General features: G+C 74.5%; 41 protein-coding genes and 1 rRNA gene. 14 read left to right on the top strand and 28 right to left on the bottom strand.

The annotated features are described in order from the left end of the window. From G6R13_RS07055 to G6R13_RS07035, 5 genes are all read right to left on the bottom strand, one after another. Positions 1-114: ribosomal RNA gene (locus tag G6R13_RS07055) — 16S ribosomal RNA — on the bottom strand; the annotation flags it as partial. Positions 115-896: 782 nt separating this feature from the next. Next, on the bottom strand, positions 897-2,240 hold the full coding sequence (tyrS, locus tag G6R13_RS07050; RefSeq protein WP_070708495.1) for a tyrosine--tRNA ligase: 1,344 nt from the start codon (positions 2,238-2,240) through the stop codon (positions 897-899). A gap of 69 nt (positions 2,241-2,309) precedes the next feature. Next, positions 2,310-4,598 carry a UvrD-helicase domain-containing protein gene (locus tag G6R13_RS07045; RefSeq protein ID WP_041104703.1) on the bottom strand — a complete coding sequence of 763 codons (2,289 nt, stop codon included), beginning with the start codon at positions 4,596-4,598 and terminating at the stop codon, positions 2,310-2,312. A gap of 167 nt (positions 4,599-4,765) precedes the next feature. Further along, the gene (argH, locus tag G6R13_RS07040) at positions 4,766-6,226 is read right to left on the bottom strand and encodes an argininosuccinate lyase (RefSeq protein WP_044659914.1); all 1,461 of its coding nucleotides are present in this window, start codon (positions 6,224-6,226) and stop codon (positions 4,766-4,768) included. 85 nt (positions 6,227-6,311) lie between these two features. Next, positions 6,312-7,553 (bottom strand): argininosuccinate synthase, encoded by a 1,242-nt coding sequence (locus G6R13_RS07035; RefSeq protein WP_041104698.1) that lies wholly within the window; start codon positions 7,551-7,553, stop codon positions 6,312-6,314. A 621-nt stretch (positions 7,554-8,174) separates the two neighbouring features. Here G6R13_RS07035 and G6R13_RS07030 point away from each other — a divergent pair. Further along, entirely contained in the window at positions 8,175-9,125 is a 951-nt protein-coding gene (locus G6R13_RS07030) for a transglycosylase family protein (protein ID WP_134415763.1), read from the top strand. Positions 9,126-9,239: 114 nt separating this feature from the next. Here the strand turns inward: G6R13_RS07030 and argR are convergent, their stop codons facing one another. Genes argR through argC form a run of 6 tightly spaced genes read right to left on the bottom strand, consistent with a single transcriptional unit; the run spans position 9,240 to position 15,162 of the window. After that, positions 9,240-9,728, bottom strand: coding sequence for an arginine repressor (gene argR / locus G6R13_RS07025; RefSeq protein WP_095694721.1), 489 nt, complete (start codon positions 9,726-9,728; stop codon positions 9,240-9,242). Beyond that, the gene (gene argF / locus G6R13_RS07020) at positions 9,728-10,687 is read right to left on the bottom strand and encodes an ornithine carbamoyltransferase (RefSeq protein WP_163721291.1); all 960 of its coding nucleotides are present in this window, start codon (positions 10,685-10,687) and stop codon (positions 9,728-9,730) included. The genes argR and argF overlap by 1 nt, the downstream gene beginning before the upstream one ends. Further along, a complete protein-coding gene (locus tag G6R13_RS07015; protein WP_163721289.1) occupies positions 10,684-11,970 on the bottom strand; it encodes an acetylornithine transaminase in 1,287 nt (428 codons plus the stop codon). Before G6R13_RS07015 ends, argF begins: the two co-directional genes overlap by 4 nt. Next, positions 11,967-12,953, bottom strand: a complete 987-nt coding sequence (argB, locus tag G6R13_RS07010) for an acetylglutamate kinase (RefSeq protein WP_225941358.1) — start codon at positions 12,951-12,953, stop codon at positions 11,967-11,969. Before argB ends, G6R13_RS07015 begins: the two co-directional genes overlap by 4 nt. A gap of 11 nt (positions 12,954-12,964) precedes the next feature. Then, positions 12,965-14,125, bottom strand: a complete 1,161-nt coding sequence (gene argJ / locus G6R13_RS07005; protein WP_163721287.1) for a bifunctional glutamate N-acetyltransferase/amino-acid acetyltransferase ArgJ — start codon at positions 14,123-14,125, stop codon at positions 12,965-12,967. Further along, positions 14,122-15,162, bottom strand: coding sequence for an N-acetyl-gamma-glutamyl-phosphate reductase (gene argC, locus G6R13_RS07000; RefSeq protein ID WP_095694725.1), 1,041 nt, complete (start codon positions 15,160-15,162; stop codon positions 14,122-14,124). Before argC ends, argJ begins: the two co-directional genes overlap by 4 nt. 102 nt (positions 15,163-15,264) lie before the next feature. Here argC and G6R13_RS06995 point away from each other — a divergent pair, with 102 nt between their 5' ends. From G6R13_RS06995 to G6R13_RS06985, 3 genes are all read left to right on the top strand, one after another. After that, positions 15,265-16,266 carry a quinone oxidoreductase gene (locus tag G6R13_RS06995; RefSeq protein WP_036337495.1) on the top strand — a complete coding sequence of 334 codons (1,002 nt, stop codon included), beginning with the start codon at positions 15,265-15,267 and terminating at the stop codon, positions 16,264-16,266. Between the two features lie 121 nt (positions 16,267-16,387). After that, a complete protein-coding gene (locus G6R13_RS06990; RefSeq protein ID WP_163721285.1) occupies positions 16,388-20,395 on the top strand; it encodes a Pls/PosA family non-ribosomal peptide synthetase in 4,008 nt (1,335 codons plus the stop codon). Continuing rightward, positions 20,392-21,732: a M1 family metallopeptidase gene (locus G6R13_RS06985; protein WP_036383180.1), complete on the top strand. Its 1,341-nt coding sequence runs from the start codon at positions 20,392-20,394 to the stop codon at positions 21,730-21,732. The genes G6R13_RS06990 and G6R13_RS06985 overlap by 4 nt, the downstream gene beginning before the upstream one ends. An 18-nt stretch (positions 21,733-21,750) precedes the next feature. Here the strand turns inward: G6R13_RS06985 and G6R13_RS06980 are convergent, their stop codons facing one another. The 3 genes from G6R13_RS06980 to pheS are packed head-to-tail and all read right to left on the bottom strand — an operon-like array spanning position 21,751 to position 26,039. Continuing rightward, positions 21,751-22,371 (bottom strand): 4'-phosphopantetheinyl transferase superfamily protein, encoded by a 621-nt coding sequence (locus G6R13_RS06980; protein WP_036383183.1) that lies wholly within the window; start codon positions 22,369-22,371, stop codon positions 21,751-21,753. Between the two features lie 2 nt (positions 22,372-22,373). Then, entirely contained in the window at positions 22,374-24,953 is a 2,580-nt protein-coding gene (pheT, locus tag G6R13_RS06975) for a phenylalanine--tRNA ligase subunit beta (protein WP_163721283.1), read from the bottom strand. Between the two features lie 3 nt (positions 24,954-24,956). Beyond that, positions 24,957-26,039, bottom strand: coding sequence for a phenylalanine--tRNA ligase subunit alpha (gene pheS, locus G6R13_RS06970; RefSeq protein WP_012750956.1), 1,083 nt, complete (start codon positions 26,037-26,039; stop codon positions 24,957-24,959). An 86-nt stretch (positions 26,040-26,125) separates the two neighbouring features. Here pheS and G6R13_RS06965 point away from each other — a divergent pair, with 86 nt between their 5' ends. Both G6R13_RS06965 and G6R13_RS06960 read left to right on the top strand, forming a co-directional pair. Beyond that, positions 26,126-26,533, top strand: a complete 408-nt coding sequence (locus G6R13_RS06965; protein ID WP_020624687.1) for a CHY zinc finger protein — start codon at positions 26,126-26,128, stop codon at positions 26,531-26,533. After that, positions 26,530-26,979 (top strand): hypothetical protein, encoded by a 450-nt coding sequence (locus G6R13_RS06960; protein WP_020624688.1) that lies wholly within the window; start codon positions 26,530-26,532, stop codon positions 26,977-26,979. Before G6R13_RS06965 ends, G6R13_RS06960 begins: the two co-directional genes overlap by 4 nt. 45 nt (positions 26,980-27,024) lie before the next feature. Here the strand turns inward: G6R13_RS06960 and G6R13_RS06955 are convergent, their stop codons facing one another. After that, positions 27,025-27,687, bottom strand: coding sequence for a hypothetical protein (locus tag G6R13_RS06955; RefSeq protein ID WP_036337484.1), 663 nt, complete (start codon positions 27,685-27,687; stop codon positions 27,025-27,027). Between the two features lie 92 nt (positions 27,688-27,779). Here G6R13_RS06955 and G6R13_RS06950 point away from each other — a divergent pair, with 92 nt between their 5' ends. Beyond that, on the top strand, positions 27,780-28,853 hold the full coding sequence (locus G6R13_RS06950; RefSeq protein ID WP_020624690.1) for an Rv2578c family radical SAM protein: 1,074 nt from the start codon (positions 27,780-27,782) through the stop codon (positions 28,851-28,853). A 34-nt stretch (positions 28,854-28,887) separates the two neighbouring features. Here the strand turns inward: G6R13_RS06950 and G6R13_RS06945 are convergent, their stop codons facing one another. Then, a complete protein-coding gene (locus G6R13_RS06945) occupies positions 28,888-29,400 on the bottom strand; it encodes an NUDIX domain-containing protein (RefSeq protein WP_159833273.1) in 513 nt (170 codons plus the stop codon). 56 nt (positions 29,401-29,456) lie between these two features. Here G6R13_RS06945 and G6R13_RS06940 point away from each other — a divergent pair, with 56 nt between their 5' ends. Continuing rightward, a complete protein-coding gene (locus G6R13_RS06940; protein ID WP_115166093.1) occupies positions 29,457-30,779 on the top strand; it encodes an MFS transporter in 1,323 nt (440 codons plus the stop codon). Between the two features lie 142 nt (positions 30,780-30,921). Beyond that, a complete protein-coding gene (locus G6R13_RS06935) occupies positions 30,922-31,194 on the top strand; it encodes a GlsB/YeaQ/YmgE family stress response membrane protein (RefSeq protein WP_134415759.1) in 273 nt (90 codons plus the stop codon). A 112-nt stretch (positions 31,195-31,306) separates the two neighbouring features. On the opposite strand, the gene G6R13_RS06930 is transcribed toward G6R13_RS06935, so the two are convergent. From G6R13_RS06930 to infC, 4 genes are all read right to left on the bottom strand, one after another. After that, entirely contained in the window at positions 31,307-32,203 is an 897-nt protein-coding gene (locus tag G6R13_RS06930; protein ID WP_134415757.1) for an RNA methyltransferase, read from the bottom strand. Between the two features lie 137 nt (positions 32,204-32,340). Further along, positions 32,341-32,727, bottom strand: a complete 387-nt coding sequence (gene rplT / locus G6R13_RS06925) for a 50S ribosomal protein L20 (RefSeq protein ID WP_002853696.1) — start codon at positions 32,725-32,727, stop codon at positions 32,341-32,343. Positions 32,728-32,816: 89 nt separating this feature from the next. Further along, entirely contained in the window at positions 32,817-33,011 is a 195-nt protein-coding gene (rpmI, locus tag G6R13_RS06920) for a 50S ribosomal protein L35 (protein ID WP_002853699.1), read from the bottom strand. 104 nt (positions 33,012-33,115) lie between these two features. Further along, entirely contained in the window at positions 33,116-34,123 is a 1,008-nt protein-coding gene (gene infC / locus G6R13_RS06915) for a translation initiation factor IF-3 (protein ID WP_267715834.1), read from the bottom strand. Between the two features lie 343 nt (positions 34,124-34,466). Between infC and G6R13_RS06910 the strand changes: the two genes are divergently transcribed. Then, positions 34,467-34,838 (top strand): DUF1844 domain-containing protein, encoded by a 372-nt coding sequence (locus G6R13_RS06910; protein WP_036313345.1) that lies wholly within the window; start codon positions 34,467-34,469, stop codon positions 34,836-34,838. 67 nt (positions 34,839-34,905) lie between these two features. Here G6R13_RS06910 and G6R13_RS06905 read toward each other — a convergent pair whose 3' ends face one another. After that, entirely contained in the window at positions 34,906-35,382 is a 477-nt protein-coding gene (locus G6R13_RS06905; RefSeq protein ID WP_012750967.1) for a hypothetical protein, read from the bottom strand. Between the two features lie 365 nt (positions 35,383-35,747). Here G6R13_RS06905 and G6R13_RS06900 point away from each other — a divergent pair, with 365 nt between their 5' ends. After that, entirely contained in the window at positions 35,748-35,996 is a 249-nt protein-coding gene (locus G6R13_RS06900) for a WhiB family transcriptional regulator (protein ID WP_002854852.1), read from the top strand. A 62-nt stretch (positions 35,997-36,058) separates the two neighbouring features. Here G6R13_RS06900 and G6R13_RS06895 read toward each other — a convergent pair whose 3' ends face one another. The 3 genes from G6R13_RS06895 to G6R13_RS06885 are packed head-to-tail and all read right to left on the bottom strand — an operon-like array spanning position 36,059 to position 39,770. Next, positions 36,059-37,567 carry a PAS domain-containing sensor histidine kinase gene (locus G6R13_RS06895; protein WP_134415753.1) on the bottom strand — a complete coding sequence of 503 codons (1,509 nt, stop codon included), beginning with the start codon at positions 37,565-37,567 and terminating at the stop codon, positions 36,059-36,061. Further along, positions 37,537-39,120 (bottom strand): tyrosine-protein kinase family protein, encoded by a 1,584-nt coding sequence (locus tag G6R13_RS06890; RefSeq protein WP_123244130.1) that lies wholly within the window; start codon positions 39,118-39,120, stop codon positions 37,537-37,539. The genes G6R13_RS06895 and G6R13_RS06890 overlap by 31 nt, the downstream gene beginning before the upstream one ends. Positions 39,121-39,122: 2 nt before the next feature. Beyond that, positions 39,123-39,770: an SAF domain-containing protein gene (locus tag G6R13_RS06885; RefSeq protein ID WP_123244131.1), complete on the bottom strand. Its 648-nt coding sequence runs from the start codon at positions 39,768-39,770 to the stop codon at positions 39,123-39,125. A gap of 225 nt (positions 39,771-39,995) precedes the next feature. Between G6R13_RS06885 and G6R13_RS06880 the strand changes: the two genes are divergently transcribed. Beyond that, positions 39,996-40,220 (top strand): helix-turn-helix domain-containing protein, encoded by a 225-nt coding sequence (locus tag G6R13_RS06880; RefSeq protein WP_123244132.1) that lies wholly within the window; start codon positions 39,996-39,998, stop codon positions 40,218-40,220. A 15-nt stretch (positions 40,221-40,235) separates the two neighbouring features. On the opposite strand, the gene G6R13_RS06875 is transcribed toward G6R13_RS06880, so the two are convergent. Continuing rightward, positions 40,236-40,793: a hypothetical protein gene (locus tag G6R13_RS06875; RefSeq protein WP_036383497.1), complete on the bottom strand. Its 558-nt coding sequence runs from the start codon at positions 40,791-40,793 to the stop codon at positions 40,236-40,238. 156 nt (positions 40,794-40,949) lie between these two features. Between G6R13_RS06875 and G6R13_RS06870 the strand changes: the two genes are divergently transcribed. Both G6R13_RS06870 and G6R13_RS06865 read left to right on the top strand, forming a co-directional pair. Further along, on the top strand, positions 40,950-41,702 hold the full coding sequence (locus G6R13_RS06870; RefSeq protein ID WP_044659782.1) for a hypothetical protein: 753 nt from the start codon (positions 40,950-40,952) through the stop codon (positions 41,700-41,702). Between the two features lie 50 nt (positions 41,703-41,752). After that, the gene (locus G6R13_RS06865) at positions 41,753-42,265 is read left to right on the top strand and encodes an Rv3235 family protein (protein WP_061866997.1); all 513 of its coding nucleotides are present in this window, start codon (positions 41,753-41,755) and stop codon (positions 42,263-42,265) included. 87 nt (positions 42,266-42,352) lie between these two features. Here G6R13_RS06865 and secA read toward each other — a convergent pair whose 3' ends face one another. The 3 genes from secA to G6R13_RS06850 all read right to left on the bottom strand — a co-directional run bounded on the left by secA (position 42,353) and on the right by G6R13_RS06850 (position 46,881). Continuing rightward, a complete protein-coding gene (gene secA, locus G6R13_RS06860; RefSeq protein WP_061873065.1) occupies positions 42,353-45,088 on the bottom strand; it encodes a preprotein translocase subunit SecA in 2,736 nt (911 codons plus the stop codon). A gap of 174 nt (positions 45,089-45,262) precedes the next feature. Next, the gene (raiA, locus tag G6R13_RS06855; RefSeq protein WP_060973936.1) at positions 45,263-45,940 is read right to left on the bottom strand and encodes a ribosome-associated translation inhibitor RaiA; all 678 of its coding nucleotides are present in this window, start codon (positions 45,938-45,940) and stop codon (positions 45,263-45,265) included. 149 nt (positions 45,941-46,089) lie between these two features. After that, complete coding sequence (locus G6R13_RS06850) at positions 46,090-46,881, bottom strand: phosphoribosyltransferase family protein (protein ID WP_122054428.1); 792 nt, start codon at positions 46,879-46,881, stop codon at positions 46,090-46,092. Between the last annotated feature and the right edge of the window lie 96 nt (positions 46,882-46,977).

Below are 46,977 nucleotides of genomic sequence, written 5' to 3'. Positions count from 1 at the left end.
TTACTCACCCGTTCGCCACTAATCCACCCAGCAAGCTGGGCTTCATCGTTCGACTTGCATGTGTTAAGCACGCCGCCAGCGTTCATCCTGAGCCAGGATCAAACTCTCCGTAAAAAAATTACAGAACAACACCGTGGCAGCCGGAAATAACCACCACGACATCCATTCAATACCTAGCAAACCATCACCACACCACGGGGGTGGCAGGCGATGATCAACCAATATGTGTTAAAACAATTGGCATCAACAAACTTGGCACACTATTGAGTTCTCAAACAACAGGCGCTTCCAGCTTCAGCGACCCGCTCCGCGGGCCGTTTCGCTCTGGAGCAACTTCTCCATCCTAGACCATCCATTTCGACCGTGTCAACTCCGTGTCCGAAGCATTCACCGTCCGTTCACATGGCCGGGCTAGGAAACCTTACCACGTGATCCGACCATGTCAACTCCGCTCAACGCGGTGTCAGACACTCACCGGACCATCCACGTGGAAGGCCTTGAAAAGCTTACCACATGATTCCCGGCTGTCAAACCAGATCATCTTCTTCAGGAATCCCGACCCGCATCACTGCCGGCCGCGCACCCGGTGAGCACCACCCGCCCTGGACCTGCCATTCTCGGCATGAATCCGCGGATTCTGTGTTCTTCACCCCGCCTCCCGGTCACCCGGTCGGCGTCTTGAGCACGAGATGGAACTCTACACACGAATCCCACCGAACACAAAATCAGGGGTGACACCCGGCGTCCGGGCACGAGGGAGGGCCCCGTTCTCCGCAGAATCCTGCGGAGAACGGGGCCCTGTGCTCCTCCCGTGGGCGGTTCCTCCGCCGTCGCCGCCCGTCGTGTCCTCGGTCACTTCTGGCGACCCGGTGGACACCGGTGGTCTGCGGCCGTGGTCAGGCCTCCCCCAGGTCCGCACCCGCCATGTTCTTCTTGCCCCGGCGCACCAGCAGGTGCCGGCCGGCGAAGGCGTCGTCTCGGGTGAACACCTGGTCGGCATCCGTCACCCGCACGTTGTTCACCGAGGCGCCGCCGTCGCGCACCGTCCGACGCGCCTCGGAGCGCGAGGCGACCAGCCCGGTGGAGACCAGCAGCTCGACCGCGGTCACGGTGCCCGGCTCCCCCTCCCACTGGGTCCGGTCGGCCTGCGGCAGCTCGGCCAGCACGGCGGTCAGCGTGTCCGGGTCCACCGTGGTGAGGTCGCCGCCTCCGAACACCGCCTGGGAGGCCTCGATGACCTTCGTCGTCGTCTCCTCTCCGTGGGCCAGCGCCGTGACCTCCCACGCCAGGCGCCTCTGGGCTTCCCGGCGGAACGGCTCGTCGGCCACCTTCTGCGCGTACTCCTCGATCTCCGCGCGGGTCAGGAACGTGAAGACCTTGAGTCGGTCGACGACGTCCGCGTCCGCCGTGTTGAGCCAGAACTGGTAGAAGGCGTACGGGGAGCACATCTCCGCGTCGAGCCAGACGGCGTTGCCCTCGGACTTGCCGAACTTGGTGCCGTCCGCGTTCGTGATCAGCGGCGTGCCCAGCGCATGGGCGTGGGTCCCCTCCACCTTGCGGATCAGCTCGGTGCCGGCGGTGAGGTTGCCCCACTGGTCGGAGCCGCCGGTCTGGAGGGTCACGCCGTGCCGGCGGTGCAGCTCGAGGAAGTCGTTGCCCTGCAGCACCTGGTAGGAGAACTCCGTGTAGGAGATGCCCTCATCAGAGTTCAGGCGCTTGGCCACGATCTCCTTCTTCACCATCGTGCCGACGCGGAAGTTCTTGCCGACGTCCCGCAGGAAGTCCAGCGCGCTCATGCCCGCGGTCCAGTCCAGGTTGTTGACCATGGTCGCCGCGTTCTCCCCCTCGAAGGAGAGGTACGGCTCGATCTGCGCGCGCAGCGACTCCACCCACGCCGCCACGGTCTCCTGCGAGTTCAGGACGCGCTCCGAGGTCTGCCGCGGGTCGCCGATGAGGCCGGTGGCGCCGCCCACGAGGGCATACGGGCGGTGGCCGGCGAGCTGCAGGCGGCGCAGGGTGAGCAGCTGGACCAGGTGTCCCAGGTGGAGAGACGGAGCGGTCGGGTCGAAGCCGCAGTAATACGAGACGGGCTCCCCGGCCAGCGCCTGTTCCAGCGCGGCCTCGTCCGTCGAGACGTGCACGAGCCCGCGCCAGCGCAGCTCCTGCCAGACGTTCTCGAAGCTCGGGTCGTTCGCCTGTGCGCGCAGTCGGGCCGCGCGCTCCTCGTTCTGGGGTGCCATAGCCCCCAGCCTAGCGACGCGCCCGCGCGCCTCCGCGACGCCGCGCACGTGCGACGTCGCCCGCGGGGCTCACTCCGGGACGTCCGCCAGCCCGGCCGGCAGCGCGGCCGCGTCCGTCCCGGCGACGACGGACAACGACTGGGTGGCGCGGGTCATCGCCACGTACAGATCGCCCACCACGCCGCGCGCGTCGGCCACGATCCGCTCGGGCGAGACGAGGACGACGGTGTCGAACTCCAGTCCCTTGGTCTCCCACGGGGTGGCGACGACGATCTCGACGCCGGGCAGCGGCGCGGTGTCCACGGCCGCCTCCCCCCACCGCTCCCGGAGGACCGTGAGCAGCTCCCCCGTCCGCCCGGCGGGGGCGATCACGGCGGTCAGGGCCTCGGGCACGCGGTCCCGCTCGACCTCGACCGCGTCGAGGGCCAGGGCCGCGACGTCCCCGCCCGGCTCCGTCACCAGGCGCGGGCGGTGGTCGCCCTCGCGCACGGCGCGCGGATGGGAGACCTCGAGCCCGGCCGCCCGTGCGACCTGCGCGGCCCAGCGCATCACGCGCGCGGGCGAGCGGTAGTTCACGGTCAGCTCTTCCAGGCGCCAGCGGTCCCCGAACTCCGGGGCGAGGACGGACGCCCACGAGCCGGCCGCGTCACGACGGGAGGACTGCGCGATGTCCCCCACGATGGTGAACGACTTCATCGGGCAGCGGCGCGCCAGCAGGCGCCACTGCATCGGAGAGAGCTCCTGAGCCTCGTCCACCACCACGTGCCCGTACGTCCAGGTGCGGTCGTGGGCCGCGGTCTCAGCGGTGGTCCGTCGCACCCCGCGTGCCTCATTGGCCGCGGCCAGCTGCTCGGCGTCCACGACGCCGTCGACGCCCAGGTCCGCGAGCGTCTGGTGCATGTTCTCCAGGGACGCCCTGGCGTTCTCGAGGTTGCGCTCGTGCTGGGCCGCGAACTCACCGCCCCGGCCCGGGGTCTCGAGGCGTCCGAGCAGCTCGGCCGCCTCGTCCAGCAGGGGCACGTCGGCCTCGGTCCAGGGGGCGTCGGCCGGCCGCAGGAGCGTGCCGACCTCGGCGTCGGAGAGCCACGGGGCGGCCGCCCGGAGCAGGTCCTCCCGGGTGAGGAGGTCGCCGATCAGCTTCTCCGGCGTCAGCGGCATCCAGCAGAGGTTGAGCGCGATGCGCACGTCGCGCGAGGTGCGCACGTCCTCCAGCAGGAGGTCACGCTGCACCGGGGTGCCCGAGGACTTCTCCAGCTTCTTGCGCAGCTTCTCCGCGAGCTCGCGGACGAGGATCTTCACGAACGTCACCCGGGCCTCGTTGTGGGGCTTGCGGGTGGCCCGCGCCTTGTCCCGGGCGCGCCGGACCATGGCCGGCTTGAGCTTGACGGCCGTGCCGTCGATCATCAGGCGCCGCGGCTCGACGAGCAGGCGCTGGCGCTGCGCGACCGCGTGGGCGACGGCGTCCACCATGTCCAGCCGGCCCTTCACCGCCGCCGCGTCGAGGTCCCGCTCCGGGACGGCCCGCACACCCGGCATCAGCGTCCCCAGCGAGGACATCACGACACCGGTCTCGCCCAGCGAGGGCAGCACCCGCTCGATGTACCGCATGAACGCGGTCGACGGGCCGACGATCAGCACGCCCGAGCGCGCGAGGCGCTCCCGGTGGGTGTACAGCAGGTAGGCGGCGCGGTGCAGGGCGACGGCGGTCTTCCCCGTGCCGGGCCCGCCCTGCACCACGACCGCCCCGGGCAGGGGCGCGCGGATCACCTCGTCCTGCTCCGCCTGGATCGTGGCGACGATGTCCCCCATCCGTCCCGTGCGTCGGGCGGTGACGGCGGCCAGCAGCGCACCCTGGGCATCGGCGCGCACGCCGTCCTCGCCCAGCAGCGTCGGGTCCAGGATGTCGTCCTCGAGGTCGCGCACCTCGCGCCCCCGCAGCATCAGGTGACGACGACGGCGCACGCGGCCCCGGTGGGCCGCCGTCGCCTGGTAGAAGGCGCCGGCCTCGGCCGCGCGCCAGTCGACGAGGAGGCGCTCGTGGTCCTCGGTGGTGAGGCCGATGCGCCCGATGTACCGCTGCTCGTCGGCCCCACCCTCCCGCTCGGCGTCGAGGTCGAGCCGGCCGAAGACGAGGCGGTCGTCCACGGCGTAGAGCTGGGCGAGTCGGTCCTCGTAGAGGCTGGCGAAGGCGTCGCGCTCGGAGTGGTTCTGCAGCGACCCCTGCGGGCCGGTCCGGCGCACGGCCGCGAGCTGGCGCTCCTTCTCCTCACGCAGGGCGTCGAGGCGGGCGTACCGCTCGGCGACCCGACCCCGCTCGAGGTCGAGCTCGGACTGGCGGACGGACACGGTATCGGTCATCGGGGGCCCTCGCGGTGCGGTGAGGGGCGGACCACGCTGCGGCCCGCCCGGCGGAAAAGTGACCACCCATGCTACGCCGACCGCGGTGAACGGCGGGTGACGCGGCGGTGCCCTGGGGGCGCCGCCGCGTCCGGCCCGGTCGGCGCCGCCTCGGCCGGGCGACCGCGTCAGCGGGCGTCGACGACGGAGCCCGGCGTGTCGGCCCAGCGGCGCAGCGGCGCCAGGGCGTCCTCGAGCGCCCCGATCTGCGCCGCGACGGCCGTCGGCGCGGTCCCGCCCTGGGCGTCGCGAGAGGCGAGCGAGCCCTCCGTGCTGAGCACCTCGCGGACCTGCGGGGTCAGCGCCGGCGAGATGGCCGCGTACTCGTCGTCCGTGAGGTCCCACAGCTCCACGCCCCGGGCCTCGGCCGCCTTCACGGCCTCGCCCGACAGCTCGTGGGCCTCGCGGAACGGGACCCCCTGGCGGACGAGCCACTCGGCGACGTCGGTGGCCAGCGCGAAGCCCTGCGGGGCCAGCTCCGCCATGCGCTCCGTCTGGAACTCGAGGGTGGCGATCATCCCGGAGACGGCGGGCAGCAGCAGCTCGAGGGTGTCCGCGGCGTCGAAGACGGGCTCCTTGTCCTCCTGCAGGTCGCGGTTGTAGGCCAGCGGCATGCCCTTGAGCGTGGCCAGCAGCCCCGTGAGGTCGCCGATGAGGCGGCCGGACTTGCCGCGGGCCAGCTCGGCGACGTCCGGGTTCTTCTTCTGCGGCATGATCGAGGACCCCGTGGAGTACGCGTCGTGCAGCGTCACGAAGCCCGCCTCCTTGGTGGCCCAGAAGATGACCTCCTCCGAGATGCGGGACAGGTCGACGCCGACCATCGCGGCGACCCACGCGAACTCCGCGTACACGTCGCGGGCGGCGGTGCCGTCGATCGAGTTCCACACGGCCGACTCGAAGCCGAGCTCGGTGGCCACGGCGTTCGGGTCCAGACCCAGGGAGGAGCCGGCCAGGGCCCCGGAGCCGTACGGCGAGACGGCCGCGCGCGCGTCCCAGTCCACGAGCCGCTGCAGGTCCCGCGCGAACGCCCAGGCGTGCGCGAGCAGGTGGTGCGAGAGCAGGACGGGCTGCGCGTGCTGCAGGTGGGTGCGGCCCGGCATCGGCGCGTACGGGTGCGCCCGCGCCTGATCGAGCAGCGCGTCCACCGTGGCGATCACGCCCCGCGCGATGATGCGGGCGTGGTCGCGCAGGAACATCCGGCCGAGGGTGGCGACCTGGTCGTTGCGGGATCGGCCGGCCCGCAGGCGGCCGCCGAGCTCGGGACCGGCCCGCTCGATGAGGCCGCGCTCGAGCGAGCCGTGCACGTCCTCATCGGACGCCGCCGGGGTGTAGGCACCGGAACGCACGTCCGCCTCGAGCCGGTCGAGGGCCGCGATCATCCCGTCCAGGTCGTCCGCACTGAGCAGACCGGCGGTGTGCAGCACCCGGGCGTGGGCACGGGAGCCGGCGATGTCATAGGGCGCCAGGCGCCAGTCGAAGTGCGTGGACTTGCTGAGCGCGGCGAGCGCCTCGGAAGGGCCGCCGGCGAAGCGGCCGCCCCACAGGGCGCCCTCGTTGGTCCCGTGGCGGGCGTCGGTGTTCTCGGTCATCGAAGGTCTCCTCGAGGTCGGTGACAGGCCGACGGCGGCCGGCCCGGGCGCGGGCGGGCCGCCGTCGTGCGCGGGGCGTGCGGGGTCAGTCGTTGGACAGGCGGGCGACGTCCTGGAGGTCGTCGCCGCCGCGCAGGCGCTGCTCGCGCTCCGAGGCCGTCTTCGCGGACAGGCCGAAGATGTCGATGAACCCGCGGGCCGAGGACTGGTCGAACGAGTCGCCCTCGTCGTACGTGGCGAGGTTGAAGTCGTACAGGCCGGTCTCGGACCGGCGACCCTGCACCGTGGCACGGCCGCCGTGGAGCTCCAGGCGGATCTCACCGTTGACGTGCTCCTGGGTCGCGTCGATGAACGTGTCCAGGTTCCGCTTCAGCGGGGAGTACCACTGGCCGTCGTAGACCAGCTCGGTCCAACGCTGGTCCACATGCTTCTTGAAGCGCGCCTGTTCCCGCTCCAGGGTGACGTTCTCGAGCTCACGGTGGGCCGCGATCAGCGCCATGGCGCCCGGTGCCTCGTAGATCTCACGGGACTTGATGCCCACGAGGCGGTCCTCGACGATGTCGATCCGGCCCACGCCCTGGGCACCGGCCCGGCGGTTGAGCTCCTCGATGATCTCCAGCGGGCTCAGCGCGCGACCGTCGAGGGCCGTGGGGACGCCGCGCTCGAAGGCGATCGTGACCACGTCCGGCGCCGGCGGGAAGGCGGGGTCGTCCGTGTAGTCGTAGACGTCCTTCGTGGGGCCGTTCCAGATGTCCTCGAGGAAGCCGGTCTCGACGGCGCGGCCCCACACGTTCTGGTCGATCGAGAACGGGTTCTTCTTGGTGGTGACGATCGGCAGGTCGTTGCGCTCGGCGTACTCGATGGCCTTCTCACGGGTCAGGGCGAGGTCGCGCACCGGCGCGATGCACTTCAGGTCGGGGCCGAGGGTCTGGATGGAGACCTCGAAGCGGACCTGGTCGTTGCCCTTGCCGGTGCAGCCGTGCGCCACCGTCGAGGCGCCGAACTGGCGGGCCGCCGCGACCAGGTGGCGGGAGATCACCGGGCGCGAGATCGCGGAGACCAGCGGGTAGGCGTCCATGTAGAGGGCGTTGGCCTTGAGCGTGGGCATGCAGTACTGCTCGGCGAACTCGTCACGCGCGTCGGCGACGTAGGCCTCGACGGCGCCGCAGTCCAGGGCGCGCTGGCGGATCGTCTCGAGGGACTCGCCCCCCTGGCCCACGTCGACCGCGACGGCGACGACCTCGGCGCCCGTGGCCTCGGCGATCCAGCCGATGGCCACGGAGGTGTCCAGGCCGCCCGAGTAGGCAAGGATGATGCGTTCCTTCACGTTTTCTCCTCTTTATATAGGGGGGTCTCCGAGCGCGGCACGTGGCCGTCGGAGGCGTGCTCGGCGACGATCCTACCCGGGTCTTGAATAAATATGCAACTGACGGAATATCAGCTCCTGATGGATCCTGCGCAGCCCCTCTGCGCCCACCGCGGCGGCCACCCGCAACCATGGCCCCGCGCTCGAAGTTCGGGTCGAACGCGACGCCGGTCACGGCTTCGACCGTCGATCGTGACCTTCGCCCACGCCCCTGTGACGGAGGTTGTCCACACTGTCCAATCAGACGCCCTAAGATCCAATGCGGGCAGTGGCGTGCATTTCGTCCACGTACTCCCGCCTCAGGGAGCGATTCGTCACCTGATCTCAAATGTGAGACGGACGGGCAAGAATTCGTCGACCCATGATTTGACGCGAGGGGGGCTCCCGTCGTTGACTCTTCCGTAGCCGATTCGTGATCGAACCGTGATCTGACCGAGAGGTCGGGGACGGGGAGGCCACGACATCGAACCCCCTCCGACGGTCGCCCGCTGCTGGGTCGTCTCGAACCGACGGAGGGCATGACCCGACCAAGGAGAAGGACGACCCCGGTGTGCCTCGGCCACCGATCAGCGAGGACTCGCCATGGACACCATGACTCTCTTCACCACTTCCGCCACCCGCTCCCGCCGTGCCACCGCCTCGATCGTTGCGGGCATGACCCTCGCCGGCGCCGCCGCCGTGGGCTTCTCCGCCCTGGCCCAGGCCGCCACCGTGGACACCTGGGACCGCCTCGCCGAGTGCGAGTCCAACGGCACCTGGGACATCAACACCGGCAACGGCTTCTACGGCGGCGTGCAGTTCACCCTGTCCTCCTGGCAGGCCGTCGGCGGCGAGGGCTACCCGCACCAGGCCTCCAAGGCCGAGCAGATCAAGCGCGCCGAGATCCTCCAGGACCTGCAGGGCTGGGGCGCCTGGCCGCTGTGCTCGCAGAAGCTGGGCCTGACCCAGGCTGACGCGGACGCCGGTGACGTGGACGCCACCGAGGCCGCCCCGGTCGCCGTGGAGCGCACCGCCACCGTGCAGCGCCAGTCCGCCGCCGACGAGGCTGCTGCTGAGCAGGCCGCTGCTGAGCAGGCTGCTGCCGACCAGGCCGCCGCCGAGCGCTGGGCCGCCGAGCAGGCTGCTGCCGACCAGGCCGCCGCCGAGCGCTGGGCCGCCGAGCAGGCTGCTGCCGACCAGGCCGCCGCCGAGCGCTGGGCCGCCGAGCAGGCTGCTGCCGAGCAGGCCGCCGCCGACAAGGCCGCTGCCCAGCGTGCCGCCGCCGCGGAGAAGGCTGCCGCTCAGAAGGCTGCCGCCGCGGAGAAGGCCGCCGCTCAGAAGGCTGCCGCCGCTGAGCAGGCCGCTGCCGCGGAGCAGGCCGTCGTCGCCGAGGCCGAGACCATCGTCGTCAAGTCCGGTGACTCCCTCTGGAAGCTCGCCAACGAGTACGAGGTGGAGGGTGGCTGGACCGCCCTCTACGAGGCCAACAAGGGCGCCGTCTCCGACGCCGCCGTGATCTACGTCGGCCAGGAGCTCGTCCTGCCGCAGGCCTGAGACGCCTGACCGGTCCCCCGGACCGGTGCCACACGAGGAAGGCCCCCGCCATCGGCGGGGGCCTTCCTCGTGCCTGGTGCCCGTCACCCGCGCGGGCGGGGCCGGACGGGTCGGCTAGCCCGCCAGACCCAGCAGGTGGGCCGCGACGGCCGGGGCGGACGTGGTCCCCGTGGTGATGAGGAGGATGGTGTCGTCGCCGGCGATCGTGCCCAGCACGTGCTCCACGCGCGCCTGGTCGATCACGCTGGCCAGGAACTGCGCCGCGCCCGGGGGCGTGCGCAGGACCACGAGGTTCGCGGTGGGCTCGGCGGAGACGAGCAGCTCGCGGGCCATGCTCGCCAGGCGATTCAGCTGCGCGTCCGAGCCGCGGCCCGGCACGGCGGCGTCGTCGCCCTCCGCCGGCAGGGCGTAGACCATGCCGGCCGGCCCGCGCGTCCGCACCGCGCCGAGGTCCACCAGGTCCCGCGAGAGCGTGCCCTGGGTGACGGACAGCCCGCGATCGCCCAGGGCGTCCGAGAGTTCGGCCTGGGAGCGGATGCCCCGGGTGGCCAGGATCTCCCGGATCGCGGCCTGACGGGCGATCTTCGTCGTGGGGGCGGCCATCAGCGCGGCTCCTCGGCCAGGCCGGAGCGATACAGCAGCCAGGCGATGAGAGCCTTCTGCGCGTGCAGGCGGTTCTCGGCCTCGTCGAACACCACGGACCGCGGCCCGTCGATCACCTCGGCCGTGACCTCGTAGCCCCGGTACGCGGGCAGGCAGTGCAGGAAGATCGCGTCGTCGGCCGCCCGCGCCATCGCGGCGGCGTCCACCTGGTAGTCACGGAACAGCGCCAGGCGGGCCTCCTTCTCCTCCTCCTGGCCCATGGACACCCACGTGTCGGTCACGACGACGTCCGCGCCCGCCAGGGCCTCGGCCGCGTCCGTCGTGACGAGGACGGAACCGCCCGTCTCCGCCGCCCGCCGTCGGGCGGTGGCCACGACGTCCTCGGCAGGCAGGTGCCCCTCGGGTCCGGCGACCCGCACGTGCATGCCGGCCGTCGCGCCGCCGAGCAGGTACGAGTGGGCCATGTTGTTCGCCGCGTCCCCCAGATACGTCAGAGTGCGGCCCGCCGTGCCGCCGAGGTGCTCGCGCACCGTCAGCAGGTCGGCGAGGATCTGACAGGGGTGGTAGTCGTCGCTGAGCGCATTGACCACGGGCACCGAGGAATGGGCGGCCATCTCCACGAGACCGGCCTGCGCGAACGTGCGCCAGACGATGACGCCGACCATCCGCTCCAGCACGCGGGCCGTGTCCGCCACGGACTCCTTGTGGCCCAGCTGCGACTCCCCCGGGTTCACGATCAAGGGCGTCCCGCCGAGCTCGGCGATGCCCGCGGCGAACGAGACGCGGGTGCGCGTGGAGGTCTTGTCGAAGAACACGATGCCGGTCCGGGGCCCGGCCAGCGGGCGGTGCCGGAACCGGTCGGCCTTCATCTGCGCGGCGAGGTCGAGCACCTCGGCCTGCTCGGCCGGGGTGAGGTCCGTGTCCACCAGGAAGTGGCGGACGGCGGCAGCGGGGGTCATGGGCGGTCTCCTTCGGAGGGGGTCAGGGCGGCGGCCACGAGCCCGGGCAGGGCCGCGGCGAAGCGCTCGAGCTCGGCCACGGGCACGGTCAGCGGCGGGGCCAGGCGCAGGGTGGACGGGCCGGTGGCGTTGAGGATCCAGCCCGCCTCGAGGCCGGCGGCGACGACGGCGGGGGCCAGCCCGCCGGCCGGGGCCGCTCCCGCGGGGTCGGCCAGGTCGACGCCGATCCACAGGCCGTGACCGCGCACCGCGGCCACCTCGGGCAGATCCTCCAGCAGGGCGGCCACGGCCTCACCCGCCGCGCGGACGTGGCCGAGCAGGCCCTCGTCCTCGACGGTCCGGAGCACGGCCAGGCCCGCGGCGGTGGCCAGGGGGTTGCCGCCGAACGTGGTGCCGTGCTGGCCGGCCGTGAGCAGCCCGGAGACGGCGGGGCCGACGCACACGAGCGCCCCGATCGGCACGCCGCCGCCCAGTCCCTTCGCCAGGGTGAAGGCGTCGGGCACCACCGGCTCGGCCGCCCCGGTGACGGCCGGATTCTGGAAGCCGAACCACGTGCCGGTGCGGCCCACACCGGACTGCACCTCGTCGAGGATCATCAGGGCGCCGGCCTCGCGGGTCGCGGCCCGCACCTCGGCCAGGTAGCCCGCCGGCCAGCCGTGCACGCCGGCCTCGCCCTGGACCGGCTCGAGGATGACGGCGGCGACGGTGGCGCCGTCGTCGTCCGGGGCCAGGGCCGCTCGCAGGGCCGCGGCGTCCCCGCCCGGCACGTGCTCCACGCCGCCGGGCAGCGGCTCGAAGGGCGCCCGGTAGGCCTCCTTGTGCGTGAGCGCGAGGGCGCCCATCGTGCGGCCGTGGAAGGCCCGCTCGAGCGCGATCACCCGCGTCCGGCGGCCGGACGGGTCCTCCGCGCCGTGGCGGCGGGCGAGCTTGAACGCGGCCTCGTTGGCCTCCGTGCCGGAGTTCGCGAAGAACACGGTGGAGCCCGCGGGCGCGCCGGCCAGCTCCAGCAGGCGCTCGGCCAGGCGGATCTGCGGCTCGGAGGTGAAGAGGTTGGACACGTGGCCGAGCGTGGCGATCTGCTCGGACACGGCCCGCACCAGCGCCGGGTGGCCGTGGCCGAGCGCGTTCACGGCGATGCCGGCCAGCAGGTCCGTGTAGCGCCGGCCGTCGGCGTCCCACACGTGGACCCCCTCGCCGCGCACGAGCACGCGGGTGGGGCGGCCGAAGACTCCGGTCAGGGCGGCGTGGTAGCGCTCCAGCAGCGCGGACTGGTCGGTGCTCATGCGTCCTCCTCGGGGGTGGTCGGGGCGGTGGGCTCGGCATCGGGCACCACCTGGGTGCCGACGCCCGCGGAGGTGAAGACCTCCAGCAGCATCGAGTGGGGGCGGCGGCCGTCCACGACGTGGGCGCGCTGCACGCCGGCGTCGACGGCCGCCAGGCACGCGGCCATCTTCGGGATCATCCCGGAGGCCAGGGAGGGCAGCAGCGCACGCAGCTGGGCGGCGGTGAGCGAGCTGATGAGGGAGTCCCGGTCCGGCCAGTCCGCGTAGAGGCCCTCGACGTCGGTGAGCAGCACGAGCTTCGCGGCGCCGAGGGCGGCGGCCAGGGCCGCGGCGGCGGTGTCCGCATTGACGTTGAGGACCTGCCTGGTGGGCTGGCCGTCGTCGTCGATCTCGGGGGCGACCGACGAGACCACGGGGATCCGCCCGGACTCGATCACGTCGAGGATCGCGGTCGGGTCGACGCCGGTGACCTCGCCCACGAGGCCGAGGTCCACCTCCTGCCCGTCCACGACGGCGCCCGTGCGGCGGGCGCGCAGCAGCCCCGCGTCCTCGCCGGAGAAGCCGACGGCGTACGGGCCGTGGGAGTTCACGAGGCCGACCAGCTCGCGGCCCACCTGTCCCGTGAGCACCATGCGGACCACGTCCATGGCCTCCTCGGTGGTCACGCGCAGGCCGCCGCGGAACTCGGACGCGATGCCGAGGCGGTCGAGCATCGCGTTGATCTGCGGGCCGCCGCCGTGCACCACCACGGGGTGGACCCCCACGTGGTGCAGGAACACGATGTCCTCGGCGAACGCCCGGCGCAGCTCCTCCGAGACCATGGCGTTGCCGCCGTACTTGACGACCATGACGGTTCCGGCGAACCGCCGGATCCAGGGCAGGGCCTCGATGAGGACCTCCGCCTTGGACTCGGCGCGGTCGAGCCGGTCCGCGGTGGACAGGACGGGTGTGGCCGCCGTGGCCGGGTCGGTGTGCGGGCTCATGCTGGGGGTCCTCACGTGGAGTAGGCGGAGTTCTCGTGGACGTAGTCGTGCGTCAGGTCGTTGGTCCAGACCGTGGCCTCGGCGTCGCCGGCGTGCAGGTCGACCTCGACGAGCACCTCGCGGGCCGTCAGGTCCACACGGGAGCGGTCCTCTCCCACGCCGGAGGCGCGGCACACCTGGACGCCGTTGAAGCGCACGTCGAGGGCGTACGGGTCGAAGGCGGCGACCGACTCCGGGACCGTGCCGACGGCGGCGATCACGCGTCCCCAGTTCGGGTCCTGGCCGAAGATCGCGGTCTTGAACAGGTTGGAGCGGCCGACGGCGCGCGCGACGGCCTCGGCCGCCTCCTCGGTCTCGGCGTGGACCACGCGCACGGCGATGTCGTGCCGGGCGCCCTCGGCGTCGGCGACGAGCTGGCGGGACAGGTCCGCGCAGACCTCGTGGAGGGCCGCGGCGAACGCCGCGGGATCGGGCGCGGTCCCGGACGCGCCCGAGGCCAGCAGGATCACGGTGTCGTTGGTGGACATGCACCCGTCCGAGTCGACCCGGTTGAAGGTGGCGCGCACGGCCTCGCGCAGGGCCGCGTCGAGGGCGGGGGCGGGGACGTCGGCGTCCGTGGTGATGACGCTGAGCATGGTGGCCATGCCGGGTGCCAGCATGCCCGCGCCCTTGGCCATGCCGCCCACGGTGAAGCCCTCGCCGCGGGCCACGGCGGTCTTGGCCACGGTGTCCGTGGTCTTGATCGCGACGGCGGCGTCCTCGCCGCCGGCCGGGCTCAGGGCGGCGACCGCCTCGGACACGCCCGCGGTGAGGGTGTCCATCGGCAGGCGTTCGCCGATGAGGCCGGTCGAGCAGACGAGCACGTCGTCGGCGGCGGTCCCGAGGGCCGCGGCCGCGTGCTCGGCGGTGCGACGGGCGTCCTCGAGGCCCTCGGCGCCGGTGGCCGCGTTGGCCCCGCCGGAGTTCAGGACGACCGCGGTGGCGCGGCCGTCCTGCACGGCGCGGCGGGTCCAGACCACGGGGGCGGCCGCCACCCGGTTCTCGGTGAGGACGGCGGCGGCCGCGTCGCGCGGGCCCTCGTTGACGACGACGGCGACGTCGGGCGTGCCCGAGGCCTTCAGCCCCGCGGTGACGCCGGCCGCCCGGAACCCCTGTGCTGCGGTGACGCTCACGGCGCGACCCCCTGCTGCTCGAGCCCCGCCTGCTCCGGCAGGCCCAGGGCGATGTTCATGGACTGCACGGCGCCGCCGGCCGTGCCCTTGGTGAGGTTGTCGAGCGCCGCGCAGACGATCACGCGGCCGGCCCGCTCGTCCACGGCGAGCTGCAGCTGCACGTGGTTGGAGCCGAGGACCGCCTTCGTGGTGGGCCACTGCCCCTCGGGGAGCAGGTGCACGAAGCGTTCGCCGCCGTAGGCCGCGGCCCATGCGGCGCGCACGTCCGCGGCGGCGACGCCGGGGCGCAGCCGCGCCGTGGCCGTCGCGAGGATGCCGCGCGACATCGGCGCGAGCGTGGGCGTGAAGGAGACGCGGACCGGCTCGCCGGCCGCCTGGGCCAGACCCTGCTCGATCTCCGGGGTGTGCCGGTGCCCGCCGCCGACGCCGTACGGGCGCATCCCGCCCATGACCTCGGCGCCGAGCAGGTGCGGCTTGAGCGCCTTGCCCGCCCCGGAGGTGCCCGAGGCGGCGACGATCACCACGTCCTGCGGCTCGAGCAGCCCCGCGGCGAAGCCGGGCGCGAGGGCGAGGATCGAGGTGGTCGGGTAGCACCCGGGGACGGCGATGCGGCGGGTGCCGGCGAGTCGCTCGCGCTGACCGGGCAGCTCGGGCAGGCCGTAGGGCCAGGTCCCGGCGTGCGCGGTGCCGTAGAAGGCCTCCCAGTCCGCGGCGGACTCGAGGCGGTGGTCGGCGCCCGCGTCGATCACCAGGGTGTCCGGGGAGCGCTCGGCGATCTCGGCCGCGAGCGCCCCGGAGGCCCCGTGGGGCAGCGCGAGGATCACGACGTCGTGACCGGCGAGGACGTCCGCGGTGGTCTCGGCGAGGACGCGGTCCGCCAGGGCGTGCAGGTGCGGCTGGAGGGCGCCGAGGCGCTCCCCCGCGTTCGAGTGGGCCGTGATGGCTCCGACGGTGACGGACGGGTGGCCGGCGAGCAGGCGCAGGGCCTCTCCCCCGGCGTAGCCGCTGGCTCCGGAGACGGCGACGGTGTGGGTCATGGCCCCATCCTAGCGTAGATATGCGTTGCACGGAATATCTATGCGTTGACTCGGGTCCCCCGGGACGGGCCGGATGTCCGGGCCCGCTCCTAGAGTGGGGCCATGACCACTGCGAACACCCCCGCCGTCCCCCGCACCCACCACGCCGTCGTCGTGTCCGCCACGGGCGGCCCCGAGGTCCTGCAGTGGACCGAGACGGAGGTGCCCTCCCCCGCACCGGGGCACGTGCTGGTGCGGACCGCCGCGGCGGGCCTGAACTTCATCGAGACGTACCAGCGCTCCGGGGTCTACGCGATGGACCTGCCCTTCACCCCCGGCACGGAGGGCTCCGGCGAGGTCGTCGCGCTCGGCGAGGGCGTGGACGCCGCGCTCCTGGGGGCCCGTGTCGCCACCGCGACGGCCACCGGTGCGTACGCCGAGCACTTCACCGCCCCCGCGGATCGTCTCCTCGCCGTCCCGGAGGGCATCGACCTGGCCGAGGCCGCCGCCCTTCCGCTGCAGGGCATGACGGCCCACTACCTCTGCCGGTCCACCTTCCCGGTGGAGGAGGGCCACACGGTGGTCGTGACGGCCGGTGCCGGCGGCGTGGGGCTCCTGCTCACCCAGCTCGCGACGGCCCGCGGCGCCCGCGTGGTCACCACGGCGTCCACGGAGGAGAAGCGGGAGCTGTCCCGGGGCGCGGGCGCCGTCGCCGCGGTGGACTACCCGGACCTCGCCGCCACGGTGGCCGAGCTGACCGACGGCGAGGGCGCGCACGCCGTGTTCGACGGCGTGGGGAAGGACACCTTCGACACCTCGCTCGAGGTGCTGCGCGTGCGCGGCACGCTCGTGCTCTTCGGCGGGGCCTCCGGGCAGGTGCCCCCCTTCGACCTGCAGCGGCTCAACGCGGCCGGCGCGCTGTACGTCACCCGGCCCTCGCTGGTGCACTACACGCGCACGGGCGAGGAGACCCGCTGGCGTGGTGGAGAGGTGTTCGGGGCGTGGGCCTCCGGCGAGCTCGACGTACGGATCGGCGAGCGCTTCCCGCTCGCGGACGCGGCCGCCGCGCACGCCGCCCTCGAGTCCCGGTCGACGACGGGCAAGGTACTGCTCACCCTCTCCTGAACCGGACCCGCCCGGTGCCTTCCGGGCGCCCCGCGCGGCCGCGGGCGGGGCATAGAATGTCCCGCTGCGGCCTGGTCCGCGTCCGACCCTCGGTTTGCCGCTCACACCCCCGGAGGCCCCTGTGTCCCTTTCGTCCGCCGCGCCCACCCCGCCCTCCGTCCCCATCGACCCCGCGGGCGCGCCGCATCGGCCGCAGCTGCCCGGCTCCGAGCGCACCCCGCCCGCCCGGACGCTCGTCGAGCTCTTCGACGCCACGGCGCGCGAGCACCCGGACGCGACCGCCCTGGACGACGGCGTCGAGCCGCTGACGTACGCGGAGCTGCGGGAGCGCGTCGACGAGACCGCCCGCCACCTGTGGGCCGCCGGCGTGCGGGCGGGAGACCGGGTCGGCGTGCGGATCGCCTCGGGCACGGCCGCGCTGTACGTCTCGATCCTCGGCGTGCTCGCCGCCGGCGCGGCCTACGTCCCCGTGGACGCGGACGATCCGGAGGAGCGCGCCCGTCTCGTGTTCGGCGAGGCGAAGGTGGCCGGCGTCCTCACCGACGAGCGGGTCTACGCCCCGCACCCCGAGCACACCGTGGACCCGGCCGCCGAGGCCCGCGCCCCCGGGCTCGAGGACGACGCGTGGATCATCTTCACCTCGGGCTCGACGGGCACCCCCAAGGGCGTGGCGGTGAGCCACCGCTCGGCCGCGGCCTTCGTGGACGCCGAGGCGCGGATCTTCCTGGCGGACGATCCGCTCGCCCCGGGCGACCGCGTGCTGGCGGGACTGTCCGTCGCGTTCGACGCCTCGTGCGAGGAGATGTGGCTCGCCTGGCGACACGGTGCATGCCTGGTCCCGGCCCCCCGCTCGCTCGTGCGCTCCGGCATGGACCTCGGCCCGTGGCTCGCCGAGCGGCGCATCACCGCCGTGTCCACCGTGCCGACCCTCGCCGCGATGTGGCCCACCGAGGCCATGGACAACGTCCGGCTGCTGATCTTCGGCGGCGAGGCCTGCCCGCCCGACCTCGCCGCGCGCCTGGCGGAGGACGGCCGCGAGGTCTGGAACACCTACGGCCCCACGGAAGCCACCGTCGTCGCGTGCGCGGCCCCGCTCACCGGTCTCGACCCGGTCCGCATCGGCCTGCCCCTGGACGGCTGGGACCTGGCCGTCGTCGATCCGCAGACCACGCTGCCCGTGGCCGAGGGCGAGACGGGCGAGCTGATCATCGGCGGCGTCGGCCTGGCCCGCTACCTCGACCCGGCCAAGGACGCCGAGAAGTACGCCCCCATGCCCTCCCTCGGCTGGGAGCGCGCCTACCGCTCCGGCGACCTCGTGGTCTTCGAGCCGGAGGGCCTGCTGTTCGTCGGCCGCGCCGACGACCAGGTGAAGCTCGGCGGCCGGCGCATCGAGCTCGGCGAGGTGGACGCGGCCCTCCAGGCCCTGCCCGGCGTCCACGGCGGCGCCGCGGCCGTGCAGACCACCCCGGCGGGCCACCAGATCCTCGTCGGCTATCTCGTGCCCGCGGACCCCGACGCCGGGCTCGACCTGCACATGGCCCGCGAGCACCTCGCGACGGAGCTGCCGGCCGCCCTCGTGCCCCGGCTGGCCGTCGTGGACTCCCTGCCCACGAAGACCTCCGGCAAGGTGGACCGCCACGCGCTGCCGTGGCCCCTGCCCGGCGCCGAGGTGGACGAGGACGCGCCCCCGCCGGACGAGGACACCGCCGACGGCTGGGTGCTGCGCCAGTGGGCGGACGTGCTCGGCGCGCCCCCCAAGGACGCCGACACCGACTTCTTCGAGGCCGGCGGCGGCTCGCTCGCCGCGGCCCAGCTCGTGGCCCGCCTGCGCCTGCGCCACCCGGCCGTGACCGTCCAGGACGTCTACCGCAACCCCACCGCCGGGGCCCTCGTGGCCGCCGTCGTGGGCGAGCACGGCCCCCACGGCATCGAGGTGCACGACCGGCACGTCGACCGCACCCGCCACCGCACCCAGTGGGTCCAGACCCTCGTGGGGCTGCCCGTGTTCGTCCTGCCCGCCCTGCGCCTGGGCGTGTGGACCGGCCTGGCCCTGAACCTGCTGACGCTCTCCGGGCTCGCGCCCGGGCTGCCCACCGTGCCGTGGTGGGTGCTGATCGTGGCCGGCCTGCTGGTGGTGACCGTACCCGGCCGCATGCTGCTCACCGCCGCGACGGCCCGGCTGCTGCTGCGCGGGGTGAGCCCCGGGTCCTACCCACGCGGCGGCCGCGTCCACCTGCGCCTGTGGCTCGCCCAGCAGATCAGCGACCTCGTGGACCCCTACTCGCTGGCCGGCGCCACGTGGGTGCCCGCCTACGCGCGGCTGCTGGGCAACCGGATCGGCAAGGACGTGGACATGCACACCGTGCCACCGGTCACCGGCATGCTCACGGTCGAGGAGGGCGCCGCGATCGAGCCCGAGGTGGACCTGTCCGGCTACTGGGTCGACGGCGACGTCGTCCGGCTCGGCGAGGTGCGCATCGGCGCGGACGCCGTCGTGGGCGCCCGCTCCACGCTCCTGCCGGGCGCCCGGGTCGGCGCCGGGGCGCACGTCGAGGCCGGGTCCACCGTCGCCGGGCGGGTGCGCGGCGGCCAGCGCCACGCCGGCTCCCCCGCCGTCAAGGTGGGCAAGGTGAAGTCCCGCGGCCCCGCCGAGGCGCCGCGGGAGACCCCGGGCTGGCGCCTGATGGCGACCGTCCTCTCGACCCTCATCTCCCTCCTGCCGCTCGTCTCCGCCGCCGCGGCGGCCGCGGTGGCCGCGTGGTCGCTGACCTGGTGGCCGCCGGCCCCGGAGGCGGGACCGCTGGCCGCCGTCGGGACCACCGCGGCGCGCCTGCTGGCCGCGAGCCCCCTGGTGGCCGGCGTGTGGTTCCTGACCCAGATGCTGCTCGTGCTCGTCACGGTGCGCCTGCTCGCGCTCGGCATCACGGAGGGGCACCACCCCGTGCGCTCCCGGGTCGGCTGGCAGGTGTGGGCCACCGAGCGCGTCCTCGACGCCGCCCGCGACCAGCTCTTCCCGATCTACGCCTCCCGCTTCACGCCGACGTGGCTGCGCCTGCTCGGCGCCGAGGTGGGCCGCGGCGTCGAGGCCTCCACCGTGGTGCTCGTGCCGAGCATGACCCGCGTGGGCGACGGCGCGTTCCTCGCCGACGACACGATGGTCTCCTCCTACTCCCTCGACGGCGGGTGGATGCACGTGGCCCCCGCGAAGGTCGGCAAGCGCTCGTTCGTGGGCAACTCCGGCATGGTGCCCGGCGGCCGCACCCTGCGCCGCGACTCGCTCGTGGCGGTGCTGTCCACCACCCCGGCCAAGACCAAGGCGGGCACCTCCTGGATGGGCTCCCCGCCCGTGCGCCTGCGCCGCAACGAGGTCACCGCGGACGCCTCCCTCACCTACGACCCGCCGGCCCGGCTCAAGGCCGCCCGCACCGCCTGGGAGCTGCTGCGCGCGATCCCGGTGTGGCTGCACGTGGCCCTGTCCATCGCCGTCGGCGCGACGCTGACCGCCCTCATCGCGGTCGGCACGTGGGTGCTGGCCTTCGTCCTGGGCGGCGTCGTCCTGCTCGCGGCCGGCGCGGTCGCGGCGGGCCTGACCGTGCTCGCCAAGCGGGTCTTCGTCGGCCGGATCCGCGCGGGCGAGCACCCGCTGTGGTCCTCGTTCATCTGGCGCAACGAGGTCGCGGACACCTTCACCGAGTTCCTCGCCGCCCCGTGGTTCAGCCGGGCCGCGGCCGGCACCCCCGCCCTGGTCTGGTTCCTGCGCGCGATGGGCGCCCGCATCGGCCACGGCGCCTGGGTCGAGTCCTACTGGCTGCCCGAGGCCGACCTCGTGGAGCTCGGCGACGGCGCCACCGTGAACCGCGGCTGCGTCGTCCAGACCCACCTGTTCCACGACCGCGTGATGTCCCTGGACGCCGTCGTCCTGGAGGACGGCGCCACCCTCGGCCCCCACTCCGTGGTGCTGCCGGCCGCTCGCCTGGGCCGCGGCACCACCGTCGGCGCCGGGTCCCTCGTGATGCGCGGCGAGGAGCTGCCCGCCGGCACGTGGTGGCTCGGCAACCCGGTCTCCCCGTGGCGTCGTCCCGACGGCGACCCCGCCGCCGCGGCCACCCCCTCCCGAGAGGAAGCATGAGCACCGATCCCTACGTCCCGGGCGTCGGCACCGACGCCGCCACCGTCGAGCACATCGCGCTGGACCTCGATGTGCGCCTGGCCGCGAACCGGGTCTCCGGCACCGCCGTCCTGCGCGTGCGCCTGACGAAGCAGAGCCGCCGCATCGAGCTGGACCTGCACCGGCTGCGCGTGTCCCGGGTGGCCGCCGTCGTCGACGGCCGCCCCATCACCCCCTCGTTCACCCAGCCGGGCCGCGCCCCGAGCCGCCTCGTCGTGGACCTGGGCGAGAGCCGGCCGGAGGGCACGCTCGTGGAGCTCACCGTGGTCTACGCGGGCACACCCACGCTGCGGCGCAGCCCGTGGGGCACCATCGGCTGGGAGGAGCTCACGGACGGCGTGCTCGTGGCCGGGCAGCCCCACGGCGCCTCCACGTGGCTGCCGTGCGTGGACTCCCCCACCTCGCGCTCGACGGCGGAGATCACCCTCACCTGCGATGCGGGCTACCTGCCCGTCGCCAACGGCGTGGGCGAGCCCGTGCGCACGCGCGGCTCACGGGTCACGTGGCGGTGGCGGCTCGACCAGCCCGTGCCCGCCTACCTGCTCAGCGTGCAGATCGGCCGCTACCGGCTCGTGGACGCCGCCCCTCCCGCCGAGGGCCTGCCGCCGCTGCGCCTCGTGGTGTCCCCGGGGACCGAGCAGCGGGCCCGCCGGGCCCTCGCCGCCCAGCCGGCCATGATGGCGACGTTCATCGACGCCTACGGGCCGTACCCGTTCGAGGACTACACCGCCGTCGTGGCCGACGAGGAGCTCGAGATCCCCCTCGAGGCCGCGGGCATGTCCCTGTTCGGCACCAACCACCTGGACGGCTCGTGGGAGTCCGAGCGGCTGATCGCCCACGAGATGTCCCACCAGTGGTTCGGCAACGCCGTGACCCTGGGCCGCTGGTCCGACCTGTGGCTGCACGAGGGCTTCGCCTGCTGGTCCGAGTGGCTGTGGGCCGAGGCCTCGGGGCGGTCGACCATCACCGCGATGGCGCGGCGGGCCTGGCAGCGCCTGGCGGACGAGCCGGTGGGCCTGGTGCTGACGGACCCCGGCGCTCCGGAGATGTTCGAGGACTGGGTGTACAAGCGCGGCGCGCTCACCGTGGAGGCGCTGCGGCACCTGATCGGCGCGGACCTCTTCGGCTCGATGCTGCGCGCCTGGGTGCGGGAGCACCGGTTCGGCACCGTCGACTCCCTGGGGCTGCGCACGCACGTGCACGCGTGGGCCCCGCACGCCGGGGTGAGCCGGGCGCAGGTGGACGAGCTCTTCGACGCGTGGACGCTGCGGCCCGCCCTGCCGCCGTTCCCGGGCTGAGGCGGCTGCGCGGTCGACTCAGCGGCCCCGCCGCGCCAGCGCCCCGACGAGACCGCCCGGCAGCCGGTCGGTCAGGTCCACCAGCACGACGTCGGCCGGCACGGTCAGCGCGTCGACCGCGGCGGGGTCGCCCGTGAAGCCGGTGCCGGCGGCCTTCACGAGCGCCTCCTTGCGCGTCCACAGCCGGGCCCGCGCGGCGGGCCTCTCGGGGGTGGGAAGCTCCCGCACCCGGGCGCGCTCCGCCGTCGAGAAGCCCACCCCGCCCAGGCCGTCCTCGTCCGCGAAGGCCGCGGCGTCCGCCCGCTCGACGTCCACCCCGAGGCCGAGCCCGTCGGCGGGCCGTGCCGGCGCCCACCACGCCCCGATCCGCGCCCGATCCTCGGCGCCGGGCATCCGGACGTGCGTGAACGAGACGAGCGCGACCCGGCCGGGAGGCAGGCCGGTCAGCGCGGGGACGCCGTGCGCGGCCGAGCCGCAGCCCGCGCAGGCGTGCCGGAGCCCGAGCGGCCCCACCGGCACGCCCCAGGCCGCCGTCAGGGCGGTGCGCACCTGACCGAGCAGCGCGGAGACGGCGTCGGCCGCCCCCGCCGAGGCGGGGACGGCCGACGTCAGGCCCCACGGGCCGGTCGCGGCGGACACGGTCAGCGCTGGACCGCCCCGTGCCGCTGCGCCGCGAGCGCGGTGGCCGCGGCGCGGGCCTCGGAGGCCTCCTCCGCGGTGAGCGTGCGGTCGGGGGCGCGGAACCGCAGGGAGAACGCGAGGGACTTCCGCCCCTCCGGCACGCCCGCGCCCCGGTAGACGTCGAACAGCTCGACGGCCTCGAGCAGCTCCCCGGCGCCCTCGGCGAGGGTCGCGCGCACGTCCCCGGCCACGACGGCCTCGTCCACCACGAGCGCCACGTCCTGCGTGCTCACGGGGAACGTGGACAGCGGCGCGGCGACCACGGTCTCGGGCGCCGCGGCGCACAGCGCGTCCAGGTCCAGCTCCCACACGCTCATGCGGGCGGGCAGATCCTCGGCCTCGAGCCACTGCGGGTGCAGCTCGCCGGCCACGCCCACCACCCGGTCCCCGTGCTCGGTCACGACGACGAGCTCGGCCACCCGGCCCGGGTGGAACGCGTGGTGCCGGCCCTGCCGGACGGTCAGCTCGACGCCGAGGACGTCGGCCACGTCGAGGGCCCCGGCGACCGCGTCCTGCCAGTCCACCGGGCGGGGGGCGTGGTCCGGCCCGGGCGCCGAGTCGTGCCCGGCGTACAGACCGGCCACGTGCCACGGCTGGGCGGGGATGCCGGCCTCGAGGTCGGCGAGGACCTCGGGGGAGGGATGGACCGCGCGCGGGGGGATCGTCGCCGAGCCCAGCTGCGCGCCGGGCAGGAAGACCAGCCCCATCTCGTACAGCGCCAGATCGCGGAAGCCGCGGCCGAGGTTGCGGCGCGCGGTCTCGACCAGGCCCGGCAGCAGCGACAGGCGCAGGTGCCGGTACTGGGAGGCGATCGGATTGGCCAGGGCCACCATCGCCGGGACCTGGCCCTGCGCGTCCGAGTCCGCCCCGAAACGCCGGTTCTGCTCCTCGGAGACGAACGGGTAGGCGAGCACCTCGGTGAGACCCGCGGCCGCGAGCGCGGCCGACACGCGGCGACGCTGGGCCTGGCGGCGGGTGAAGCCGCGGCCCGGCGGGGCCACGGGCACCACGGAGGGGATCGCGTCGTAGCCGCGCAGGCGCGCGACCTCCTCGGCGAGGTCCTCGGGGATGCGCAGGTCCGTGCGCCACGACGGGGCGGTCACGGTCAGCCGCGGGGCGGCGCCGTCGGCGGCCTCGGTCACGGCCACCTCGGCGCCCAGGGCGCGCAGCGTCTCCACGACCTCGTCGGTCGTGTACGCCACGCCCACCAGGGCGGAGGGGAAGTCGGCGGCCATCTCGACGACGGCCGGCTGCGGCCGCGTCCCGACGTCGGTGACCCCGGGCTCGGCGGTGCCGCCGGCGAGCTCGACGAGCAGCTGCACGGCCCGCTCGGCCGCCTCGTCGGCGACCTCCCAGTCGACGCCGCGCTCGTTGCGCTTCGACGCCTCCGAGGGCAGGCGGTGCCGGCGCCGCGTACGGGCGATCGACACCGGGTCGAAGTTCGCGGACTCGACCACGATCGTGGTGGTGGCGTCCGTGACCTCGGTGGCGGCCCCGCCCATGACGCCCGCCAGGCCGATGGGGCCGGAGTCGTCCGTGATGAGCAGGTCCTCGGGGTCGAGCTCGCGCTCCTTGCCGTCGAGGGTGGTCAGGGTCTCTCCGGCCCGCGCGCGACGCACCACGATCTCACCGGAGAGCGTGTCCGCGTCGTAGAAGTGCAGGGGCTGGCCCAGCTCCCACATCACGTAGTTGGAGATGTCCACCGGCAGGGAGATGGTGCGGATGCCGGCCAGGCGCAGGCGCGCGGCCAGCCACGGCGGGGTCGGACGGGTCGCGTCCACACCGGAGACCGTGCGGGCGACGAAGCGGGTGGCCCCGGGCTCGCCGTGGATCGGCGCGTCGTCGGCGATCCGGACGGCCGGGCCGGCGTCGTCGGCCGCCGGCGGGTGGACGGCGGCGGCCGGGTCCGTGAAGGGCACGCCGGTGGCGTGCGCGTACTCGCGCGCGACGCCGCGCATCGAGAACGCGTAGCCGCGGTCGGGCGTCACGTTGATCTCGGCGGCCTCGCCGTGCAGGTCCAGGACGTCCCGGGCGTCGGTGCCCGGCTCGGGGTCGAGCCCGAGGTCGCCGAGCACGATGATCCCGTCCGTGCCGTCGTCGCCCATGCCCAGCTCCGTGCTGGAGGCGATCATCCCGGCCGAGACGTGCCCGTAGGTCTTGCGGGGGCTGATGCGGAAGTCGCCGGGCAGCACCGCGCCGGGCAGGGTCACGACGACCTTGTCCCCGACCTCGAAGTTGTGGGCGCCGCACACGATGCCCTGCACGCCGGAGGGCTCGATGCCCTCGCCGGTGAGCGGCTGGGCGGCGCCCTCGGGAACCACCCGCACGGAGCACCAGTTGATGGTCTTGCCGTTCTTCTGCGGCTCGGGCTCCTTGGAGAGCACCTGCCCGACGACGATCGGGCCCTGCAGCTCGGCGGCCGGACGGTGGACGTCCTCCTCCTCGAGGCCGACGCGGACGAGGTCGGCCATCACGTCCTCGGCACGGTGCTCCGCGGGCACGGGGACGAACTCCCGCAGCCAGTCCAGGGGGATGCGCATGGATCAGACCTCCATTCCGAAGTGCTGGGAGAAGCGGACGTCGCCCTCGATCATGTCGTGCATGTCCGGGACCTCGTTGCGGAACATGAGCGTGCGCTCCACGCCCATGCCGAACGCGAACCCGGAGTACTCCTCCGGGTCCAGGCCCGCGGCGCGCAGCACATTCGGGTGCACCATGCCGCAGCCGCCCCACTCGATCCAGCGGGGCCCGCCCTTGGCGCCGGGGTGCCAGATGTCCAGCTCGGCGCTGGGCTCGGTGAACGGGAAGAAGTTCGGGCGCAGGCGGATGGCCGCCTCGGCCCCGAACATCTGGCGGGCGAAGTACTCGAGGGTGCCGCGCAGGTGGGCCATGGTCAGGCCCTTGTCCACGGCCAGGCCCTCGAACTGGTGGAACACCGGGGTGTGCGTGGCGTCCAGCTCGTCCGTGCGGAAGGTGCGACCCGGGCACAGCACGTAGGTGGGGGCGCCCCGCTCGAGCAGGGAGCGCATCTGCACCGGGGAGGTGTGGGTGCGCAGCAGCAGGTGGGCCTCGGCCGGGGCCACGAAGAAGGTGTCCTGCATCTCGCGGGCCGGATGGTCCGGCGCGAAGTTGAGGGAGTCGAAGTTGAACCACTCGGACTCGAGCTCGGGGCCCTCCGCGATCTCCCAGCCCATGCCGACGAAGATCTCCGAGACACGGTCCATCGTCAGCGAGAGCGGGTGACGGGCGCCGACGCGGCGGCGACGGACCGCGGTGGTCACGTCCACCGTCTCCTCGCGCAGGATTCGCGCGGCCTGCTCCGCCTCGAGCACCTCGGTGCGGGCGGCCAGGGCCTTGCCCAGGCGGCCGCGTGCGGCGCCCATGAGCTTGCCGGCCTCCGCCTTGCGCTCCTTGGGCAGAGCGCCGATCGCCTTGTTCGCGAGAGTCAGGGGGGCCCGGTCGCCGGTGTGGGCCAGGCGGGCGGCCTTGAGCTCATCGAGGTCCGCCGCGGCCTCGTACGCGGCGAGCGCGGCCTGCACGGCGGCCTCCACCGCCTCCGCGTCCACGGGGGAGATCTCCGCCACGGGCGCGGTGGGCTCCGCGCCGGTCTCGGGGCTGGGTGTCATCAGGGCAACGACCTTCGCATGGGGGACGGTGGGACGCCCGTCAGTCTAGTGTCCGCCCCGGGCGCGCTCGGCCTAGGCTGAGGCGCATGACCGCCCCGGACTCCCTCGACGGCACCGACCCGCTGCTGCGGGGCGTGGGCCTGGACGCGCAGACCCGCTGCGCCCATTACGCCACGGCGCGGGACGTCGTCGCCCTGCGCTTCGCCTGCTGCCCCGCGTACTGGTCCTGCCACCGCTGCCACGCGGAACTCGCCGACCACCCGGCCGTGCCGGTGCCGGCCGGCGACTTCGACCGGCCGCACGTGCTGTGCGGGGTGTGCCGCACCGAGCTGAGCGTGGCCGCCTACCTCGCCCTCGAGGCCACCGCCGATCCCGCGTGTCCGGCCTGCGGAGCGCCGTTCAACCCGGGCTGCGCCGCCCATGCCCCGCTCTACTTCGACGTCCCCGCGTCCGGGTCCCCCGCCGGTGACGTCGACCCCGCGACACGGCCGTGACCGCCGACCCCTCCCGGCCGTCGCCTCCGGCGCACGTGCGGGCGCGCGGGCTGTGGAACCTGCTGAACCTGGCGACGCCGCTGGGGCTGGTGGGCGCCGTCGTCGCCGGCTGCGCGCTGCGGCCCGGGCCGCACGGGCTGATCGAGGCCCGCGGCTGGACGCACCGGTTCCCGGGCGGGGCCGCGTTCACGGTCGGCGACGTCGTGTTCACCCGCCCCGGCCTGCGCATGACGCCCGCGCTGTGGCGGCACGAGGCCGGCCATGCGGACCAGTACGCCCTCCTGCTGGGTCTGCCGTTCCTGCCGGCGTACGCGCTCGCGGCGGCGTGGTCGACGTGGCGGACCGGGGACCCGGCGTCGCGCAACGTCTTCGAACGACGCGCGGGCCTGGCCCTGGGCGGCTACGTCGAGCGGCCCGTGGTCCGCGGCCTGCGGCCGCGCCGCTGACGGGCACGGGCGGTCGCGCCGACGCGGACCCGGGGTCCGGGGAGGTCAGTGCAGGGTGCCGCCGGGGACGTCGAGGTCGGGGCCGCCGGCCAGCGCCGTCAGGGCGGCCTCGGCCACCGCGCGCGCCAGGTCGGCCGCGGGCAGCGCCGGGGTGTCCGGCGTCGGGCGGTGCTCGGCGTCCCACGGCACGTGGAGGAAGCCGGCGGCCCGGGCGGTGCCGGGGGCGTCGAGGAGGGCGTACATGACGTGGTTGCACACGAACGCGCCCGCGGACAGGGACGGCTCCGCGGCGACGCCGGCCGCCCGGATCGCGGCGACGGCACGCTTGGCGGGCAGGGTGGCGAACAGGGCCGCGGGCCCGTCGGCGCGCACGGGCCGGTCCACGGGCTGGTCCCCCGCGTTGTCCGGGATCCGGGCGTCCTGCAGGTTCACGGCCACCCGCTCGACCCGGACGGCCGCCGTGCCGCCGGCCAGCCCGACGGCGATCGCCACCTCCGGCCGGACCCGGTCGAGGGCCGCGGTCAGGGCAGACCCGGCCGCGCCGAACGCGCACGGCAGCTCGACCGCCTCGGCCGTCACACCCCGGTCCGCCAGGATGCCCACGGCGTCCCGCGCGGCGGCGATCGACGGGTTGTGGACATCGCCGCCGAAGGGCTCGAAGCCCGTGAGCAGGACGCGGGCGGCCGGGGCGGGTGCACGGGAGGTCATGGCGACCACGGTAGGCGCGTCTCGGCGCCCGCGCCCCGCCCGGACTCGAACACGCTTGCGGGTCGATTCGAACATGTGTTCTACTTCTGGCCATGCGATGGGAAGCGCAGACCCTGCGGTCCGAGGGCGGAGCCCAGCGGGCGACGGCCGGCACACCGGCCGGCTCCGCCGCCCTGCTGCCGCTCTCGGACCTGCAGCGGAGTGTCACCACCCCGGAGTTCGCGGGGGTCACCTTCCATGAGGTGCTCGCCAAGACCGCACTGAACTCGGTGCCGTCTGCCTCGGCCATGCCGTTCCGCTGGACCGTGAACCCGTACCGCGGCTGCACCCACGCCTGCCGGTACTGCTACGCCCGCAGCACCCACACCTTCCTCGAGCTCGACGCCGGGGCCGACTTCGACCGGCAGATCGTCGTGAAGGTCAACGTCGCCGAGGTGCTGCGCGCCGAACTCGCCCGCCCCACGTGGGGCCGCGAGGCGGTGGCGTTGGGGACGAACACGGACCCGTATCAGCGGGCCGAGGGCCGCTACGCGCTGATGCCCGGGATCATCCGGGCCCTGGCCGATTCCGGCACCCCGTTCTCCGTGCTGACCAAGGGGACCCTGCTCGCGCGGGATGTGCCCCTGCTGCAGGCGGCCTCGCGCCAGGTGCCGGTGCAGGTCTCGCTGTCCCTGGCGATGCTCGACCCCGCCATCGCCGCCGCGGTCGAGCCGGGCACGCCGTCGCCGACCGCACGCCTGCGCCTGATCGAGCGGCTCGCCGCCGCGGGTGCGGACGTCACCGTCATGGCCATGCCCCTGCTGCCGTGGCTCACGGACGGGGACCGCGAGATCGACGCCCTCATGCGCGCGCTGGCGGACGCCGGAGCCGCGCGCGTCATGCCGGGCGCCCTGCACCTGCGGCCGGGCGCGAAGGAGTGGTACCTGGACTGGATCCGCCGCGAGCACCCGGATCTGCTGGCCGGCTACGAGCAGATGTACGCCCGGTCCGCCTACGCGCCCGAGTCGTACCGCCGCATGCTCACCCGGATGGCCGGGGAGGCCGCCGCACGGCACGGCCTGGCCCGCGGCGGCGCCCACGGCATCCGGCGCGAGGACGGTCCCCCGGCCCGGCGCCGGCCGGCGTCCCGGCCCTCCGCTCCGGCGGCGCAGCCCGCGCTGTTCTGACCGGTCCGCGGGGCGCGGCCGGCCGCGTGTCGACTCAGCGCCCCGCGGAGAACGCCGTGGCGGCGCCACGGAGCACCTCGGCCACGATCGGCCGGTCCGCCGGGATCCAGTCCAGGTGCCGCACGCCCGGCCCGGTGAGCGGCAGCCACGCCAGCAGGTCGTGGTCCTGGAGGGCTCGGGGTGTCGTCCCCTCCTCCGCCAGGACGCCCCAGAACACCCGCATCCGGGCGCCGTTGGCCAGCTCCCACCCGTCCGGCTCCGGCGCCGCCACCTCGGGGCCGAGCCGCACGGCGACCCCGAGCTCCTCCCGGCACTCCCGCAGCAGCGCCTCCTGGACGCCCTCCCCCGGCTCGACCTTGCCCCCGGGGAACTCCCAGAGCCCCCGCAGCGGGGCAGGCGCGCTGCGACGGGCCGCCAGCAGGCGGGTCGGCGCGGCCACATCGTCGAGCAGCGCGAGCCCCACGACCAGCCGCGGTCGCGCACCGTCCCGGGGCGACGTCGTCGGGCTGGCAGCGGGCGCGGGGCGAGCGGGTGTGGCGGAGGTCATGAGCCCAGGCTAGCGAGGCCCCCGCCCCCGCAGACCGGAGTCCGTAGGCTGGGTCGGTGCCCACCCCCACTCCCGCCGCCGACGGCGCCCACGACCGTTCCCCCCGCGCCCCGCGTCCGACGCGCCCGGACCCGTCCATCCCACCGACCGCGCCGACGGGCCCCGGCGCGCTGCTGGGCGGCCGCCGCGTGCGTCTGCTGCCGGCCATCCTCGCGCTGGCCCTGGGCAGCTTCGCGATCGGCACCACGGAGTTCGCGATGATGGGCCTGCTGCCGCAGGCGGTGGCCGACCTCGGCATCGGTCTCGAGGCCGGCGGCGTGCTCATCTCCATGTACGCGCTGGGCGTCGTGATCGGCGCTCCCCTGCTGGCCGCGTCCTTCGCCCGCGTCGACCGGCGGGTCACGAGCATCGTGCTGATGCTGCTGTTCGTCGTGGGGCACGTGGCCGCGTTCCTCGCCCCGGACATGGGGAGCATGATGGCGGCCCGGTTCGTGTCGGGCCTGCCCCACGGCGCCTACTTCTCCGCGGCCGCCCTGGCCGCGGCGGACCTCGCCGGGCCCGCCCGCCGCGGCCAGGCCGTGGCCTGGGTGATGGCCGGGCTGTCCGTGGCCAACGTGCTGGGCGTGCCGGGCGCGACGGCGCTCGGGCAGGCCGTCGGCTGGCGCTGGATGTTCGTCATCGTGGCGGTCTGCGCGGCCCTGTGCGTCGGGGCGACCGCGTGGCTCGTCCCGTCCGTGCCGGCCCCCGCGGGCGCCTCGGTCGGCCGCGAGCTGCGCGGTCTGGCCTCCGGCCGCCTGTGGGCGACGGTGGCCGTGGGCGTGATCGGCTTCGCCGGCATGTTCGCGCTCTACACCTACATCGCGCCGCTGCTCACGGAGGTCGCGGGCCTCGAGGAACGGTGGGTCCCCGCCGTGCTGGCCCTCTACGGCGTCGGCATGGTGATCGGCACGCTCGTCAGCGGCGCCCTCACGGACCGCGACCCGGTGGGCACCCTGCGCCTGAGCTTCGGGCTCAGCGCGGTCTCGCTGGCCGCCGTCGCGCTGACGGCCTCGTGGGCTCCGGTGATGATCGTGTTCCTCTTCTGCGTGGCCGTCAGCGGCTCCGGGATCGCCCCGTCCCTGCAGGTGCTGCTCGTGGACTCCGCGCCCACCGCACCCCAGCTGGCCGGTTCGCTCAACCACTCCGCGCTGAACATGGCCAACGCGATGGGCGCGTGGGTCGGGGCCGCCGCGATCGGGGCCGGTGCGTCGCTGCGGACCCCGCCGCTGGTCGGCGCGGGCATCGCCCTGGCGGGCCTGGTGCTGGCGTTCCTGCTCGTGCGCCGCGACGTCGCGGCGCGGCCCGGCGTCCGGGCTGACGACGGCGGCTCGCCCCGCTGAATCTCCCACACGAGGCCGGGGCGAACCTCGTCACGTCGGAGAATCTCGAAAAAGTCGGGGCGCCAGAGGTGGCCCCCCGTGAAAATCCCTTGCTACGTTCCTTCTCGTACGTCAGATTCGCAACCCGAAAGGAACCATCATCATGGGCATCTTTGGCTGGATCGTGCTTGGTCTCATCGCCGGCGCCATCGCTCGCGCCATCCTCCCCGGACGTCAGGGCGGCGGGTGGCTCGGCGCCCTCCTCACCGGCATCGTCGGCGCTCTCCTCGGCGGCTGGATCGCCTCCCTGCTGTTCGACTTCGACGTGAACGAGAAGTTCTTCGATCTGGGCACCTGGATCTTCGCGATCATCGGCGGCGTTATCGTCGCCGCAGTGTGGCAGGCCATCACCCGCCGCACCGGCACCCGCGCCTGAGTGAGCTGAGCGGCCCGGGTTCCACCCGGGAACACGCAGATGGGGCGGGGATCCACGTGGATCCCCGCCCCATCTGCGTCTCCGGACGGCTGCCGCCGCCTCGTGCGCCCCGTCAGCCGGCGCGCCGTGCCCCCGCCATCGCGGACGAGTACAGGCACACCGTGGCGGCGGTCCCCACGTTCAGGGACTCCGCGGCCCCATACAGCGGCACCGCCACCCGGCGGTCCGCCAGCGCGAGCTCGCCGCCGTCCAGGCCCTGGGCCTCGTTGCCGAACAGCCACGCGGTCGGCGCGGCGACCACGCCGGGGGCGAGGGCGTCGAGCCGATCCGAGCCGTAGCCGTCGGCGGCCCACACCTGCAGGCCTGCGGCCCGGGCGGCGGCCGCGGCCGCCTCTGCGGGGACGGCGGTGACCACGGGCAGGTGGAACAGCGACCCGGCGGTGGACCGGACCACCTTGGGGTTGAACGGGTCGACGGAGCCCGGCGTGAGGACCACCGCGTCCGCCCCGGCCGCGTCCGCGGCTCGGATGACCGTGCCGGCGTTCCCCGGGTCCTGCACGCGGCACAGCACGGCGGCCAGGCGCGCCTCCCCGAGGACCGCTTCGACGGCCTGCGGCTCCGGCATCCGCGCCACGGCGACGATGTCCTGCCCCGTCACGGCGTCGGCCATGGCGGTGAGCACCTCGTCGCTGGCCTGGCGCACCAGGACGCACTCACCACCCGGCGTCGGGCGGTCCCGGACGCGCGCCACGAGCTCGGCCAGCGCGGGGTCCCGGTCCACGAGTCCGACGGACATGTACACCTGGGTCAGCACCCGCCCCGCGCGCCACTGCCCCGCGGCGGCCTCCGGCCCCTCCCCCAGGTGGGCGCGCAGGGCCTCGCGGCAGGCCTGCGGCCCCTCGACGAGGAACGTGCCCGTCCGGCGTCGGGCGGAGCGGCCCGCCAGGGCTGCCACCGCGCGCACGCGCTCGGCGCGGGGATGGGTCATCGGCTCGGCGTGCGGGGTCATGGGGTCTTTCTGGTCGGGGCTCAGCTGCGGATGCGCAGACGCCGACGGGGCGGGCCTCGGTGGAGGACCCGCCCCGTCGGCGGTGGTGTTCACGCCTGGGACGTGGTGGTGGGGGCCCTCAAGGCCCCGGAGCCGGCTCAGCGGGAGGCGGCGGGGGCGTTCACGTCTGCGGGCAGCGCCTCGCGGGCGGTCTTCACCAGCACGGCGAAGGTCGCGGCGTCGGAGACGGCGATCTCGGCCAGCATGCGGCGGTCCACCTCGACGCCGGCCAGCTTGAGGCCCTGCATGAATCGGTTGTAGGTCATGCCGTTGGCGCGGGCGGCCGCGTTGATGCGGGTGATCCACAGGCGACGGAAGTCACCCTTGCGCTTGTGGCGATGCTGGTAGTTGTAGGTGAACGAGTGGAGCATCTGCTCCTTCGCCTTGCGGTACAGGCGAGACCGCTGGCCGCGGTAGCCGGAGGCGCGCTCCAGCATGGTCCGACGCTTCTTGTGGGCGTTCACTGCCCGCTTCACACGTGCCACGTGCGTACTCCAATCTGTGTGGTCCCCGGGGCGCGCACTGGCGCGTCACGGCCGAGGAGGAAGGGGTTCCGGCGAGGCCGGAGGGGGTGTCAGATGCCGAGCATCCGCTTGATCTGCTTGATGCTGCCCTTGGAGACGAGCTGGTCGCCCTTGAGACGGCGGGTCAGGCGCGAGGACTTGTGCTCCAGGTAGTGGCGGCGGTTCGCCTGCTGGCGCATGATCTTGCCGGAGCCGGTCACGCGGAAGCGCTTCTTGGCACCGCTGTGGGTCTTCATCTTCGGCATGGCTGCCGTTCTCCTTCACTCATCGCTGCCGTGCGCGGCGCGCACGGCAGTGCTGGTCACCCCGGTCCGTCCGGACCGGGCTGGTCTGTGGCGACCCCGGGGGGTCAGGCCCGAGGACCGGGCTTGGGGGCACCGCCGCGGGGGGCGGCGGGCTTGGGCGGGGCCGGCATCGGCTTGGCCGCCGGCTTCGGAGCCGACGACGGCGCGGCCGGCTTGGCGGCGGACCGCGGCTTCGGCGTGGCAGCCGGCGCAGCCGAGGACTGCGGCTTCGGCGTCGCGGCCGGCTTCGGGGCCGATGCGGGCGTGGCGCTGGAGGCCGGCTTCGCAGCCGGGGCGGCCGCGGCCGGGCGGGGAGCCGCCGGGGCCGGGGTCTTCGGCGCCTGCGTCGTCTCGGCCGGGGCCGCGGAGGCGTTCTCCTGCGTCCGGGCGGCCATGGCCTTCAGCTGCTCGGGGAACGCATCCCCGACCGAATTCCGCACCGGGGCGGAGTCGGACGCCGCCTTCTGCGCGGCGCGCTCCTTGGCCTCGCGGGCGGCCTGGTCGCGACGCGAACCGCCGCCCTGACGCTCGCGGTGGCTCTCGGCCGAGTTCTTGCGCTGGTCCGCCCGCGCATCGGCCTTGGTGCGCAGCGGGGCGACCACCATCACCATGTTGCGGCCGTCCTGGCGCGGCTGCGATTCGACGGTGCCCAGCTCGGCGACGTCCTCGGCGAACTGCTGCAGCAGCTTGATGCCGAGTTCGGGACGCTGCTGCTCACGGCCGCGGAACTGGATGATGGCCTTGACCTTGTCGCCCTGGCTCAGGAACTTCTTGGCGTGGCCGGTCTTGGTCTCGTAGTCGTGCTTGTCGATCTTCAGGCGGAAGCGGACCTCCTTGAGGACCGTGTTCACCTGGTTCTTGCGCGACTCACGGGCCTTCACCGCGGCCTCGTACTTGTACTTGCCGAAATCCATCAGCTTGCACACCGGAGGCTTGGCCGTGGGGGCCACCTCCACGAGATCCAGGTCCGCCTCGGCGGCGAGCCGGAGGGCGTCCTCGACGCGGACGATACCGACCTGTTCGCCGTTCGGGCCGACCAGGCGGACTTCCGGAACGCGGATACGCTCGTTGATGCGGGGATCGCTGATGGTGCTGCTCCTCTGTGTGAGACGACGGGTGACCCCGCGCCCACCGGAGGGGCCCTCGGAAACGAGGAAGGCCTCCCCTGCGCGGACGCAGACGGAGGCCTCGACACGATCCCGTCGGACGGGACCCTCGGTGCGGGCTGCGCGCCACGACGCGGCGGTCCCGACCGGCGACCCGGCAACTCGGCCCGGGGCGAACCGGACATCCTGCTGGCGCGGGTGGGAGAGAGGCCTCCACTTTGCTGCTCCTGGCCCGTGCATGCCCGCCCCGGGGTCACCGGATGACGAGGTCTTGCGCGGACCACGAGTGGTCTATGGGAAGCTTACCACCATGACAGACGAACGTCAGGCCCAGGACGCCACCCCCATGGACGCCCCCGCCGAGATCCGCGACATCCACGAGGTCCCCGCCGTCGAGGTCATCACGACCACCGCCGTGCACCTGATGACCGCCGCCGCCGTCAAGTGCGGCCTGGCCGACTCCCCCGACGCCCGCGAGCTCATCGATCTCGACGAGGCCCGCAAGCTCATCACGGCCCTCGCCGGGCTGGTCACGGCCGCGGCCCCCGAGATCGGCAGCCAGCACGCCGGACCGCTGCGCGACGGGCTGCGCTCGCTGCAGCTGGCGTTCCGTGAGGCCTCCCCGTTCCCGGACGCCCCGGGCAAGGGCCCCGGCGAGAAGTTCACCGGCCCGGTGAACTGACCACGGCCCCGATGACGACGACGGCGCGCCCCTGGCCGGGGGCGCGCCGTCGTCGTCGGGGCGGGGCTCAGGCGTCCGTCGAGGCCTCCGGGGCGGGGGCGAGATGCCGGGTGACCGGCGTCGTGAAGAGGGTGAGCAGCGCGACGCCGGAGACCGCGAGCAGCGGCCCACCCAGAGCAGCGGCGTCCACGCTGAAGAGCCACGAGGACAGGAGCACACTGAAGAGCTGGATCGCGACGGCGGCGCCGCGGCTCCACGCCCGACCGCGCAGCAGGGCGACGGCGGTCGCGAGGATCCACAGGGCGAGCAGCGCGTAGATGACGATCAGCATCACGCGGGCGCCGGCCGGGAGCACCCCGTCCGCCGCATGCACCACCGCGTCCACGGCGAACCAGAGGAGCGCACCCCCCTCGAGCACGAGCGCCGCGGCGACCACGAGGACGGCCACCGGCAGGCCCCGTCCGGGGCGGGGCGGGACCGTCGTCGCGTCGGCGCCCGACGACTCGGACGGGGCGACGGGGTCGGGGCGGCGGGACTGTGCCATGGGGCCTCTCCTGCGGACGGCTGCGGGGACGGACGTGTCCCCCACGGTACGCCGGGCGGCGCGCGGACCACGTCCGCGGCGGCGCCTCGGTCAGGGCATGGTGTGACGAAGGACTCGCAGTGCAGCGCGGTGATGCACCTCATTCACCTCTTGTTCACTCGTGAGGGCCGTGCGAGGATGGCATGCGAGAGATTTCCGGGGGCCGCGTTCGTACGAAGGCGGTCCCCGTTGCAATGACCAGGGTCGCCCTCCGTATCGGTCGTGCCGCGCGTCGTCCGCGCCGGCCCCCGCGCCCGCCGCCGGCGGAGGCCGTGACCACCGGCGCCCGCGGGCTCCGGTTCTTCCGACAGAAAGTGAGCGGACCGATGGATTGGCGCAGTAAAGCAGCGTGCCTGGACAAGGACCCGGAGCTGTTCTTCCCGGTGGGCAACACCGGCCCCGCCCTCCTGCAGATCGAGGAGGCCAAGGCGGTGTGCCGCTCGTGTGAGGTCGTGGACACGTGCCTGAAGTGGGCCATGGAGTCCGGCCAGGACTCGGGCGTCTGGGGCGGCATGAGCGAGGACGAGCGGCGCGCCATGAAGCGCCGCGCCGCGCGTGCCCGCCGCGCCTCCTGACCCACCCGGACCACCGGCCCCGTCGACGACGTCGACGGGGCCGTCCTCAAGCCCGGCCGGGTTCACGTCAGGGGCAGTCGCAGCACGACGCGCGTGCCGCCGTCGTCGGACCGCTCCCAGCGCAGGGTGCCGCGCAGGTCCCCCTCCACGAGCGAGTGCACGATGCGCAGGCCGAGCCCCGATCCCTCGCCCGCGCGGGGAGACTCCCCCGGCACCCATCCGTCGGGGGCGGCGGGGCCGCCGTCCGTCACGGACACGACCAGCACCGTTCCCGCGGGGGTCGACTCGCGGTCGGCGTGCAGGCCCACGCAGCCACCGCCCGGCGCCGTGCCGTGCTCGACGGCGTTGGCCGCCAGCTCATTGAGCACCAGCGCCAGCGGCGTGGTCACGTGGGAGGGCAGTTCACCGAACTCGCCCGTGACCGCGACCTGCAGCGGCCGCCCGTCCCCGGCCACCTCGACGGCCAGGCGGAACTGCCGCTGCAGCAGACCGTCCACGGGGACCTGGTCCTCGATCTCCTCGCTCAGCGTCTGGTGGACGAGGGCGATCGTGTCCACCCGCTGCATCGCCTGACGCAGCGCACGCTCCGCCTCGGGCGAGGACGTGCGCCGCGCCTGCATGCGCAGCAGCGATCCCACGGTCTGCAGGTTGTTCTTGACGCGGTGGTGGATCTCGCGGATGGTCGCGTCCTTGGTGAGCAGACGCTGCTCCTGGCGGCGCAGCTCGGTCACGTCGCGCAGCAGCAGCAGCGCCCCCTGCCAGCCGTCCGGACCGAGCAGGGGGACGGAGCGCACCGTGAGGGACGCCCCGCCGGACTGCACCTCCCGCCGTCCGGCACGCAGCCCGGTGAGCACGGCCCACGTCCCCTCGTCGGTGGGCACACGGGCGGCGTCGGTGCTGGCCAGGACGTCGGTGAGCCGGTGCCCCTCGAGCGTTGAGGCGATGCCCAGCCGGCGCAGGGCGGAGACCGCGTTGGGACTGGTGAACTCGGCGACCGAGTCCGGCCCGAGCACGACGAGGCCGTCCCCCACCCGCGGCGTGCCGCCTGCCCAGAGGCCGGGAGGCTCCTCGGGCGCCGGCCAGCGGCCGTGCTGCATCATGTCCAGCAGGGTGCTGGCCGTCCGGCTGTAGTTCTCCTCGATCACCGAGCGCGCCGGCCGGCCGTTCGGGTCCGCGTGCGCGGAGACGACCGCGATGACCCTCCCGGCGCGGACCACCGGCCACAGACGCACCTGCAGCGTGCCTCCCGGGGCCTCGACGGGGCCGGCCCCCTCGGCCCGCTCCCCGCCATGCCACGTCTGCCCGACGACGGCCCGCAGGTCCGCGCGGGCGCGCGAGCCCACGATGTCGCGGTGGAAGAGGGTGGGAGCGGTGAAGGGCCGGACCTGGGCGAGCGCGACGAACCCTCCGGCCTCGTCGCGGCGGGGCACGGGGCACCAGAGCACGAGGTCCGCGAGCGCCAGGTCTGCCACGAGCTGCCAGTCCCCCACGAGCCGCTGCAGCCAGGCGCGGTCCTCGTCTCCGATGTCCGGGTGCGACGTCAGGGGGTCCTGCGCGAGCGAACTGACCATGGGATCAGGGTACGGCGACGTGCCGGGCGGCCCGTGTCCGTGGCGTCGCGGGCGGCGTCGGACGACACGGCGGCGATGGTCTGCGAGGGCCGTGCGCGGTGCCGTCCGCGGCGGGCGGGGCGGGCAGGGACACCGGCCAGCGTGGCGAGGGCGCGACGCAGCGGGCTGTTCGGAGCGGCCTCGGCGAGCACCTGGCCGGCGAGCAGCGCGGGGTCCGCGGCGGCCGGGTCCCACGGCAGGAACGCCTCCAGGGGCGTGGCCGGCGAGGCGTAGCGGTTCCAGACGGCCTCGACCTGCCCGCGCGGGGCGACGCCGGCGGCGGCGGGCCGGAGCCGGTTGACCACGACGCGCAGCCGTGCCGCCGGGGCCGCCTCCGCCAGCTCCTCGACCCCGCGGACCAGGCGGGGCAGGGCGACGGCGTCCGGCCCGCCGACCGCGATGACCTCGTCGGCCGCGGCGAGCGCCGCCAGGGTCGCACCGTTGCGCTGTGGGGCGGGCACGTCGAAGGACAACTCCTCGTCCTGCTCGAGACCGAACCCGACGTCGACGACCACGCGGTCCCAGTGTTCCCTGGCGGCCGCGATCAGCGCGGAGACGGCGGCGGGGCGCAGCTCGGGCCACCGGTCCACGCGGGTGAGCCCCGTCAGAACCGTCAGGTCCGCGCCGGCGACGCGGACGCGGACGCCCGCGGCCGCCAGGTCGGCGGCGCCCAGTCGGCCGTGGTCGGCCCGCCGCACGGCCCGCGACACGCCGGCCGACTCCTCCGTCAGCCCCAGGTGCACACCGACGGCGGGGCCGTACGTGTCCAGGTCGACCAGCAGCGTGTTCCGGCCGGCCACGGCGTGCTCGGCGGCGAGGTTCACGGCGACGGTGGTGCGTCCCGGGGCGCCGGTGGGACCCCACACCACGGTCACCAGGGACTCCCGCGCGGGTGCGGTCGGTTCGCCCTCCTCCGGAGAGGGTGCGGGGTCGGCTCCCTCGCCCGCGGTGGCGGGGCCGTCGTCGGGGGTGGCCGCGGCGGGGGCGGCGCCCGGCCCGGCGTCGTCGGGCTCGTCGGCGTCGCGCCAGGGGTCCGTGAGGCCGGGCACCTCGTCCGCGCCGAGCGTCTCCAGGGTGATCGGCAGGTCGTCGAGGTCCTCGGCGTGATCCCGGGCGTGGTCGGCGTCCTCCCCGTGCGAGGTCTCCGGCCGGCGGCCCTCCGCGGCGGCGCTCGCGGACTCCACGACGACGGCCGCGATCTGCTCGGGGTCGGCGTCGGCGCGCACGCAGGGCACCCCCATGCTGCGGAGACGACGCCGCTCGGCACGGACCTCGCTGAGCGCCGCCACGCCCACGGGTCGGGGCAGCCGGGCCGTCTCCTCCAGGAAGGCGGCGGTGAGGGACTCGGTGTCCCCGGCCACGAGGACCGCGTCCACGAGACCGGAGCGGGCGATGGCGAGCAGCTCGGCGATGTCCTCGGCCCGGCGGAGGACCGTGATGTCCGTCTGGTGCCGCTCGAGCGGGCCGATGTGGTCCAGGCCCGGCTGGACGGTGGTGGCCAGGGCGATGCGCACGGTCAGCGCACCCCGTGGGCCGGCACGAGGGTGACCCGCGCGTCCTTCACCTTCGCGTCCACGATGCGCGGCAGGGTCTCCTTTGGTGCCAGCAGCTGCACCCGGGTGGTGCCCGAGCCGCCGAAGCCGTTCTGCTCCGCCGTGACCTCGGAGATCTCGAGCGCCTCGGCCAGCCGGGCCGGGTCTGCATGGCCGCGGCCTCCCTCCGCCGGCATGGCCACCCAGACGTCCACGCGGTCTCCCACGCCCACGCCGGACGGCAGCGGCTCGTCCAGGGCCACCCCGACGGGACGACGGCCGTCCGGGTCCGCGTCCACCAGTGCCGCCGCCGGCAGCAGCTCACCGGCCCGGACAGTCCCGGAGACCATCCGCCCCTCGGGAGCCGGAGCATCGGCGCTGAGGTACCGCTCGCCGGCCTCGCTGAGGTTCACCTCCACGGGGCGCAGGTCCCCGGACGCGATGGGTGTGCCCGGGGGCAGGTCCTCCGCAGCCGTCCAGTACGCTGCGGTCCGCTGGGCGGAGGCGACCAGCGCCACGACGCCGGCGATCGAGGCGAGGACGAGCACGAGACCGACGAGGAGCCGGGGATCCCGCCAGCGGGGCCGGCGCAGACGGCCGCCCTCGGCGGACGCGGACATGGTCGTGGACACCGGATGTTCCCCCCTTCGGACCGGCCCCTCGGGCCGCCGCGGCCCCGGCACCCCGTCGGTGTCGGCCCCTCCGCGCTGCGCCCAGAGTAACCACAGGGGCCGTGGATCGCCGGATCCGCCGCGTACGCTGTGGAAAAGTGTCGCCTCCGGGTGTTCCCGGGGTTGAATGGGTCGACGTCGTGGGCCGCCCGCGACCGTCCTGGACGCCTCGACCGAAGGAGCACCGTGCAGCGCTTTCTCACCCTGACCGACGTCGCGGAGACCCTGAACATCTCCGGTCAGGCCGCCCGTGCCCTGGTCCGCTCGGGTGAGCTGCAGGCCATCCAGGTCGGGGGCCGCGGTCAGTGGCGCATCGAGCTGTCCTGGCTCGAGGACTACGTGGAACGTCAGAAGGAAGTGACGCGCGCCCGCGTCCGGGAGTGGACCGAGGCGGACGCGCAGGCCCGCTGAGCCCACACGGTCTGCTCAGGCGGGGCGCAGCGCGGTCCGGACCGTCCCCAGCGCCCCGAACGGGATGACGAGCCGCCCGCGGACGGCCGCGGCCCGCCGGGCCTCGTCCCGCGGGTGGCGGGCGATGTCGAGGTGGTCGCCGCCGACCCGGTCCACGGTGCCCTCCGCCAGCGCCGCGCCGAGGCGTCCCGTCACCGCCACCGGCTGGCGCGTCCGCGCGATGCCGCGCAGCACCGTCCCCCAGCCGGCCGCGGCGAGCTCGGGCGCGGCCACGGCCCGGGTCAGGTCGGCCTCCACGGCCGCCACGCAGTCCACCGCGACGATCGCCGATCCCGAGCCGTCGACGTGCACGCCGACCCAGCCCTGGCCCACCGTGTGCACCACGCCGTCCACGACCTCGCCCCAGGCCAGGTGGAGCCGGACCTGCCGCCCTCGGGCTCCGCGCAGGCGGTCGGCCAGGGACAGCGCCATCCACTCCGCTCGGGTCAGCTCCGCGGCCTCGGCCACCGTCTCCTGCCAGCCGAGGTCGGCCCAGTGCGCCTCCAGGTCGTCGAAGAGTCCGTTCCACCGCATGCGCTCAGCATAGGAGGCTCAGCGCCGGACATCGGTCGTCATCAAACATCATCAAACATCACTCTTGACACCTATCGGCCCGTGCAGTTCACTGTGATCATCATCACCGGCCTGATCGCGGGATCCCGGCCGGACGGACGCACAGGAGGGGAATCCATGGAGCGCTCGACATCACCGGCCGGCCCGGCCCCGACCCGTCCGGTCGACGCGGCGGACGCCGTCGGCCTCACCGTCCTGCTTCTGGCCGGTCCCGGTCTGCTCGCCTGTGCCGCGGCGCTGCTGCAGACGGGCACCAGCGCGCCCGGGGCGGAACTGACCCGCGTGCTGGGCCTCGGTGCCGGTCTCGCCGGGCTCGGACTGCTCGCATGGTGGGCGGTGGGCCTGATCGGGCTGGCGCTCGTCGCGCTGGGGCGCCGCGCGGGTCGGCCGGCCTGGGCCCGCCTGGGCCGGAGCCTCACTCCCGCCCTGCTCGGACGCGTGGCAGGCGCCGTCGTCGGTGCCCAGCTGCTCGCGGCACCGGCCGCGTGGGCGGACGCGGCTCATCCCGTGCCGGACGCCTCCTGGACCGTGGCTGCGGTGCCTGCGCACGCCACCGGCGTCGAGGCCCCGGCGCCGGACGCCGCGTGGACGCCCCGGCCCCCGGCGCCGGCCCCACCGGGCGCCGGCACCGGCCGTGCGGATCCGGACCACCCGACCGTCACCGTCCGGCGCGGCGACTGCCTGTGGCACCTCGCCGCCGCCGAGCTCGGCCCGGACGCGACCCCCCGAGAGATCGACGCCCGCTGGCGCCGCTGGTACGAGGCCAACCGACGGGTGATCGGCGACGACCCGCACCTGCTGCTGCCCGGCACCGTGCTGACCTCCCCCGTGTTCACCCCGCACGCCGGCGTGGACGGACCACGGCCATGACATCCACGACCCTGCACTCCCCCGCTTCGCCTCGTCCTCAGGAGACCGCCATGACCACCCTCGCCACCCGCCCCCGCGCCGCTTCCGACCGGCGCACCGCCGACACCCTCCTCCACGGGCCCGCCCACAGCCCCGCAGTCCTGCCCCGCGGTGAGGAGATCGCCCGGCGGGCCCGCACCGAACAGGGGCGCGAGGAGCTGCGCCGCGTCCGCTCGCTCGCCGCCGTGATCGCCGTCGCCTGCGTCGAGGTCGAGACGGGCCGCCGTGCCCTGCGGGACCTCTCCGCCTGGCTCTCGCCCGAGGTCCTGGACAAGTTGACCCGTCGCATGGAGCTGCTGGGCGCCGTCGCGCCGACCGGGCCCGGTCGACGGCCCTCCGCGGCCGTCCCGCCCCGGACGCCCAAGTCCGCACCCCGCCCGGTGGGTGCCCGCGTGTGCGAGGTCGCGCCCGGCCGGGTGGAGGCCAGCGCGACGGTGCTGTGGGAGGGCCGGGCCCGGGCCTTCGCGCTCCGACTCGAGCGGCGGCTCAGCCGGTGGAAGGTGACGTCGGTCGAGATCGGCTGAGCCGGATCGTCCCGTCGGACTGACGAGCGAGGGCCCGGAGACCTGGAGGTCTGCGGGCCCTCGTCCTGCGTCGTGGCAGGATGCCGGTCAGCCGCGGCGGCCGCGGCGCTCCGCCTGACGGCGGGAGCGGCGGTTCGTGCCCGCCGCGACCGTGGCGCCGGAGTCCGTGCCGCTGCGGGTGACCGCGCTCTGCCCGTCCTCGGACGGACCGGTGAAACGCAGCTGCGCCGGCTGCTGCGGGGCGTCGATGCCCTCCACGGAGATCTGCGGGGCCATCGTCACGGCGCGGGCGTCCTGGACGCCGGGCAGCGACGTCGACGCGGGGGCCGCACTGATCTGCGCCTGGAACAGCGTGCGCACGGCGTCCTCGCGGATGGCGGCGAGCATGTTCTGGAACATCGTGTAGCCCTCGCGCTGGTACTCCACGAGGGGCTCGCGCTGGGCCATCGCGCGCAGCCCGATGCCCTCCTTGAGGTAGTCCATCTCGTAGAGATGCTCCTGCCAGCGGCGCCCGATGGTGGCGAGCACCACGCGACGCTCCGCCTCCCGCAGCGCCTCGGACCCCACCTGCGCCTCCCGGTCCTCGTACGCCAGGAGCGCATCGGAGACGAGTTCGCGCTTGAGGACCTCGGCCTTGAGCCGGCCCCGGCCGCCGACCTCGTCGAGGACGTCCTCCTGCGAGATGCCCACGGGGTAGAGCTCTGCCAGGTCCCGCCACAGCTGGTCGAGGTCCCAGTCGGTGGCGTGGCCCTCCTCGGTGGCCGCGTCCACGATGTTCCCGACGGCGTCCTCCACGAAGCGGCGCACCCGGTCCTGCAGGTCCTCCCCCTCGAGGATGGAACGGCGGTCCGTGTAGATGGCCTCGCGCTGGCGGTTCATCACGTCGTCGTACTTGAGCACGTTCTTGCGCTGCTCGGCGTTGCGCCCCTCGACCTGCGCCTGCGCGTTCTGGATCGCCTTCGAGACGAAGCCGAACTCGAGCGCCATGTCGTCCGGGATCGACGGGCTGTTCATGATCCGCTGGGCCACGCCCGGGTTGAAGTTGCGCATGAGCTCGTCCGTGAGGGAGAGGTAGAACCGGGACTCGCCCGGGTCGCCCTGACGGCCGGAACGACCGCGCAGCTGGTTGTCGATGCGGCGCGAGTCGTGGCGCTCGGTGCCCACCACGTACAGGCCGCCGGCCTCGATGACCGCGCGGTGCGCGTCCTCCACGGCGGCCTCGGCCTGCGCCAGCACCTCGGGCCAGCGGGCCTCGTACGCCTCCGGGTCCTCGGCGGCGTCGAGGCCCAGCTCCTGCATGCGGGCCACCGCCGTGAACTCGGCGTTGCCGCCGAGCATGATGTCGGTGCCGCGGCCGGCCATGTTGGTGGCCACGGTGACGGCGCCCGGGCGGCCGGCCTGCGCCACGATGGCGGCCTCGCGGGCGTGGTTCTTCGCGTTCAGGACCTCGTGGCGGACGCCGCGCTTGGCCAGCAGCGTGGAGAGGTACTCGGACTTCTCCACCGAGGTGGTGCCCACCAGGACCGGTTGGCCCTTCGCGTGCCGCTCGGCGATGTCGTCGACGACGGCGTCGAACTTGACCTTCTCGTTCTTGTACACCACGTCGTTGCGGTCCACGCGCTGTCGCTCCCGGTTCGGCGGGATCACGACGACGCCGAGGCCGTAGGTCGACGTGAACTCGGCGGCCTCCGTCTCGGCGGTGCCCGTCATGCCGGCGAGCTTCTCGTAGCCGCGGAAGTAGTTCTGCAGGGTCACCGTGGCCAGCGTCTGGTTCTCGGGCTTGACCTCGACGCCCTCCTTGGCCTCGATGGCCTGGTGGAGCCCCTCGTTGTAGCGGCGTCCCTTGAGCACGCGGCCCGTGTGCTCGTCGACGATCTGCACCTCGCCGTCGAGGACCACGTAGTCCTTGTCCCGCTTGAACAGCTCCTTGGCCTTGACCGCGTTGTTCAGGAACTGGATGAGCGTGGTGTTCTGCGTCTCGTACAGGTTCGTGATGCCGAGGTGGTCCTCGACCTTCTCGATGCCGGGGCCGAGGATGCCGACGGTGCGCTTCTTGTGGTCCACCTCGTAGTCCGTGTCCGCCTCGAGGCGGCGCACCAGCCGGGCGAACTCGCCGTACCACCGGTTGGCCTCTCCCTGGGCGGGGCCGGAGATGATCAGCGGGGTGCGGGCCTCGTCGATGAGGATCGAGTCCACCTCGTCGACGATCGCGTAGTGGTGCTCACGCTGCACGAGCTCGTCGAGGGACCAGGCCATGTTGTCCCGGAGGAAGTCGAAGCCGAACTCGTTGTTCGTGCCGTAGGTGATGTCCGCGGCGTACTGCTCGCGGCGTACGGCCGGGGTCTGGCCCGCCACGATGACGCCCGTCTGCATGCCGAGGAAGCGGAACACGCGGCCCATGAGGTCGGCCTGGTAGGAGGCGAGGAAGTCGTTGACCGTCACCACGTGCACGCCCCTGCCGGACAGCGCGTTGAGGTAGGCCGGGGCGGTGGCCACGAGGGTCTTGCCCTCGCCGGTCTTCATCTCCGCGATGTTGCCCTGGTGCAGCGCGATGCCGCCGAGCAGCTGGACGTCGTAGTGCCGCTGGCCGAGCGTGCGTCCCGCGGCCTCCCGGACCGCGGCGAACGCCTCCGGCAGGAGCAGGTCCAACGACTCGCCGTCCGCATGCCGGGCCCGGAGCGTGTCCGTCTCGGCACGCAGCTCCGCATCGCTGAGCGCCCGGAAGTCATCCTCGAGGAGGTTCACGGCGTCCACCGTGGCCTGCATGCGCTTGAGGACGCGGTTGTCCGAGATCTTCAGGACGCGGTCGATGATCGAAGGCACTGGTTCTCTGCTCCCTTGCGGTGTGGCCGGGGCGGGACGGGATGCCCCTCGCGCTCGGCCGTGGCGCGGTCTCCGGGACAGTGTACGGGCCGAGTCCGGACGGGCCGCGGCGCCCGTCCCGGAGGGGACGGGCGCCGCGGCGTCAGCAGGTCGTGGTCGACGTCGGCGGGGCGGTCAGTCCTCGCGCGCCTGGTAGGCCCGCTCCCCCTCGGAGGCGGAGACGTGATCCTGCGGGAGGGACTCGTCCAGGCGGATCACGCCGTAGCTCCAGCCCCGGCGGCGGTAGACCACGGAGGGCACGCCGGTCTCGGCGTTCTGGAAGAGGAAGAAGTCATGGCCCACCAGCTCCATCGCGTCCACGGCCTCGTCCACGCTCATGGGGGTCGCGGGGAACGCCTTCTGGCGGATGCGCACCGGGGTGCCCACCTCGGGGGCGTCCTGCTCGGCGGCCTCCTCCGCGGCCAGCGCGGCACCCGACGGCGGCAGCGGCGGCACGAATCCGACCTCGCCCGCGCCGCGGGAGGCGCCGAGCTTGCCGTGACGGCGGTCCTTGCGGCGGTCGCGCATGCGCCGCAGGCGCTCGGCCAGTCGGGTGGCGGCCTGGTCGAAGGCGACCAGCTTGTCGTCCGCGTCGGCCTCGGCCCGCACGACGTCCCGCGGGCCACGGACCGTCAGTTCCACGCGGACCGTCTCGTCCGAGTGCTTGTGGTGGGAGGACTTCGTCACGCGGACCTCGAGCGTGTCGGCGCCCTCGGCGAGCGGCTGGAGGCGCTCGGTGCGCTCGACGACGTGGTCGCGGAAGCTCTCCGGGAGCCTGAGGTTGCGGGCGATGTAGCTGACATCCATGGTCATGGCGTCCTCCTGGTCCGACTCTCACGGGTCCGGCCTCGGGAGGGGAGGTGCGCCTCGGTGTCGCGTCCGCAGGGCGGCGGCGGGTCCGAGGGTGCGACCTCCTTCCAGCCGTCGGCAGGACGGGAACCGTAGGGGCGATTCCGTGCCGTTCACCCTACCCGGGGGCCTGGCCGGGGGCCAGGCTCGGCGGGGTCCCGCGGCGGGGCCACGGCCGCGAGCACGACGGCCCCGACGGGGTGCCCGCCGGCGCGGCGCACCGCCTCCGCGAGCGCGGCGAGGGTGGCGCCGGTGGTGAGGACGTCGTCCACGAGCAGGACGGGCGCGCCGGCCGGCAGCCGCCCGGCGGCGACGCGCCAGTCCCGGGCCCGCCGGCGGCGCTGGCCCGCCCCGGCGCCCGCGTGGGACGGGCCGCCGCCCCGGAGCGTGCTCGCGCGGGGCAGCAGGCGCGCACGGACGGCGTCGGAGACCAGCCACGGCGCCGGCAGCGCCCGGGTGAGCTCGGCGAGCGGGTCGTAGCCGCGCCGTCGGAATCCGACCGCGCCGCCCGGGACCGGGACGAGCAGGGCGTGCCGCGCCCCGGGCAGGTCCGGCTCGAGACGCGCCGCGGCGACGGCCCGGCAGAGGGCCTCGCCCAGCACGCCGCGCAGGTGCAGCGCGTGATGGTCCTTGAACGCGAGCACGGCGGCCGCCAGCGGGTCTGCGTAGCGCCCGGCCGCCATCACCGGCAGCGGAGCGCCGCCGGGGCCCAAGGGTAAGGCCGGGGCGTCCTGCTCCGCCCGGAAGGGCCGGGACAGGACGGCGGTCAGTCCCTCCGCGCAGGCCGGGCAGAGCCGGTGGCCCGGCGCCGCGCACACCGCGCACTCGGCGGGCAGGACCAGGTCGGCCAGGGCCCGACCGAGGGCGCCGAACGCCGGGGACGGGGAGGACGGCGGGGAGCGCATGGGACGAGTCCACCGCACGACACCGCCGTCCAGGCGCCGGGGCGGGCCGCTGTGCGGGACAGGACGGCTGTGCAGGAGTGGACGACGGGGCGGTGA

It is taken from the genome of Micrococcus sp. Alg238-R198 (assembly GCF_900537135.1).
GTDB lineage: Bacteria > Actinomycetota > Actinomycetes > Actinomycetales > Micrococcaceae > Micrococcus > Micrococcus luteus.
This window is presented reverse-complemented; position numbering and strand designations above follow the sequence as displayed.

Coding starts and splice junctions, on each gene's coding strand:
- tyrS (WP_070708495.1), bottom strand. CDS start 2,240: ATGGCACCCCAGAACGAGGAGCGCGCGGCCCGACTGCGCGCACAGGCG.
- G6R13_RS07045 (WP_041104703.1), bottom strand. CDS start 4,598: ATGACCGATACCGTGTCCGTCCGCCAGTCCGAGCTCGACCTCGAGCGG.
- argH (WP_044659914.1), bottom strand. CDS start 6,226: ATGACCGAGAACACCGACGCCCGCCACGGGACCAACGAGGGCGCCCTG.
- G6R13_RS07030 (WP_134415763.1), top strand. CDS start 8,175: ATGGACACCATGACTCTCTTCACCACTTCCGCCACCCGCTCCCGCCGT.
- argR (WP_095694721.1), bottom strand. CDS start 9,728: ATGGCCGCCCCCACGACGAAGATCGCCCGTCAGGCCGCGATCCGGGAG.
- argF (WP_163721291.1), bottom strand. CDS start 10,687: ATGACCCCCGCTGCCGCCGTCCGCCACTTCCTGGTGGACACGGACCTC.
- G6R13_RS07015 (WP_163721289.1), bottom strand. CDS start 11,970: ATGAGCACCGACCAGTCCGCGCTGCTGGAGCGCTACCACGCCGCCCTG.
- argB (WP_225941358.1), bottom strand. CDS start 12,953: ATGAGCCCGCACACCGACCCGGCCACGGCGGCCACACCCGTCCTGTCC.
- argC (WP_095694725.1), bottom strand. CDS start 15,162: ATGACCCACACCGTCGCCGTCTCCGGAGCCAGCGGCTACGCCGGGGGA.
- G6R13_RS06995 (WP_036337495.1), top strand. CDS start 15,265: ATGACCACTGCGAACACCCCCGCCGTCCCCCGCACCCACCACGCCGTC.
- G6R13_RS06985 (WP_036383180.1), top strand. CDS start 20,392: ATGAGCACCGATCCCTACGTCCCGGGCGTCGGCACCGACGCCGCCACC.
- pheT (WP_163721283.1), bottom strand. CDS start 24,953: ATGCGCATCCCCCTGGACTGGCTGCGGGAGTTCGTCCCCGTGCCCGCG.
- pheS (WP_012750956.1), bottom strand. CDS start 26,039: ATGACACCCAGCCCCGAGACCGGCGCGGAGCCCACCGCGCCCGTGGCG.
- G6R13_RS06965 (WP_020624687.1), top strand. CDS start 26,126: ATGACCGCCCCGGACTCCCTCGACGGCACCGACCCGCTGCTGCGGGGC.
- G6R13_RS06955 (WP_036337484.1), bottom strand. CDS start 27,687: ATGACCTCCCGTGCACCCGCCCCGGCCGCCCGCGTCCTGCTCACGGGC.
- G6R13_RS06950 (WP_020624690.1), top strand. CDS start 27,780: ATGCGATGGGAAGCGCAGACCCTGCGGTCCGAGGGCGGAGCCCAGCGG.
- G6R13_RS06945 (WP_159833273.1), bottom strand. CDS start 29,400: ATGACCTCCGCCACACCCGCTCGCCCCGCGCCCGCTGCCAGCCCGACG.
- G6R13_RS06935 (WP_134415759.1), top strand. CDS start 30,922: ATGGGCATCTTTGGCTGGATCGTGCTTGGTCTCATCGCCGGCGCCATC.
- G6R13_RS06930 (WP_134415757.1), bottom strand. CDS start 32,203: ATGACCCCGCACGCCGAGCCGATGACCCATCCCCGCGCCGAGCGCGTG.
- rpmI (WP_002853699.1), bottom strand. CDS start 33,011: ATGCCGAAGATGAAGACCCACAGCGGTGCCAAGAAGCGCTTCCGCGTG.
- G6R13_RS06910 (WP_036313345.1), top strand. CDS start 34,467: ATGACAGACGAACGTCAGGCCCAGGACGCCACCCCCATGGACGCCCCC.
- G6R13_RS06905 (WP_012750967.1), bottom strand. CDS start 35,382: ATGGCACAGTCCCGCCGCCCCGACCCCGTCGCCCCGTCCGAGTCGTCG.
- G6R13_RS06900 (WP_002854852.1), top strand. CDS start 35,748: ATGGATTGGCGCAGTAAAGCAGCGTGCCTGGACAAGGACCCGGAGCTG.
- G6R13_RS06895 (WP_134415753.1), bottom strand. CDS start 37,567: ATGGTCAGTTCGCTCGCGCAGGACCCCCTGACGTCGCACCCGGACATC.
- G6R13_RS06875 (WP_036383497.1), bottom strand. CDS start 40,793: ATGCGGTGGAACGGACTCTTCGACGACCTGGAGGCGCACTGGGCCGAC.
- G6R13_RS06870 (WP_044659782.1), top strand. CDS start 40,950: ATGGAGCGCTCGACATCACCGGCCGGCCCGGCCCCGACCCGTCCGGTC.
- G6R13_RS06865 (WP_061866997.1), top strand. CDS start 41,753: ATGACCACCCTCGCCACCCGCCCCCGCGCCGCTTCCGACCGGCGCACC.
- raiA (WP_060973936.1), bottom strand. CDS start 45,940: ATGACCATGGATGTCAGCTACATCGCCCGCAACCTCAGGCTCCCGGAG.
- G6R13_RS06850 (WP_122054428.1), bottom strand. CDS start 46,881: ATGCGCTCCCCGCCGTCCTCCCCGTCCCCGGCGTTCGGCGCCCTCGGT.